The 56,826-nt window shown below is 64.5% G+C and carries 55 protein-coding genes (1 of these 55 only partly in view); 36 read left to right on the plus strand and 19 right to left on the minus strand.

Annotated features, from left to right (window positions below; all coding sequences use genetic code 11):
- Positions 1-622, minus strand: a 622-nt coding sequence (locus KO490_RS09345; RefSeq protein ID WP_216019156.1) for a FadR/GntR family transcriptional regulator, incomplete at its 3' end; no start/stop codon positions are given.
- Between the two features lie 187 nt (positions 623-809).
- On the opposite strand from KO490_RS09345, the gene KO490_RS09350 reads away from it, so the two are divergent.
- The 6 genes from KO490_RS09350 (at position 810) to KO490_RS09375 (ending at position 6,444) form a co-directional block, all read left to right on the plus strand.
- Positions 810-1,799 carry an ABC transporter substrate-binding protein gene (locus KO490_RS09350; protein ID WP_216019157.1) on the plus strand — a complete coding sequence of 330 codons (990 nt, stop codon included), beginning with the start codon at positions 810-812 and terminating at the stop codon, positions 1,797-1,799.
- Positions 1,800-1,917: 118 nt separating this feature from the next.
- A complete protein-coding gene (locus KO490_RS09355) occupies positions 1,918-2,730 on the plus strand; it encodes an ABC transporter permease (RefSeq protein WP_216019158.1) in 813 nt (270 codons plus the stop codon).
- Positions 2,730-3,542 (plus strand): ABC transporter ATP-binding protein, encoded by an 813-nt coding sequence (locus KO490_RS09360; RefSeq protein ID WP_216019159.1) that lies wholly within the window; start codon positions 2,730-2,732, stop codon positions 3,540-3,542. Before KO490_RS09355 ends, KO490_RS09360 begins: the two co-directional genes overlap by 1 nt.
- Positions 3,543-3,546: 4 nt before the next feature.
- A complete protein-coding gene (locus tag KO490_RS09365; RefSeq protein ID WP_216019160.1) occupies positions 3,547-4,299 on the plus strand; it encodes an ABC transporter permease in 753 nt (250 codons plus the stop codon).
- A complete protein-coding gene (locus KO490_RS09370; RefSeq protein ID WP_216019161.1) occupies positions 4,299-5,006 on the plus strand; it encodes a fumarylacetoacetate hydrolase family protein in 708 nt (235 codons plus the stop codon). Before KO490_RS09365 ends, KO490_RS09370 begins: the two co-directional genes overlap by 1 nt.
- Before the next feature lie 169 nt (positions 5,007-5,175).
- On the plus strand, positions 5,176-6,444 hold the full coding sequence (locus KO490_RS09375; RefSeq protein ID WP_216019162.1) for an Hsp70 family protein: 1,269 nt from the start codon (positions 5,176-5,178) through the stop codon (positions 6,442-6,444).
- Positions 6,445-6,509: 65 nt separating this feature from the next.
- Here KO490_RS09375 and minE read toward each other — a convergent pair whose 3' ends face one another.
- Genes minE through minC form a run of 3 tightly spaced genes read right to left on the minus strand, consistent with a single transcriptional unit; the run spans position 6,510 to position 8,403 of the window.
- Positions 6,510-6,788 (minus strand): cell division topological specificity factor MinE, encoded by a 279-nt coding sequence (minE, locus tag KO490_RS09380; RefSeq protein ID WP_216019163.1) that lies wholly within the window; start codon positions 6,786-6,788, stop codon positions 6,510-6,512.
- Positions 6,785-7,633, minus strand: coding sequence for a septum site-determining protein MinD (gene minD / locus KO490_RS09385; protein ID WP_216019164.1), 849 nt, complete (start codon positions 7,631-7,633; stop codon positions 6,785-6,787). The genes minE and minD overlap by 4 nt, the downstream gene beginning before the upstream one ends.
- A complete protein-coding gene (gene minC / locus KO490_RS09390) occupies positions 7,630-8,403 on the minus strand; it encodes a septum site-determining protein MinC (protein WP_216019165.1) in 774 nt (257 codons plus the stop codon). The genes minD and minC overlap by 4 nt, the downstream gene beginning before the upstream one ends.
- A gap of 505 nt (positions 8,404-8,908) precedes the next feature.
- Here minC and KO490_RS09395 point away from each other — a divergent pair.
- From KO490_RS09395 to KO490_RS16565, 4 genes are all read left to right on the plus strand, one after another.
- Entirely contained in the window at positions 8,909-10,870 is a 1,962-nt protein-coding gene (locus KO490_RS09395; protein ID WP_216019166.1) for a TonB-dependent receptor domain-containing protein, read from the plus strand.
- 113 nt (positions 10,871-10,983) lie between these two features.
- Positions 10,984-11,955, plus strand: coding sequence for a hypothetical protein (locus tag KO490_RS09400; protein ID WP_216019167.1), 972 nt, complete (start codon positions 10,984-10,986; stop codon positions 11,953-11,955).
- Complete coding sequence (locus tag KO490_RS09405; RefSeq protein WP_216019168.1) at positions 11,952-12,239, plus strand: hypothetical protein; 288 nt, start codon at positions 11,952-11,954, stop codon at positions 12,237-12,239. Before KO490_RS09400 ends, KO490_RS09405 begins: the two co-directional genes overlap by 4 nt.
- Positions 12,240-12,261: 22 nt before the next feature.
- Positions 12,262-12,384 carry a hypothetical protein gene (locus tag KO490_RS16565; protein WP_256447482.1) on the plus strand — a complete coding sequence of 41 codons (123 nt, stop codon included), beginning with the start codon at positions 12,262-12,264 and terminating at the stop codon, positions 12,382-12,384.
- 1,215 nt (positions 12,385-13,599) lie between these two features.
- Here KO490_RS16565 and KO490_RS09410 read toward each other — a convergent pair.
- Complete coding sequence (locus KO490_RS09410) at positions 13,600-14,607, minus strand: LacI family DNA-binding transcriptional regulator (protein ID WP_303462999.1); 1,008 nt, start codon at positions 14,605-14,607, stop codon at positions 13,600-13,602.
- Between the two features lie 147 nt (positions 14,608-14,754).
- Here KO490_RS09410 and KO490_RS09415 point away from each other — a divergent pair, with 147 nt between their 5' ends.
- The 7 genes from KO490_RS09415 to KO490_RS09445 all read left to right on the plus strand — a co-directional run bounded on the left by KO490_RS09415 (position 14,755) and on the right by KO490_RS09445 (position 21,138).
- The gene (locus tag KO490_RS09415; RefSeq protein WP_216019170.1) at positions 14,755-14,943 is read left to right on the plus strand and encodes a hypothetical protein; all 189 of its coding nucleotides are present in this window, start codon (positions 14,755-14,757) and stop codon (positions 14,941-14,943) included.
- A gap of 29 nt (positions 14,944-14,972) precedes the next feature.
- Entirely contained in the window at positions 14,973-16,127 is a 1,155-nt protein-coding gene (locus KO490_RS09420; protein ID WP_216019171.1) for a TRAP transporter substrate-binding protein, read from the plus strand.
- 94 nt (positions 16,128-16,221) lie between these two features.
- The gene (locus KO490_RS09425; protein ID WP_216019172.1) at positions 16,222-16,728 is read left to right on the plus strand and encodes a TRAP transporter small permease; all 507 of its coding nucleotides are present in this window, start codon (positions 16,222-16,224) and stop codon (positions 16,726-16,728) included.
- Positions 16,729-16,735: 7 nt separating this feature from the next.
- Positions 16,736-18,067: a TRAP transporter large permease gene (locus tag KO490_RS09430; protein WP_216019173.1), complete on the plus strand. Its 1,332-nt coding sequence runs from the start codon at positions 16,736-16,738 to the stop codon at positions 18,065-18,067.
- 10 nt (positions 18,068-18,077) lie between these two features.
- A complete protein-coding gene (hisD, locus tag KO490_RS09435; protein ID WP_216019174.1) occupies positions 18,078-19,394 on the plus strand; it encodes a histidinol dehydrogenase in 1,317 nt (438 codons plus the stop codon).
- A complete protein-coding gene (locus KO490_RS09440) occupies positions 19,391-20,128 on the plus strand; it encodes an SDR family NAD(P)-dependent oxidoreductase (protein WP_216019175.1) in 738 nt (245 codons plus the stop codon). Before hisD ends, KO490_RS09440 begins: the two co-directional genes overlap by 4 nt.
- Positions 20,125-21,138 (plus strand): zinc-binding dehydrogenase, encoded by a 1,014-nt coding sequence (locus tag KO490_RS09445; RefSeq protein ID WP_216019176.1) that lies wholly within the window; start codon positions 20,125-20,127, stop codon positions 21,136-21,138. The genes KO490_RS09440 and KO490_RS09445 overlap by 4 nt, the downstream gene beginning before the upstream one ends.
- Here KO490_RS09445 and KO490_RS09450 read toward each other — a convergent pair.
- The gene (locus KO490_RS09450; protein WP_216019177.1) at positions 21,117-21,818 is read right to left on the minus strand and encodes a GntR family transcriptional regulator; all 702 of its coding nucleotides are present in this window, start codon (positions 21,816-21,818) and stop codon (positions 21,117-21,119) included. The two genes, KO490_RS09445 and KO490_RS09450, sit on opposite strands and share 22 nt — an antisense overlap.
- 150 nt (positions 21,819-21,968) lie before the next feature.
- On the opposite strand from KO490_RS09450, the gene KO490_RS09455 reads away from it, so the two are divergent.
- From KO490_RS09455 to KO490_RS09485, 7 genes are all read left to right on the plus strand, one after another.
- Positions 21,969-22,256 (plus strand): UxaA family hydrolase, encoded by a 288-nt coding sequence (locus KO490_RS09455; protein ID WP_216019178.1) that lies wholly within the window; start codon positions 21,969-21,971, stop codon positions 22,254-22,256.
- Positions 22,257-22,258: 2 nt separating this feature from the next.
- Positions 22,259-23,440 (plus strand): UxaA family hydrolase, encoded by a 1,182-nt coding sequence (locus KO490_RS09460; RefSeq protein WP_216019179.1) that lies wholly within the window; start codon positions 22,259-22,261, stop codon positions 23,438-23,440.
- Positions 23,441-23,539: 99 nt separating this feature from the next.
- A complete protein-coding gene (locus KO490_RS09465) occupies positions 23,540-24,499 on the plus strand; it encodes a tripartite tricarboxylate transporter substrate binding protein (RefSeq protein ID WP_252727102.1) in 960 nt (319 codons plus the stop codon).
- A 75-nt stretch (positions 24,500-24,574) separates the two neighbouring features.
- On the plus strand, positions 24,575-26,536 hold the full coding sequence (locus KO490_RS09470) for a tripartite tricarboxylate transporter permease (RefSeq protein WP_216019180.1): 1,962 nt from the start codon (positions 24,575-24,577) through the stop codon (positions 26,534-26,536).
- Positions 26,537-26,556: 20 nt separating this feature from the next.
- Positions 26,557-27,489 carry a hydroxyacid dehydrogenase gene (locus KO490_RS09475; RefSeq protein ID WP_216019181.1) on the plus strand — a complete coding sequence of 311 codons (933 nt, stop codon included), beginning with the start codon at positions 26,557-26,559 and terminating at the stop codon, positions 27,487-27,489.
- 3 nt (positions 27,490-27,492) lie between these two features.
- Complete coding sequence (locus tag KO490_RS09480; protein ID WP_216019182.1) at positions 27,493-28,578, plus strand: Ldh family oxidoreductase; 1,086 nt, start codon at positions 27,493-27,495, stop codon at positions 28,576-28,578.
- A 14-nt stretch (positions 28,579-28,592) separates the two neighbouring features.
- Positions 28,593-29,600 carry a YeiH family protein gene (locus KO490_RS09485; protein ID WP_216019293.1) on the plus strand — a complete coding sequence of 336 codons (1,008 nt, stop codon included), beginning with the start codon at positions 28,593-28,595 and terminating at the stop codon, positions 29,598-29,600.
- Between the two features lie 263 nt (positions 29,601-29,863).
- Here KO490_RS09485 and iolG read toward each other — a convergent pair whose 3' ends face one another.
- From iolG to iolD, 5 genes are read right to left on the minus strand one after another with little or no spacing between them, the layout of a single operon-like run.
- Positions 29,864-30,853: an inositol 2-dehydrogenase gene (iolG, locus tag KO490_RS09490; protein ID WP_216019183.1), complete on the minus strand. Its 990-nt coding sequence runs from the start codon at positions 30,851-30,853 to the stop codon at positions 29,864-29,866.
- A gap of 1 nt (position 30,854) precedes the next feature.
- Positions 30,855-31,685 carry a class II fructose-bisphosphate aldolase gene (locus KO490_RS09495; protein ID WP_216019184.1) on the minus strand — a complete coding sequence of 277 codons (831 nt, stop codon included), beginning with the start codon at positions 31,683-31,685 and terminating at the stop codon, positions 30,855-30,857.
- Positions 31,682-32,539 carry a 5-deoxy-glucuronate isomerase gene (locus KO490_RS09500; protein ID WP_216019185.1) on the minus strand — a complete coding sequence of 286 codons (858 nt, stop codon included), beginning with the start codon at positions 32,537-32,539 and terminating at the stop codon, positions 31,682-31,684. Before KO490_RS09500 ends, KO490_RS09495 begins: the two co-directional genes overlap by 4 nt.
- A gap of 11 nt (positions 32,540-32,550) precedes the next feature.
- The gene (gene iolC / locus KO490_RS09505) at positions 32,551-33,531 is read right to left on the minus strand and encodes a 5-dehydro-2-deoxygluconokinase (protein WP_216019186.1); all 981 of its coding nucleotides are present in this window, start codon (positions 33,529-33,531) and stop codon (positions 32,551-32,553) included.
- Positions 33,531-35,396: a 3D-(3,5/4)-trihydroxycyclohexane-1,2-dione acylhydrolase (decyclizing) gene (gene iolD, locus KO490_RS09510; protein WP_216019187.1), complete on the minus strand. Its 1,866-nt coding sequence runs from the start codon at positions 35,394-35,396 to the stop codon at positions 33,531-33,533. Before iolD ends, iolC begins: the two co-directional genes overlap by 1 nt.
- Before the next feature lie 117 nt (positions 35,397-35,513).
- On the opposite strand from iolD, the gene KO490_RS09515 reads away from it, so the two are divergent.
- The 3 genes from KO490_RS09515 to KO490_RS09525 are packed head-to-tail and all read left to right on the plus strand — an operon-like array spanning position 35,514 to position 38,672.
- The gene (locus KO490_RS09515) at positions 35,514-36,617 is read left to right on the plus strand and encodes a Gfo/Idh/MocA family protein (protein WP_216019188.1); all 1,104 of its coding nucleotides are present in this window, start codon (positions 35,514-35,516) and stop codon (positions 36,615-36,617) included.
- 17 nt (positions 36,618-36,634) lie between these two features.
- Positions 36,635-37,528: a TIM barrel protein gene (locus KO490_RS09520; protein ID WP_216019189.1), complete on the plus strand. Its 894-nt coding sequence runs from the start codon at positions 36,635-36,637 to the stop codon at positions 37,526-37,528.
- 10 nt (positions 37,529-37,538) lie between these two features.
- On the plus strand, positions 37,539-38,672 hold the full coding sequence (locus tag KO490_RS09525) for a Gfo/Idh/MocA family protein (protein WP_216019190.1): 1,134 nt from the start codon (positions 37,539-37,541) through the stop codon (positions 38,670-38,672).
- A 27-nt stretch (positions 38,673-38,699) separates the two neighbouring features.
- Here KO490_RS09525 and KO490_RS09530 read toward each other — a convergent pair whose 3' ends face one another.
- Positions 38,700-39,707, minus strand: coding sequence for a LacI family DNA-binding transcriptional regulator (locus KO490_RS09530; protein ID WP_216019191.1), 1,008 nt, complete (start codon positions 39,705-39,707; stop codon positions 38,700-38,702).
- Between the two features lie 169 nt (positions 39,708-39,876).
- Here KO490_RS09530 and KO490_RS09535 point away from each other — a divergent pair, with 169 nt between their 5' ends.
- The 3 genes from KO490_RS09535 to KO490_RS09545 all read left to right on the plus strand — a co-directional run bounded on the left by KO490_RS09535 (position 39,877) and on the right by KO490_RS09545 (position 42,801).
- Positions 39,877-40,815 (plus strand): sugar ABC transporter substrate-binding protein, encoded by a 939-nt coding sequence (locus KO490_RS09535; RefSeq protein ID WP_216019192.1) that lies wholly within the window; start codon positions 39,877-39,879, stop codon positions 40,813-40,815.
- Positions 40,816-40,885: 70 nt separating this feature from the next.
- Positions 40,886-42,010, plus strand: a complete 1,125-nt coding sequence (locus tag KO490_RS09540) for an ABC transporter permease (RefSeq protein ID WP_216019193.1) — start codon at positions 40,886-40,888, stop codon at positions 42,008-42,010.
- 2 nt (positions 42,011-42,012) lie between these two features.
- Complete coding sequence (locus tag KO490_RS09545) at positions 42,013-42,801, plus strand: ATP-binding cassette domain-containing protein (RefSeq protein ID WP_216019194.1); 789 nt, start codon at positions 42,013-42,015, stop codon at positions 42,799-42,801.
- Between the two features lie 151 nt (positions 42,802-42,952).
- Here the strand turns inward: KO490_RS09545 and KO490_RS09550 are convergent, their stop codons facing one another.
- Positions 42,953-43,546: a TetR/AcrR family transcriptional regulator gene (locus KO490_RS09550; protein WP_216019195.1), complete on the minus strand. Its 594-nt coding sequence runs from the start codon at positions 43,544-43,546 to the stop codon at positions 42,953-42,955.
- Positions 43,547-43,660: 114 nt separating this feature from the next.
- Here KO490_RS09550 and KO490_RS09555 point away from each other — a divergent pair, with 114 nt between their 5' ends.
- The 3 genes from KO490_RS09555 (at position 43,661) to KO490_RS09565 (ending at position 45,517) form a co-directional block, all read left to right on the plus strand.
- Positions 43,661-43,831: a hypothetical protein gene (locus KO490_RS09555; protein ID WP_216019196.1), complete on the plus strand. Its 171-nt coding sequence runs from the start codon at positions 43,661-43,663 to the stop codon at positions 43,829-43,831.
- A gap of 70 nt (positions 43,832-43,901) precedes the next feature.
- Entirely contained in the window at positions 43,902-44,849 is a 948-nt protein-coding gene (locus tag KO490_RS09560; protein ID WP_216019197.1) for an SDR family oxidoreductase, read from the plus strand.
- Positions 44,850-44,926: 77 nt separating this feature from the next.
- A complete protein-coding gene (locus tag KO490_RS09565; RefSeq protein WP_216019198.1) occupies positions 44,927-45,517 on the plus strand; it encodes an exopolysaccharide biosynthesis protein in 591 nt (196 codons plus the stop codon).
- A gap of 22 nt (positions 45,518-45,539) precedes the next feature.
- Here the strand turns inward: KO490_RS09565 and KO490_RS09570 are convergent, their stop codons facing one another.
- Positions 45,540-46,082, minus strand: a complete 543-nt coding sequence (locus KO490_RS09570; protein WP_252727103.1) for a ferric reductase-like transmembrane domain-containing protein — start codon at positions 46,080-46,082, stop codon at positions 45,540-45,542.
- Between the two features lie 23 nt (positions 46,083-46,105).
- Complete coding sequence (locus tag KO490_RS09575) at positions 46,106-46,585, minus strand: twin-arginine translocation pathway signal (RefSeq protein ID WP_216019295.1); 480 nt, start codon at positions 46,583-46,585, stop codon at positions 46,106-46,108.
- 310 nt (positions 46,586-46,895) lie between these two features.
- On the opposite strand from KO490_RS09575, the gene KO490_RS09580 reads away from it, so the two are divergent.
- Both KO490_RS09580 and KO490_RS09585 read left to right on the plus strand, forming a co-directional pair.
- Positions 46,896-48,011, plus strand: a complete 1,116-nt coding sequence (locus KO490_RS09580) for a TauD/TfdA family dioxygenase (protein ID WP_216019199.1) — start codon at positions 46,896-46,898, stop codon at positions 48,009-48,011.
- A 137-nt stretch (positions 48,012-48,148) separates the two neighbouring features.
- Positions 48,149-48,925, plus strand: coding sequence for a hypothetical protein (locus tag KO490_RS09585; protein WP_216019200.1), 777 nt, complete (start codon positions 48,149-48,151; stop codon positions 48,923-48,925).
- On the opposite strand, the gene KO490_RS09590 is transcribed toward KO490_RS09585, so the two are convergent.
- From KO490_RS09590 to KO490_RS09600, 3 genes are all read right to left on the minus strand, one after another.
- Complete coding sequence (locus KO490_RS09590; protein ID WP_216019201.1) at positions 48,901-50,088, minus strand: tetratricopeptide repeat protein; 1,188 nt, start codon at positions 50,086-50,088, stop codon at positions 48,901-48,903. The two genes, KO490_RS09585 and KO490_RS09590, sit on opposite strands and share 25 nt — an antisense overlap.
- The gene (locus KO490_RS09595; RefSeq protein ID WP_216019202.1) at positions 50,051-50,476 is read right to left on the minus strand and encodes an OmpA family protein; all 426 of its coding nucleotides are present in this window, start codon (positions 50,474-50,476) and stop codon (positions 50,051-50,053) included. Before KO490_RS09595 ends, KO490_RS09590 begins: the two co-directional genes overlap by 38 nt.
- Before the next feature lie 287 nt (positions 50,477-50,763).
- On the minus strand, positions 50,764-52,140 hold the full coding sequence (locus KO490_RS09600; RefSeq protein ID WP_216019203.1) for a VPLPA-CTERM sorting domain-containing protein: 1,377 nt from the start codon (positions 52,138-52,140) through the stop codon (positions 50,764-50,766).
- Between the two features lie 1,037 nt (positions 52,141-53,177).
- Between KO490_RS09600 and KO490_RS09605 the strand changes: the two genes are divergently transcribed.
- Positions 53,178-55,307 (plus strand): Hint domain-containing protein, encoded by a 2,130-nt coding sequence (locus KO490_RS09605; RefSeq protein WP_216019204.1) that lies wholly within the window; start codon positions 53,178-53,180, stop codon positions 55,305-55,307.
- A 621-nt stretch (positions 55,308-55,928) separates the two neighbouring features.
- Here KO490_RS09605 and KO490_RS09610 read toward each other — a convergent pair.
- Positions 55,929-56,826: the 3' portion of a hypothetical protein gene (locus KO490_RS09610; RefSeq protein WP_216019205.1), read on the minus strand. It continues 56 nt past the right edge of the window; 898 of the gene's 954 nt are visible here — the last part of the coding sequence; its start codon lies off the right edge, out of view; its stop codon occupies positions 55,929-55,931.

Here is a 56,826-nt window from a genome sequence, read left to right on the forward strand (position 1 = left end):
ATACGATAACGTCGTGTTCCGCGAAGGAATGGTGATCCGCCGGCGGCTTGCTGCGTTCGGGCCGCAGCGCCCCCCAGACGACTGCGCGCCTGACGCCGTTCAGCGCATCGAACAATGCCAGCAGCAGGCAGTTGCCCGTGGCCTGCGCGATCAGCCGGTGAAATTCATTGTCGGCGGTCTCGTATTGCCGCCAGGTGGCCGCGGCGCGCGTTCGCGCGACGCAGGCATGCAGCGCCTCGACATCCTCTTGCGTGGCGTTCAGCGCGGCCTCGCGTGCCAGCATCGGTTCGATCAGCAGGCGGGTGCGCATCACCTCGGCCGGGTTGGTCATGCGGTCGATCTGGGCAAGGCCCGGAACCTCGACCCGGCGGGCGCCGACAAAGGTTCCCTTGCCGACATGCCGCCATAATTGCCCCTCTGCCTCGAGCGTCGCAAGCGCCTTGCGCAATTCGCCGCGCGACACGCCGATGGCATCGCACAGCTCCCTCTCGGCCGGCAGCTTCGTCCCCGGTTCCAGATCATGCCGCGTCAGCCATGCGCGCAGCTGCACCAGCGCAGCCTGCCGCGGACCGGATTCGGGATCCTTGCGGCGGTCGATGCGCGGATCGGGATCTGCCTTCATGTCGTTTTACCAATTCGTATCATTCACGCGATACTAGGAGCGGTCTGAAACACTGGCAACCATAATAGGCAGAAAAAAACGGGTGAATTAGTTGTTGACCGGATAACCAATGCGCATCCATGATCTAACCAATCCGGAATCGGTTACCGGAGGGGGATCATGAAACCGCTTTGGGAGGGGCGATGACATGAGAGGAGACAATCTGACAACGACGAATTTCGGGACCTGTCTGATCGGCAGCATTGCCGCCGCGATGATGGCGACCGCTGCGGGTGCGGAAGGCACGCCGATGCGGGTGGCGATGGGCGACATCGCCTCGGTCGAGACCTTGGGACTGCTGATCGCGATGGAGCGGACCAGGGAACGCGGCGTGCCCATGGACATCACCTTCTTCAATTCCGAGGATGTCGCGACGCAGGCCGTCGTGGGCGGGCAGGCCGATATCGGCGTCGGCGCGCCCTATGCCTTTATCCAGAATTCGAAGGCGCCGATCCGCATGTTCTATCGGATGAGCACGCTGCAGTTCTTTCCGGTGGTCAATACCGAATTCTACCAGGATTGGCAGGATCTGGACGGACAGGAGGTGACCGTCCATTCGCGCGGTTCGGGGACCGAGGCGCTGATGCGCCTGATGGAGGCGCAGCACGACATCAGCTATTCCGCGATCAGCTATGTTCCCGGTTCCGAGGTGCGGGCAGGGGCGATGCTTCAGGGGGCGGTCAAGGCCACCATCGTCGACAGCTCGGGGTTTCGGCTGCTGACCGAACAGGGCAAGGGTCGGTTCGAACGTCTTCCGCTGGACGGCGTGAACGCCACCGACGAGGCGCTTTACGGCAACGCGGATTTTCTGGACGACCGCGAGGCCGATGTCGAGGTCTTCATCGAGGAGCTGTCGCGCACCTGGACCGAGATCAACGACGATCCGACGATCGTGGCCGAACTGCGGACCCGCTACGACCTGCTGCCGGACCTGCCCGAACAGGCGGTGGCCGGGATCACGCCCTATTTCGAAGGCGCCGTGAATGACGGCATGCTGCCGACGCGCGCGACGGCCCCCGAGGACGTGATGGACGATCTCCGGTTCCTGTCCGCCGCCGGTCAGGTCGAGACGCCGGGACCGGATACCGACCCCTCGGCCTTTTGGGATCTTGACCTGCTGACCGCCGCGGCAGACTGACCGCCGACACTGCACGGGTGGCAGCGCCACCGCCCTCTGATCCGCGATCCGGCGGGCAGAGCGAACGCGCCGGAGCATGCGACCAGCGCCCCGGTGCCCGAACGCAGGGTGAGCTTACATGACGACAGCCAATCCCTCTATTCCTACATACGGACTGCAATCGGGCCTGGGGCTGCGCCTCTGGCATGCGGGACTTCACTGGAAGATCCTGTCGATCGCGGTCTTCGCCCTGATCTGGCAGATGACGGCCATGTCGGGCTTCAACTTCGCATTCCCGACCTTCACCGCCACCATGTCCGCGCTGTGGTCCATGATCGCGGACGGCTCGATGGGCGCGGCCTATCTGCGCACGATGGAGCCGCTGGTGATCGGGCTGACGATATCGCTGAGCATCGGCATCAGCGCGGGCGTGGCCATGGGCCTGCGCGCAAGCGTCGAATGGGTGACCCTGCCGCTGTTCATCGTGATGCAGGCCGCCCCGATGGCGGCGCTGATCCCGCTAGTGACCTTCGTCTATGGCATCGGGCTGACCTCGAAGGTGCTGGCGGTGGTGATGCTGGCCATGCCGGTCATCGCGATGAACTGCTACAAGGCCGTGCGGAACGTGCCGCCATCCATGGTGTCGATGTGCCGGTCCTTCACGGGCAGCCGGATGCAGCAGGTGACGCAGATCATCCTGCCCGCTGCCAGTCCGATGATGTTCGCGGGCCTGCGGCTGGGCGTGGCCGAGGGCTTTTCGGGCGTCGTCCTGGCCGAGCTGCTGATCACGCCCACGGGCATCGGCGATCTGATCACCTATCACCGCTCGGTCGCCAATTTCGCCCATATGTATGCCACGATCGTGTCGATCGTGTTGTTCGCAATCCTGGCCGTCAGCCTGCTGCAATGGCTGGAAGGTCGGTTGTTCCATGCCGAGAGGAGGGGAAACTGATGCAACAGCTTGCCATGCCGACCGAAGCGACCCACGTCCCGACCACCGTCGTGCGCGATCCCATCGTCGAGATCCGCGGCATATCGAAGATCTACGGCTCGACCGTGACGGCGCTGCAGGACATCAACCTGAAATTCGAACGCGGCCATCTGACCAGCCTTTTGGGCCCGTCGGGCTGCGGCAAGACCACGCTGCTGAAGATCGTGGCGGGGCTGCTGCAGCCGACATCGGGGCAGATCCTGGTCAACGGCAAGCCGGTGACGGGACCGGGCCGCGAACGCGCCTTCGTGTTCCAGGATTTCGCGCTGATGCCCTGGGCCACCGTTCTCGAGAACGCGGCCTTCGGGCTCAAGATGCAGGGCGTCGCAAGATCCCTGCGCGAGGATCGCGCGCGCCATTACATCGCCGAGGTGGGGCTGTCGGGTTTCGAACAGAAATACCCCCACGAGCTGTCTGGCGGGATGCGTCAGCGCGTCGGGCTGGCCCGTGCCCTGGCCGTGAATGCCGACATCCTGCTGATGGACGAGCCGTTCTCCGCGGTGGACGAACAGACCCGCCGCAAGTTCCAGGAGGATCTGATGCGCCTGCGGGAGGTCGAGAACAAGACCTTCCTGTTTGTAACCCATTCGATCGAGGAGGCGGTGTATGTCTCGGACCGGATCGTGATGCTGTCACCGCGCCCCGGTCGCGTGTCCGAGATCATCGACCCGCAGATCAGGGCCGACATCACCCCCGACGAGCTGCGCCGCGACGAGGCCTACCTAGATACGGTCGAGCGCATCTGGACCGGCATCAAGAAATACGTGGAGTAGGGCCATGGTCGTTTTCGGATATCATGTCCCCAAGATGCCATCGCTGCTGGTCTGGGTCGTCCTGTGGGAAATCATCGGCAGGTTCGAACTGGTGATGCTGTTCCCGCCCTTCACCCAGGTGCTGGCCTCGATGGGCGAGGTCGTGACCTCCAGCAGCTTCGCCGAGGCAATCCGCATCACGCTGCTGTCCTATGTCGCGGGGATCGCGCTTGCGCTTGTCGTGGGGATACCGCTCGGGTTCCTGATGGGGCTGGTGCCCGCGGCCGACCGGATGCTGAACATGTGGGTGAACACCTTCCTGTCGGCGCCCTTGTCGGCGCTGGTTCCGGTCTTCATGATCCTCTTCGGCTTGGGGACGCCCACCGTGATCGTGACGGTCTTCATGTTCGCGGTCTGGATCATCGTGCTGGATACGCGGGCGGGCGTTCGCCATATCACGCCGTCCCTGATGGAAATGGCCGAGAGCTTTCAGGTCGGGCGGATCGAACGGGCGCGCATGATGGTCCTGTCGGCCCTGCCTGAAATCCTGGCCGGGGTGCGGCTTGGAATGGTGCGCGGCGTCAAGGGCGTCGTCATCGGCCAGCTTCTCGTGTCGATCATCGGGGTCGGCGCGCTCTTCTCGCTCTACCAGCAGAACTTCCTGATGGCCCATTTCTGGGCGCTGGTGGTCATTCTCTTCACCTGCGCGCTGACCCTTGCCGAACTGGTCGCGCGCCTTGAAAAACGTGTTCAATACTACGCAGGAGCAAGGAACTGATGCCCAACGATATCTTCAAGCCCGCCGATTACGTCATCGCGCCCCCGGCCACCGCGACCCTGCCGGTCGAGGGCAGCGACCAGCTGTTCCCTGTCAACCGGGTGTTCTGCATCGGTCGCAACTATGCCGCCCATGCGGTCGAGATGGGCCACGACCCCGACCGCGAGCCGCCCTTCTTCTTCTTCAAGAGCCCGTCGAACCTGACATCGGACGGGACCTTCCCCTATCCCTCGCGGACCGAGGACGTGCATCACGAGATCGAGCTGGTAGTCGCCCTGTCCAAGGGCGGAACCGACATCCCCGAGGACCAGGCGCTGGATCATGTCTGGGGCTATGGCGTGGGCCTGGACATGACGCGCCGCGACCTGCAGGGCCAGGCCAAGAAGATGGGCCGCCCCTGGGAGGTCGGCAAGAGCTTCGAGAAATCCGGCCCCTGCGGGCCGCTGGTCCCGGCCGCGAAGATCGGGCATCCCGACAGCGGCGCGGTGACGCTGGACGTGAACGGGGAACGTCGCCAGACGGGCGATCTGAACCAGATGATCTGGAAGATCCCCGAGATGATCTCGGAGCTGTCGCGCTTCTTCGATCTGCAGCCGGGTGACGTGATCATGACGGGCACGCCCTCGGGCGTGGGGCCGGTGAACCGGGGCGACCGGCTGGTGGGCCATGTCGAAGGCGTCGGCACCCTGACCGTCGACGTGGTCTGACGCGGACACCGCAACCACCCGACAATGAACCTGCCGGGACGCCCGATGCGTGTCCCGGCAGGTCGTCATCCGCGGCGTCATACCACGCGGCGCTGCGTCGAAACCTTGCGTTGACTTCACCCGTGGCGGCATCTATCTCCGCGCCCTTCCGGGTGATGGGGTCGCGCATATGGCAAAGATTGGGATGGGCCTCGGGCTGGATTTCGGGACGTCGAACTCGGCCGCGGGGCATGTGGTGGACGGGCGAACCCGTCTGATCGAACTGGAGCCCGGTCGCTCGACGATGCCGACGACCTTCTTCTTCGATCAGGAAACCCGCCGGACCCTGATCGGCGAGCCCGCGAACCGCGCGTTGCTGGACGGGGTGGAAGGGCGCTTCATGCGCGCGCTGAAGCGTGTGCTGGGCACCAGCCTGATGCATGAACGCCGCCAGATCCTGAGCGAGCGGGTGACCTTCGTCGATATCATCGGACGCTTCCTGGCCGAGATCCGGACCCGCGCCGAGGCCGAAACAGGCATCGCATTCGATCGCGTGCTGTCCGGCCGGCCCGTCGTCTTTCACGGCGCCGACGACCCGCGCGAGGGCAGGGCCGAGGAGGATCTGCGTCAGTGCTATCTTGCCGCCGGGTTCCGCGATATCCGCTTCACGCCCGAGCCCGAGGCTGCGGCCATCGCAAGCGGTGCGCTTGACGAGGCAGGTCAGGTCAGCCTGATCGTCGATATCGGCGGGGGCACGTCCGACTTTTCGCTGTTCACGTCCGGCCCGGACGGCGTCCGTATCCTTGCCAATCACGGGGTCCGCATCGGTGGGACCGATTTCGACCGCTCGATCAGTCTGGACCGGGTCATGCCGATGCTGGGCAAGGGCACCGAATTGCGCAAGCTCATGGGGCCGGGGACCTCGCCGGTTCCGAACGCGATCTTCAACGACCTTGCGACATGGGAAAAGATCCCGTTCCTCTATACCCCCCAGAACCGCAAGCTTGCGGCCGAGATGGAACGCCTTGCGCATGCGCCCGCGAAGCTGGCGCGTCTTGCCACCGTGCTGGAACGCGAGCTTGGCCACGATCTGGCCTTCGCGGTGGAGCGTGGAAAGATCGCGGTCAACACGGGGTCGGATGACCCGAACATCCTGCTGGATCAGATCGAACGCGGGTTCGCGATTCCGCTGAGCGTCGATGCCGTCGCCGACAGCCTGTCGCGCCATGCCGAGGCGCTGTCCGATGGCGCGGACGAGACCCTGCGCCTTGCGGGCATCGACCGCGATCAGGTGGGCAAGGTCGTCTATGTCGGCGGTTCCAGCCTGATGGGGATGGTATCGGACACCATGCGGCGCAACTTCCCCGCGGCCCGGCATTCCTTTGCCGAGGTCTTCACGGCGGTCGCGGACGGTCTGGCGATCGCCGCGAACGACCCGAGGCTGGTGGATTGGGGCTAGGCCGGTCGTGAACCGGTCCGCCCGGACCCGGCAGAGGCGCGGACCCGAAGGCCCGCGCCCATCTGTCAGTCCGCCTTGCCCTTGGCGGCGGCGGGAAGTTCGATGTTGATCTCCAGACTGGACATGTTGTCGCCGCGATCCATCCGGACCTCGACATCCTTGTCGTCGATCGGCACGTGCTTGCGGATGGCCGCGACGATGTCGCGCTGCAGCATCGGCAGGTAATCAGCCTCGGCCGCGCCGCTGCTGCTGCGTTCATGCGCCAGAAGGATCTGCAGACGATCCTTCGCGGTCTGGGCGGTCTTGGGCGGGGCCTTGCGGCGTGCGAAGCTGAACAGGCTCATGATGCACGCCCGAACAGCCGCTGCAGGAAGCCCGGTCGGCGTTCGCCGTCCATGCGCATCTCGACCTGCTTGCCGGTCAGACGCGCGACGGCATCCTCGTAGGCCTGCGACGCCGCCGAAGGTCCGTCCAACGTTACGGGCGTGCCCACGTTCGACGCCTTCAGGATCGCCTTGCTTTCGGGGACCACGCCCAGAAGCGGCACGGCCAGGATCTCGAGCACGTCGTCCACGGTCATCATCTCGCCGGTATTCACGCGGTCGGGGTCGTAGCGGGTGATCAGCACCTGCGCCTTGATCGCCTCGGCGCCGTCGGTCTCGGCCCGCTTGGTCTGGCTGCTGAGCAGGCCCAGCACGCGGTCGCTGTCACGGACCGAGGACACCTCGGGGTTGGTGACGACCACGGCCTCGTCCGCGAAATACATGGCCATCTGGGCGCCATGCTCGATGCCCGCGGGGCTGTCGCAGATGATATAGTCGAACTCGGTCTTCAGCTCGTTCAGGACCTTCTCGACCCCGTCCTTGGTCAGCGCATCCTTGTCGCGGGTCTGCGACGTGGGCAGGATCGACAGCGTTTCGACACGCTTGTCCTTGATCAGCGCCTGCTTCAGCTTCGCATCGCCCTGGATGACGTTGATGAAGTCGAACACGACCCGGCGTTCGCAGCCCATGGTCATGTCCAGGTTGCGCAGCCCCACGTCGAAATCGATCACCACCGTGCGGAAGCCCTGCTTGGCAAGGCCCGCCGAGATCGCCGCGGAAGAGGTCGTCTTGCCGACGCCCCCCTTGCCCGAGGTGATCACGATGACCCGCCCTAGCGGCGGGTTTGTCTTGGCTTCGGTCGTCATGCGATCACCTCCATTCGTAGCTTCTCATCCTCGAGATAGATATGCGTGCAGCGCTGGCGGGCCGCATCTTCAAGCAATTCGTTCGTCTTGTACAAGCCCGCGATCGCAACCAATTCCGCGTTCAGGCTCTGGCAGAAGATATGCGCGGTCTCGTCTCCGTGGCAGCCCGCCATGGCCCGTCCGCGCAGGGGGCCATAGACGTGGATGTTGCCCGCCGCGACCAGTTCCGCCCCCGAGGCGACCGAGCCGATCACCGTCAGATCGCCCTGTTCGGCCACGATCATCTGGCCCGACCGGACGGGCGAATGGATGACCTTGTTGCGCAGGGGTGCGGGTGCCTCGGCCTGCGGTGCGGGCTGAGCGGCTGCAGGCGCGGGCCTGCCCGGGCGCGGTTCGCGGGGCAGGGGGGCATCGCGGCCCGTTTCCACCGGGATGAGACCCAGGGAACCCAGGAGCGCTTCGTCCATGTCGGCCGCATTCTCGACCCCGAAGACGCGGAAGTCCCGCTGCCTCAGGTTGCCGACCAGCGCGCCCAGGGCGTCGGCCTCGCGGAAGCCCGGGGCGTGCGAAAGGTTCAGGACCATGGGCGCACCCGCGAAGAATTGCGGCGTGCGGTTCAGCTGTTCGTCCAGCTGCGCATAGAAGCCCTCATCCGCGATGCTGCTTTCGATGCGAAGGGCCAGGGCCGTCAGGAAGCGGCCCCGTACCTGGAACGCCCCGACGCTGGCCGGCCCTTGGTCATTCCGGGTCCGGACGGTTCGATCTGACAACTCGACACTCTGCTCCTGCTTTGCGGCAGATCGCGGCGCATGCCACGCTGCTCTTGTTTGTTACCCCCTTCTCATGAACGGGGCGCGGACGGAAGACATCCAGTGAGAAATTGAGCAGGAAGCCGCCATCGTTGCAGCCCGGATCGGGATGCGCGGTCGTTAACCGCAGCCGATATGCGACCCGCCCTGGGGGCATGGCGCCCCGCGACGGCATTCGATGCACCCGTCCCGATGCCGTGGCAGGGCGCCTGCGTCGGAACCCTGTTTGCGGGACCGGCCATCATCCGCGTTCCGAATGTCGATCCGCAATCATCCGCCAAATCAACGGTGTCGCTCATCTTCTGAACCGCTCAGTCTTGCATCGCGTGCAAAGCTGGGGCATAGGATCACGCGTTCCTGATCGGTTCGTGAACGCACGGCCCGGATCGGTTCCGCAGCCAGCAGATGCCAGCAATCCAAAGCTTATTCCCCCGTTCCGGACGAACGGGGTCAGCCCGAGGTTGCCATGAACAACACCCTTCGTTTCCTTCTTGCAGGCGTGTCGTCGCTTGCCATCGCCACGCCATCCATGGCGCAAGAGGTCATCCAGCTGGAAGAGATCGTCCTCTCGCTTGTCGACGAGGGGCGCGAAAACATCGAGGCCACCGGCGGGACGGTCATCGACGCCGAGGATCTGCGCGCGCTGCACCCCCAGGACGTGTCCGACCTCTTTGCGCGCGAAAGCACGGTCACGGTCGCGGGCGGCGGCGGGCCCGCCAAGCGCATCCATGTTCTGGGCATGGAGCAGTCGAACCTGGCCGTCAGCGTCGACGGCGTCCCCGAGGTCGACACGAGCTGGCACCATACGGGTTCCGCCGTGATCGATCCCGCCTTCCTGAAGGCGGTCGAGGTCGAGAGCGGCGCGGCATCGGCCGATGCGGGCTTCGGTGCGGCGGCGGGTGCCGTGCGATACGAGACGGTTTCGGCGCATGACATGCTGAAGGCGGGGCAGAATGTCGGCGGGCGGGCCAGCCTGTCTTACGGGACGAACGGGCAGGGCGCCTCGGCAAGCCTTGCATCCTACGGGGCGGCCAACGGGTTCGACTGGCTGGTGATGCTGCACAAGCAGGATGGCGACGACTACGAGGATGGCGATGGCGACACGATCCTCGGGACGGCCCCCGCGACCGCGGGCGTTCTGGCCAAGCTGGGCTACGAATTCGAGACGCACCGGCTGGAGCTGGCCTATCAGCGCGACCAGGACCACGCGGATCGTACGATCAAGATGAACCTGGGGCTTGCGGACGACACGACCCTCTATCCGATGGACGTGACGACCGATCGTCTCAGCCTGACCTATACCAGCACGGCACCGACGGCGGCATGGGACCCGAAGGTCCAGTTCTACGTCTCGAAGTTCGATTATGACCGTCCCGATTACGTCGAGGACGGCGCGAATGGCGACATGCGCCTGGAAGAGGAACAGTTCGGCGGCAAGGCCGAGAACCGCTTCGAGCTGGGCGGCGGCACGATCACCGCGGGCGTCGATTTCAACCAGCACGATTACCATGTCGACAGCTATGGCGACAATCCGACGCGCAACTTCCAGACCACTCAGCTGGGCAGCTATGTCCAGGGCCGGTTCGAATTCGGCAACGGCTTCGATCTGTCCACCGGCGCGCGTGCCGATTACATGCGCTATACCGACTGGAACAACGAACGCTTCTCGGATGCGGGGATGTCGGCGAATGCCACGCTGTCCTACGAGTTCCGTCCGGGCTTCGAGGTCTTCGCGGGGGCGTCGCGGACCTTCATGGGCTACGACCTTGCCGAATACGGCTATCTGCATGCCCGTGCGGACGGCTTCGTGACCGATCCCGATTTCGAGGCGTCGAGCGCGCGCAACGTCAAGGTCGGCTTCAACGCCGATACCGGCCCCTGGCAGTTCGGCGTGACCTATTTCGACACGCATATCGACGACATGCCGGAATATGGCTGGACCGATCTGGTGCTGAGCAACGCCTATGACCGCCGCTCCGAAGGCTATACCCTGAACGGGTCCTACAGCTGGGGCGCTGGTCGTGTGGGCATGACCTTCACCGACGTCAAGACCACCGAGAACGGCGAGGAAACCCTGCCGAGCAGCGGCTCGTTCGTGCCCGTGGGCAAGACCGCGACCCTGTTCGTCGACCAGGAATTCGAGCAGTACGACCTGAAGGTCGGCGGTTCCATCGCCTGGGCGGGCAGCCTGGATGGGGACGACTGGGGCAGCTTCTACGAGATGGATTCCTATACCGTCGTGGACGCCTATGCCGAATGGCAGCCCGAGCGGCTGCGCGGCGCGACCCTGCGCGTCGGTGTCGAGAACCTGTTCGACGAGACCTATTTCGAGCGTTCGAGCTATGCCACCAGCTCGGCCCGCGGGGGGATCGACCCGATCTATGCCGAAGGCCGGACCTTCACCATCTCGACCTCGGTCGATTTCTGATCACGACCCCACCCCGGCGCATATCCGCGTCGGGGTGGGTGGCGACCGGCCGATCCCGCCGAACCTGAAAATAAGGGTTGGCCCATCGTCACGGCTTGGTGCAACGTGACGACATGAACCCCGTCACCCCAGCCATGCAGCGGACCGAGGCCATGCCGGGCGACCCGGCGTCCTGGCTGAATGCGCAGGCCGGGCTTGCCGGACAACTGTCCCGCTCCACCCGAGAGCTGGGCAGGTTGGAGGCGACGATCGCCGCATTGCCGGAAGCCGAGGCCGAAGGCGCACGAATGCGGCTGGCCCTGCTGGAGGTCGAGGCGATGCTCTGGTCGCAGGGCATTGCCCTCTCGCGGGACGAGATCGGGCGCGATCTGATGGATGCCCGCGCGGATTCCGACCCCGAGGCGCTTCGGATCGCAAGATGGGCGCTTCGTCGCCTGACCGGGCGGGCCGATCTTGGCGATCTGGCTGCATTTCTGGGGATGCACGGAGCTTCGCATGCGAACCCGGCATTGCCGTCCCTGCGCGCGAGGGGGAAGGATTTCGACGATGCCGCAGCCATGTTCGCCTGCGGGGTCGACGCCATCACGGGGCTGGAACCGATCGCCCGCGGCCCTGCGATCCTGATGCTGTGGCGGCAGGCGGAACTGTCCCCTCCGGCCGAGGTGGTCGAACCCGCGGTGTGGTCCGCACGGCACATGGCGCTTGACGGCGGGGCGATGCCCTTCGTCCCGCTTGGGCAGCACGGGCGGCGAACATGGCCTGCATCGGGTCCGGTGGCGGACCGCCTTGCCGCGCATCTGGCCGCGGCCGAGGCAGGCGCTCGGGATGCGCGCATCGCGATCCTGCAGCTGCAGGCCTGGGCAGCCCGCGCCCGTGCGACAGTCGTCCGAAATGACGGGGACAATGCCCACCGGGTCATCGGGGCGCTGCTGGCCCGTCCGCTCGTATCCGCGATGGAGGTCGAGGCGCAGGCCGGTGTCAGCCGCTCGACCGCGATCCGCGTGCTGACACGTCTGCAGGACGGCGCCCTTCTGCGCGAGGTGACGGGCGGGCGCCGCTTCCGCCTGTGGACGGTGGCCGCATGACCGACGATGCCGACAGGCCGAACCTGACAAGCCATACCCGACAGGCCGACTGGCGCCGCGCCAATCCCGCGAAATACAGCGCGCATCTGGCCGTGCAGAAGGCGCTTGCATCGGGCAGGCTGAAGCGCCTCACCTGCGAGATCTGCGGCAGTGCCAAGGTCGATGCGCATCACGACAGCTATGATCGCCCGCTGGAGGTACGCTGGCTGTGCCGCAGCCATCACGTGCGGCTGCATACATGCGGAGAGGACATGTTCCCGATCAGGGGTCGAGGGGCAAGTTGACTTGCCTTCGCCGGAAGGCGGTATGGTCCTGGTCCTGGTCCTGGTCCTGGTCCTGGTCCTGGTCGTGGGGGCGAGGGTCGCAAGCGTCACGCGACACGGGCTGGCTTTCGATCCGTGCCGTTCGGTGAAGCATGTGCAGGCCTAACTTGAAGGCTCTTTTCGAAAGGTCAGACAGATCACCCGTGATCTTGTTATTGCCTCGGGCAATGGCGGCTTCGAGTGGTCATGAGCCAAAGGCTCTGTTAATGAGCAAGGGGTCAATCTCGGGATTGCCAGCTTTGATAGGGGAGCCGGTGTGTTCGCTGCAGCCGGTGCAGCACATACAGTTTGCCACGCCTGTGCGGTCATACCCGGGCGAGCTGCAAAAGTTTACGACTGCATGTTTCGATACTCTCATCCTTTGAGGGCCGTAATCGTGCGCATGAAGAGTAGGTGACCTGTAGTCTTTATATTATGCGCTGATTGGAAGCAGGTCGAGTACGGCATGATTGCTGATATGTTGGAACGCTGCCACATTCAGCTGCAACGCGGCGACAAGCAGCGGGGACTGTCGGCGCGTGGTGTCGGTCGCACGGGTCTGCAGGGCAACGCACAAGGGTACCTGCCTTATCCCTCCCGCGACCGTGCTGATCTTTCTCCGCCTTCCTTCGCCAGACAGTATTCGCACCGGTTCTGATATGACAGGCGCGATCGACTGTAACGCGTGTGAATGCCTTTAGAACCCGCGATGCAAGGCGCCTTTATCTGGGGTGTCACACCCTATGAATCGTTATCGTTTTCGTGCGTTACTGTTGCGGTTCGGGGCTCGGGAGTTCTTTCCAAGGTCGCGCGGTACGGCCGCGGCGGTTGTGAAATCGCTGATGCTGATCGGTATGGCATTCTCCAGTGATCCGCCAACGGCAATTCCTCGAGTGCCCCGCCGAGGGCGCGGGTGTCGCCAGATGGCCGGATCATGCCCCGGCCACGGGCTCCGTCATCTGTCCATGGTCGCGCGCATGTCCCTTTCCCGAAACATCGCGGCGTGGCTGCTGGTGTCCGACATCGACTTTGCTGCAGCGCATCTGATCCAAGCTGCAATGGGCTTCTGCCTGCTGACTGGAACGATGCTAGTGGCGGTTCAACCCATGCATGGTGTCGTTCCGAGGCCTGGGCAGCATCATCGCCCCAGCCCCCGTCCGCAAAGGAAGATAGCCTTATCTGGTTGCTGCAGTCGCGCGGGTGATGTCGTGATCGGCGGGTGAGTGGGCAGTGGCTCTGCGTCGGACAAGGATGAGCACTGCGCCGAAGGATGGGCCTGTCCGATGCCGCGCAGGCCCCGTACGGGGCGGCGAAGGTTATGCTTTCGATCACCACAGGGGCCTCAGCCCCCCGGCGGACGCCCAAGAGAGGAACGCGCGATGAACTCGGCCGGGAAGCCGATCGAGCGCGGCTGCTGTCCGGTCTCGATCCACTCCAACAGGGCCTGGCCCGCGGCCTCGCCCATGCGGCGGTGGGGAACGCGAACGGTGGTCAGGGCAGGGCTGACTGCTGTCGCAAGCTCTATGTCGTCGAAGCCCGTGACCGAGACGTCGCCCGGGATCGACAGGCCCATCGCCCGTGCCCCGCGCATCGCACCCGCAGCCAGCACATCGTTGCCGCAGATGATCGCAGTCGGACGATCCGGGCGCGACAGAAGACGGATGGCTCCGGCCTCTCCGTCGTCCAGGGTATAGGGCAGCGCCACGATGTCGCCGGGGTCAAGCGTGATGCCTGCGCGGGCAAGTTCCTCGGTCACGCCCTGCAGGCGGGCACGGGCGCGGTCGTTCCCCTCGATCATGCCAGTAAGAAGGGCGATCCGGCGATGCCCGGCAGCCAGCACGTTTCGGGCCACCTCCGATGCGGCGGCGGCATTGTCGAAACCGATGGTCAGATGCGACGACGCCCTGGGCGCCGACCACAGCAGCGCGAAGGGCACGCGGCGCGATTCCAGGATGTCATAGACTTCGGGCGGGCGTTCGCTGCCGATAAGGGCGATCCCGTCCACCCCGCGCGCCAGCAATGTGCGCAACTGCGTCTGCTCTCGCATGGGCGAATACTGGGAACTTGCGACCAGCAGCATCACGTTTCGTGCCGCAAGGGTTTCCTGCAGCGCCTGCACGGCCGTGGCAAAGATCGAATTGGCCATCGTCGGAATGATCGCCCCGATCGTGTTGCTGCGCCGCGACGCCAATGCCTGTCCGCCGAAATTCGGCGTATAACCCAGGACGGCGACCGCATTCTCGACCGCAAGGCGGGTTTCCGTCCGAACGCGGTCGGGCGAATTCAGCGTCCGCGACACGGTGGCGGTCGAAACGCCTGCAAGACGTGCCACATCCTCGAGGGTCGGCACTTTTGGGCGGTCATTCCGCGGCTCCGTATCGGCACCCATCAAACATACTCCATAACGCCGCCAATATCGTATGTAAGCGCTTGCATCACAAGATGTAAGCGCTTACACAACAAATGACGTAGCGATTCGAACACGGAGGAGGTGTCGATGAGCAGTTCGGCAATCACGGCCTTCGCGATCTCGGGCCTGCTTTTTGCAAGCTTCGTGGCCAACCTGCTGATGGGAGCCGGCGGGACGGTCCTTCTGGGAAACGTGGGGGAGATGCTGCTGATGGCAGCCGCCGCGACCGCCTTTGCGGTCGGGACATTGATAAGCGAGGCAAGACAAAAGACCTGAACGAAGTTCCCTTGGGAGGGGGAGGAACGATGTTTGATGAAAACGACGAAATCGATCGGCGTCATGCGACACGCCGCAATTTCCTGAAGCTGGCCGGAACAGGTAGCTTTACCGCCGCGGTGCTGGCGGGGGCGGCAGGCACCCTTTGGTCCGACAGCGCAGCCGCCCAGACGGCGAACGAGGAACAGGAACGCGAACGCGCCGCCGAAGAGGTCATGACGCTTGCCACGGCCTATACCATGTTCGCCGATCGCAGCTATCCGATCATGCAGCTGGACATGAAGGAGAACGTCCAGAACCTCAGCGGCGGCCGCATCTATGTGAAGCTGGCCCCGGCGGGGCAGCTCGGCTCGGCCAACGAACTGGTCCAGAAGGTGCAATCGGGCACCATCCAGGCGGCCCAGCACTCCATCGCGAATTTCGCGCCCTACGCACCGGTCGTGGACCTGATCAACCTGCCCTATCTGTGCGGCAGCAACCAGCGCTTCGTCAATCTCGTGCGGTCCGACCACTGGACGACCACGGTCCATCCGCAGATCGAGGCACGGGGCTTCAAGCCGCTGTTCTATGCCATCATCGATCCGCGTGGCGTGGCCTTGCGCAACAGCATCGACAAGCCGGTGCTGACGCCCGAGGACATGCGCGGGATCAAGTTCCGCGTTCCCGGCTCGGAGATCATGCAGACCTATTACCGCATGGTCGGCGCGAACCCGACACCCATCGCCTGGGGCGAGACGCCCTCGGCCATCCAGCAGGGCGTGGCGGACGCGCTCGATCCCTCGACGGGGGCGCTCTATGTGTTCGGGTTCAAGGACATGCTGAGCCACGTCACCTTCACGAAGGCCGTTCCGGACGCGCAGGTGTATTCGTGCAACCTCGAATGGTTCGAGGGGCTGCCCGACGATCTGCGCGAGGCGGTCGAGTTCGCGGCCCAAGTCACCGGCGACCAGAACCTTGCCAAGGTGCCTGCCGCGCGCGGTTACGCCATGGCCGAGCTGCGCCGCAGCGGCGTCGAGTTCCATTCGCTGGATGACGACCAGATGGCGCAGTGGAAGGAGGCCGGCGGCTTCCAGCGTTCCGAATGGGACGCGACGAAGACCCATCTTGCCGGATCCATGGCCGAGTTCGACAAGCTGGCCGAGGCCGCGTCCACCGACGGGCGTGCCTATGTTCACGATACGTGATCGGTGGCGGTCGCGCTGACAGGCGCGACCCTCGGCTTCTTTTCGGCAAACGAAACCTCGCAGACGACCGTCTTCCGGCGGCCGGAGGAGAACCATGTTCCAAATCCTGGACCGGAATATCGAGCGTTGGGCGCTGCTCGTGTTCTATCTGATGCTGGTCGCGACGATGACCATCGAAGTCGTCCGCCGGGAGGTCTTCGCCTATTCCTCCATCTGGGGAGAGGAGGTGGTGCGCTACAGCTTCATCTATCTCTGCTGGATCGGTGCGGCGGCGGCCGTGCGCGAACGCGCCCATATCCGCATCGACGTCATCCTGAACTATCTTCCGCCACGCGGGCGGGCGCTGATCTACATCTTCGGCGACCTGGTCACGCTGGCGCTGGCCCTGCTGGCGCTGTGGCTGGCCATCGACACGGCCGAGATCTCGTGGAAGTTCGGTTCGGTCAGCCACGGGCTGCGCATCTCGATGGTGTGGTTCCTGATGGCGGTGCCGATCGGCTTCGCGCTGATGATCTTCCGTCTTTTCCAATGCCTCGGTCGGGACCTGCGCGATCTGCGCCTGGGCAACCCCGTCTACGAAGGCGAACGCCTGTTCGAGTGAGGTCGCAATGCTCTGGCAACAAATGGAACAGGGTGCGGTCGCGCTGGACTGGACCTTCTATCTTCCCGTCGTCGTCTTCCTGGGGCTGGTGGCGCTGGCGGTGCCGGTCTGGGTCGCGATCGGATCCGCATCGGTGCTCTTGCTGCTGACATCGCAGGTGCTGCCCCTTTCACTGGTCGGTGAGGGGCTGTTCTCGGGGATCGACCACTTCGCATTGACCGCGATCCCGCTCTTCATCCTGACGGGCGACGTGCTGGTGCGCACCGGTCTCAGCCGCAAGTTCCTGGACGTGGCCGAGGCGCTGACCAACTGGACGCGCGGCGGCTTCGGATCGGCCACGGTGCTGGTCTGCGGGATGTTCTCGGCCATCTCGGGGTCGGATGCGGCCGGGGCCGCCGCAGTCGGACGCATGACCATCGCGCGCCTGGTCGAAAGCGGCTATCCGCGCCCCTATGCCTGCGCGCTCGTCGCGGCGGGGGCCTGCACCGGCATCCTGATCCCGCCCTCGATCGCCTATATCGTGATCGGCTTGGTCCTGGGGATCTCGGCCTCCACGCTGTTCCAGGCGGCACTGATCCCCGGCGTCATCATCCTCGGATCGATCCTGCTGACCAACACCATCGTCAACCGTCGCCATGCCTACGAGTCCGGCAATCCGCTCAGCCTTTCGGAATGGCTGGCCAATCTTGGCCGGACGATCGCAAGGGGCTGGTATGCCTTCATCGTTCCGGGCGTCATCTTCTGGGGCATCTTCAGCGGGCGCCTGACCCCGACCGAGGCGGGCGCCACGGCCGTCACCATCACCATCATCCTGGGTTTCATCCTCGGAACGCTGAAACTGTCGGATTTCCCCTCGATGATGGTCAGTTCGGCCAAGGTCAACGGTGTCATCGTGCCCATCATCGCGATGTCGCTGCCGCTTTCGCAGGCCTTGTCCGCGATGGGGGTGCCGCAGGGCTTCGTTCATACCATGACCTCGATCAGCAACGAGCCTTGGGTGATGATCCTGTGCATGATCGGCATCCTGATCCTGGCAGGCTGCGTGATGGAAACGACGCCCAACATCGTCATCCTGGCACCCCTGCTGAAGCCCCTGGCAGACAGCATCGGCATGAACGACATCCAGTTCTGCGTGATGATGATCACGGCACTCGGGGTGGGGTTCATCACGCCGCCCCTGGGGCTGAACCTGTTCGTCGTGGGCGGGCTGACGGGGGAATCCATCCTCCGCATCTCGGCACGCGCCGTTCCCTTCGTCCTTTGCATGCTGATCGTCGTTCTGCTGATCGCATACCTGCCGGTCGTCTCGACGCTGATGCTTCCTGAAAACCTGAAATGAGAGGGTCAACATGTCCGTCACCTATCTGAAGAAAGCAGCCCGCCAATCCACGACCGATGCCGGCGAGACCCGCCAGATCGTTCAGGACATCCTGGCCGAGATCGAGGCCGGCGGCGAAGACGCGGCGCGCAGATACGCGCAGAAATTCGACCGCTACGAGGGCAACATCGTCCTGACCCGCGACGAGATCGACGCGGCCGCCGCCCAGCTGAGCCAGCAACTGAAGGACGACATCCGCTTCGCCCATGACAACGTGCGTCGTTTCGCCGAAGCCCAGAAGCAGACGATCAGCGATTTCCAGACCGAGATCCAACCCGGCCTGATCCTTGGCCAGAAGGCGATCCCCTGCAACGCGGCGGGCTGCTATGCCCCCGGCGGGCGCTACAGCCATGTCGCATCTGCGCTGATGACGGTCACGACGGCCAAGGTTGCAGGCTGCGGCAACATCTCGGTCTGCTCGCCCCCGCGTCCGGGGGTCGGGCTGAACCCGGCGATCGTTTATACCGCCGATCTGTGCGGGGCGGATCAGATCCTGGCGCTTGGGGGCGTGCAGGGGATCGCCGCGATGGCCTTCGGGCTGTTCGGGCTGCCGCAATCCGACATCCTGGTGGGGCCGGGCAACCAGTTCGTGGCCGAGGCCAAGCGCCTGCTGTTCGGTCGCGTGGGCATCGACATGTTCGCAGGTCCCACCGACAGCCTGATCCTGGCCGATGGCAGCGCCGATCCCGAGATCGTGGCATGGGATCTCGTGGGGCAGGCCGAACACGGCTACAACTCGCCCGTCTGGCTTGTGACCGACGACCGCGATCTGGCGCAGAAGGTCATGGCCCGCGTGCCGCAACTTATCGGGACCCTGCCCGAACTGAACGCCCGGAATGCCACCGACGCATGGCGCGACTATGCCGAGGTGATCCTGTGCGACACGTGCGAGGAGATGGCCGCGACCTCGGACAGCTACGCGCCCGAGCATCTGACCGTGCAGGCGGACGACCTCGACTGGTGGCTGAACCGCCTGACCTGCTATGGCAGCCTGTTCCTGGGCGAGGAAACGACCGTGGCATTCGGCGACAAGGCTTCGGGGACGAACCACGTCCTGCCGACCTCGGGGGCCGCGCGCTATACCGGGGGTCTGTCGGTCCACAAGTACATGAAGCTGGTCACCTGGCAGCGTGCCACCCGCGACGGCGCACGGCCCATTGCCGAAGCGACGGCGCGCATCTCGCGGCTCGAGGGGATGGAGGGTCATGCCCGCACCGCCGACATCCGGCTGGCCAAGTACTTCCCCGACGAGAGCTTCGACCTGAGCGGAACCGAGGTGCCCGCATGACGGCGACCCTGTCAGTCGAAGGACGGATCGCCTGCGTGACCGGGGCCAGTTCGGGCCTGGGCCGGACGATCGCGCAGTCCCTGGTCCGGGGTGGGGCACGCGTCGTCAGCGTCGCACGGCGCAAGGCCGATTGGTGCGACGGGACGCGATCCCGGGCGATTTCGGCCGACCTGTCGGATCTGCAGGGCGTGCCCGACATCGCGGCCGAGGTGGCGGATGTCTTCGGACCGCCCGACATCCTCGTGAACGCGGCGGGGATCAACACCCGCCAGCCCGCGGACGAGGTCACCTTGGATGGCTGGCTCACCACGCTGGACCTGAACCTGTCGGTGCCCTTCTTCCTGGCGCAGGCGATGGTTCCGGGAATGCGGGATCGGGGCTGGGGGCGCATCCTGAACTTCGCCTCGCTCCAAAGCGGGCGGGCATTCCACGGTGGGATCGCCTATGGCGCGTCCAAGGGGGGCATCGCCCAGCTGACGCGTGCCATGGCCGAGGCCTGGTCCCGCGACGGGATCATGGCCAATGCCCTGGCGCCGGGATTCTTCCCGACAGAGCTGACGGGCCCCGTCTTCGGCGATGCGGATCTGGCCGCGCGCAATGCCGCCCAGACCTGCATCGGGCGAAACGGCAGGCTGGACGATATCACCGGCCCCGCGATGTTCCTGTGCTCGGACGCGTCGGAATACGTCACCGGGCAGATCCTCTATGTCGACGGGGGGTTCACCGCGAAATGAAGGCCATGGTCTATACCGGCGTGAAGCAGCTCGAATTGCTCGATCTGCCCGATCCGCGACCCGCCGATGGCGAGGCGCTTGTCCGGGTCGAGGCGGTGGGCATCTGCGGTTCCGACATGCATGCATGGGCGGGACATGACGACCGCCGCCCCGCTCCGCTGATCCTGGGCCACGAGGCCGCGGGCACGGTGATCGAGGGGTCGATGCGCGGCTGCCGCGTTACGGTGAACCCGCTGGTCACCTGCGGCGATTGCCCTGCCTGCCGGGCGGGACGCGACAACCTTTGCGGCACGCGGCAGATCATCTCGATGCCACCGCGCGAAGGGGCCTTTGCGGAACTTCTGGCGATCCCGGAACGCAATCTCGTGGTCGTGCCGGATCACGTGACGATGGCGGTCGCGTCGCTGACCGAGCCGCTGGCCTGCGGGTGGCATGCGGTCCGTTTGGGTGCGCGCGCGCTGGATATTCCGCTGAACGAGGCGCGCTGCCTCGTGATGGGCGGCGGTGCCATCGGCCTGGGCGCGGCGCTGGTCCTGCGTGCCATGGGGGCAGGGCACATCTTCCTGGCCGAGACATCGGCGCCGCGGCGCAGGATCGTCCAGATGCAGCGCGGGATCGAGGTCTTCGATCCGGCGAAGGATCCCGCGCCACGCGACATCGATCTGGTGATCGACGGCGTGGGGTTCGGGGCCACCCGCGCGGCGGGCAGCGCGGCGCTGCGCCCGGGCGGCGTCTTCATGCATATCGGGCTGGGGGATACCGGACCGGGGTTCGATATCCGCCGCGCGACCCTGCAGGAGCTCAGCTTCATCGGGACCTATACCTATACCGCGCAGGATTTCCGCGATACCGCGCAGGCGATCTTCGACGGCAGGCTCGGGGCGCTCGATTGGGCCGAAACCGCCCCGCTGACGGATGGCCCGGACGCATTCCGACGCATTGCCGAAGGCCGGGTCGCGGCCCCCAAGATCACCTTGCTGCCGGGCGATCAGTCCAAGGTCACGCGATAGCTGAAGCGATCGGTGCGATAGAGGCTGCGGCGACGCTCGATCGGGCGGCCCAGGATATCGAAGGCAAGGCGCTCTACCTGCAGAAGGGGGGCGCCTTGCGCGATTCCAAGGGCTGCGGCCTGGTCGGCATCGGCCACGGTGGCCGTGATGCTTTCCTCGGCCTTCAGCACGATGCAGCCATAGCTTTGCTGATAGAGGATATAGAGCGCGCTCGGCAGGGGTGCGCGGTTCTCCAGACCCGCGAACAATTGCGCAGGCACGACCGAGGTCTCGATCGTGCTGTTGGTGCCATCCATGCTGCGGATGCGCGCGATCTCGTAGACGGTCTCGGGCCGCTCGAACAGGGTCGCGCGTTCCACCTGCGTCGCGGCGCGCTGGACGATCTTCTCCTCGACCGGTTCCGGGCTGACGATCGCGCCGTCCCCCTCGCGCAGGCGGAAGAAGTTGAAGAGCGAGCTTTCGGGGGTTCTGGCCGTCACGAAGGTGCCGCGCCCCTGTTCGCGACGCAGGATGCCGTGCTGTTCCAGCATCATCAGCGCCTTGCGCGCGGTGCCCTGCGATACGCCCACCTCGGATGCCAGCTGCATCTCGCTTGGCAGCATGCCGCCCGCAAGCAGTTCACCCGACGCAATTCGCGCCACGATCGTGTCGATCACCTTCTGATAGAGCGGCTGTGCCATCGCTGATGCAAATCCCCGAATTCGTTTCCCCCGGATACCACGCCCGGGCATCGCTGCACAATACGTGTATAACTAGTCTTGTATAAGAGTAGTTATATCTGTTATTACCCGAGTCAGGGAAAGACACATCGAGGAAAGGGAGGAGATCCTTTGAGCAATCCGCAACTTCTGGTCCACGACCACGAGGACAATGTCGGCGTCGTCGTCGTCGAGAACCTCGCCGCGGGCACCGACATGCTGTGCGTGGTCACCGCAGACAATTCGGATTTCCGGCTGACCGCCAAGGCCGACATCCAGATCGGCCACAAGGTCGCGCTGAAGCCGCTGAAGGCCGGGGATACGGTCATGAAATACGGCGAGGACATCGGCAAGATGGTCGGTGACGCCGAGGTGGGCGCGCATGTCCACACCCACAATTGCAAGACGAAACGGTGGTAAGCATGGCCCTGGATATCAGCAACACGACCGTCAGCGCATGGCGCCGCGAGAACGGACGCGTGGGCGTTCGCAACCATGTCGTCATCCTGCCCGTCGACGACATCTCGAACGCGGCCTGCGAGGCGGTCGCGAACAACGTCAAGGGCACCCTTGCCATCCCGCATGCCTATGGTCGCCTGCAGTTCGGCGAGGATCTGGACCTGCATTTCCGCACCATCATAGGGACGGGCGCGAACCCGAACGTGGCCGCGGTCGTCGTCATCGGGATCGAGCCCGAATGGACGAAGGTGATCGTCGATGGCATCGCCAGGACCGGCAAGCCCGTCACCGGCTTCTCGATCGAGCAGAAGGGCGATTTCGAGACGATCCGCCAGGCCAGCTGGCAGGCCAAGGAATATGTCCACTGGGCGACAGAGCTGCAGAAGGAGGATTGCCCGATCTCGGAGCTGTGGGTCTCGACCAAGTGCGGCGAGAGTGACACGACCACGGGTCTGTCCTCCTGCCCGACGGTGGGCAACATGTACGACAAGCTGCTGCCGCACGGGCTCTATGGCTGCTTCGGCGAGACTTCGGAAATTACCGGCGCCGAACATATCTGTGAAAAGCGCGCGGCGACCCCCGAGGCTGCGGCGAAGTTCAAGAAGATCTGGCAGGCCTATTCCGACGACGTGATCTTCGCCCATCAGACGGACGACCTGTCCGACAGCCAGCCCACCAAGGGCAACATCCTGGGCGGCCTGACCACGATCGAGGAAAAGGCCCTCGGCAATCTCGAGAAGATCGGCAAGAAGTCGAGCTATATCGACGCGATGGGCCCGGCCGAAGCGCCGTCGAAGGGGCCGGGGCTGTATTTCATGGACAGCTCGTCCGCGGCCGCGGAATGCGTCACGCTGATGGCTGCGGGGGGATATGTCATCCACACCTTCCCGACGGGCCAGGGCAACGTGGTCGGCAACCCGATCGTGCCGGTCATCAAGATTTCGGGCAACCCCCGGACGCTGCGCACCATGTCGGAACATATCGACGTGGACGTGACCGGCGTTCTCAGCCGGGAACAGACCATCGACGAGGCGGGCGATGCATTGATCGACATGATCGTGCGCACCGCCAACGGTCGCGCGACCGCCGCCGAAGCGCTCGGGCATCGCGAATTCTCGATGACCAAGCTCTATCGCAGCGCCTGATCGCGCAAGGCGCCGCCGGCCCTTTGAGGAGGGGGCCGGCGGATGCCCCAAGGCGCGGGCGGTATCGCTGCCCGCGGTCTCATAACGGGAGGAATGGACATGTTCGGAACGACGAAGCTTCGTCGCCTGATCGGTGCTGCCGCGACCATCGTCGTGATGCAGGCCCCGGCGGCATTCGCATGGCCCGATGGGCCTGTGAACTACATCATCCCCTTCAACGCGGGCGGCGAGAGCGACATCACCGCGCGTTACCAGCAGCCGTTCTTCAGCAAGGTGACGGGCCAGGACCTGATCGTGCAGTATCTGCCCGGCGCGGGCGGGGCTCAGGCCTGGTCGGGACTGAACGGATATGCCGGCGACGGCATGACGATCATGGGGACGAACCTGCCCCATATCGTACTGCAACCCATGCTGCAGGATCCGGGCTATGCCACGGACGACATCACCAACATCTACATGTTCCATTTCACCCCCGATGCGCTGCTGGTGCGCAATGACAGCCCCTTTCAGACCGTGCAGGACGTGATCGACGCGGCGAAGGCCAATCCCGGTGGCGTGATTGCCGGAGGGACGGGGACCAATTCCGCGAACCACGTTGCGAACCAGGTCTTCGCGAACCGGACCGGGACCGAAACGACCTACATCCCCTATAGCGGGACGGGGTCCACGGAATCCGGTCTGCTGGGCGGAGAGGTCGACATCCTGTGGGGCTATACCACCGTGGCGGCGCGGCAGGCGGACGCGGTTCGCATGTTGGCGGTCGCGACCGAAGAACGCCACCCGCTGTTCCCCGACGTGCCGACCTTCCGCGAACTGGGCATCGACATGGTCGGTGGCGCGTATCGTGGCATTGCCGTGCCGTCCTCGACCCCCGAGGATCTGCGCGAACAGCTGTCCGACACGATCGCCGCGATCAATGCCGACCCCGAATTCCGCGCGCGGATGGAGGCTGACGGCTATGCGATGGCAGACGTTCCCTATGCCCGGATGGGTGAATTCATGGCCGAACGAAAGGCCGCCTATGAAGAGGTCGCGCGCCAGCTGAACCGCCAGGACTGACACCGTCCCGAGAATGCGGCGCCGCCCGGTGCCGCATCCGAAGACCCAAATTCATTCCGTTCATCGGGGGATATCATGGCGGATCCGATCGGCATCTTTCTGACGGCCCTCAGCCCGGTCAATGTCGGGCTGGCATTCCTGGGCGTGCTGGCGGGCACGGTGATCGGCGCCCTGCCGGGCCTGTCCGCGACCATGGCCATCGCGGTTCTCGTACCTTTCACCTTCGTCATGGACCCTGCATCGGGGCTGATCATGCTGGGGGCCATCTATACCGGCGCGATCTATGGCGGGGCCTTTGCCGCGATCCTGGTCAACACGCCCGGCACCCCATCGGCCATCGCCACGACCTTCGACGGCTTTCCGATGGCCAAGCGCGGCGATGGCGACCTGGCCGTGACACTTGCGACCATCGCCAGCGTGGTCGGCGGACTCGTGGGGGCGATCCTGCTGATGACGCTGTCGCCCAGATTGGCGACCCTGGCACTGGCCTTCCAATCGACAGAGTATTTCTGGCTGGCGATCCTGGGTCTGACCCTGATCGCCACCTTGTCGCAGGGCAATGTCGTCAAGGGCATGATCGGTGGAATGTTCGGCCTGTTCCTGTCCATGATCGGCGTGGCGGTGATCGGCGGCGACGTCCGCTTTACCGGCGGAATGCCCTTGATGCTGGGTGGGATCGACATCGTCGCGGCGCTGATCGGGCTCTATTGCATCCCGGTGCTGATCGGCATGGTGGCGGGCGAGGGGCAGCACCTGGAGCCCGCCCCGGCACGCGGGTTCCGGCTGTTCGAGGCCCTGGGCATCGCGCTGCGCGATTGGGTGAACCTGCTTCGGTCGTCTCTGATCGGGACGCTGGTGGGTATCCTGCCGGGCGCGGGCGGATCCATCGCCTCGCTCATTTCCTATGCCGAGGCGCGCCGGGCGTCCCCTCGCGCCGAAGCGTTCGGCAAGGGTGAGCCGGGCGGCCTGCTGGCCACCGAGAGCGCGAACAACGCCACCGTCGGCGGCGGGTTCATCCCCACCCTGGTGCTGGGCATTCCCGGAACACCCCCCGATGCGGTGATCATGGGGGCGCTGATGGTCCAGGGCATACGGACCGGGCCTGCGCTGTTCCAGTCGGGCGACGGCACGGTCTACGTCTTCATGACGGGGCTGCTGGTCGCGACGCTGCTGATGCTGCCCACGGGCCTGGTGGTTGGGCGCTATGCGTTCCGCTTCATCGCGAACGTGCCCAAGGCGATGCTGGTCCCGCTGATCGCCTACATGACCATCGTCGGCAGCTTTGCCATCCATGCCAACCCGCATGACGTGCTCGTCATGGTCGTGATGGGGCTGATCGGATGGACAGCCGCGCGCGGCGGATATGGCGCATCCCCCATCGTGCTGGGCCTGGTGCTGGGCCAGATCGCCGAACAGGGTTTCATGCGTGCCTGGATGATCGGCGGCGCCAGGGGCGATTTCATGGGCCAGCTGCTGCTGAACCGTCCGATCAGCTGGGGGATCGTCGCGCTGATCGCCGCGACCCTGTGCCTGCCATTGTTGCGGCGCAGGCGGCAGGGGCAGCTTGCCGATGTGGCGCCCCGACAAGGGGGCGACGTTCCGGGACTGGTCGGAGCGCTGGTGTTCCTGGGGCTTGCGGTCTGGATGATCCTGCAGGCAAGCCGACTGGGGGCGATGGCGGCTGCATTTCCGCTGGCCGTGGCAGTCGTGCTGGCGGTGCTGTCGGTCGTGCAGGCCGTGCGGTCGGCGCGGGGCGGTCCCGCCCCGACGCTGGCCCCCCCATCCGACGATGCGACCGGCCGCGGGCTTGTCCTGGGCGCGACGATGCTGGGTTGGGCGCTGCTGTTCCCGCATCTGGGCATGTTCACGACCTCGATCCTGGCCTGCATGATCCTGACATTGACCGGGCAGTTCGGTCGGCTTGGCCTCGTGCGGCTCTGCCTCTATGCCATGGGCGTCCTGATCATGGTCGGCGCCTTCTATCTGCTGATGGTTAGGGTGCTGAACATACCCATGCCCACCGGCCTGCTTCCCTGATGACCCTCGAAAGGAGCGACATGTCACGCATCGTTATTTCCGAATTCATGGACGAGGATGCAGTCGTCCGACTGACGGGCGCGACCTCTACCGCCTACCAGCCCGATCTGGTCGACAGACCGGACGACCTGCGCCGCACCATTGCCTCGGCCGAGGTGCTGATCGTGCGCAACCGGACCCGCGTGGACGCCGCGCTGCTGGATGCCGCGCCGGGGCTGCGCGCAGTCGGTCGACTGGGCGTGGGCCTGGACAATATCGATCTGCCTGCCTGCAAGGAGAGGGGCATCACCGTCTGGCCCGCGACCGGGGCAAACGATCTGGCGGTCTGCGAATACGTCATCACCACCGCGATGATGCTGTTGCGGGGGGCATATCTTGCAAGCGACCGCGTCGCGGCAGGGGAATGGCCGCGTCAGTCCCTGATCGGCCGAGAGATGTCGGGGCGCGTCATGGGGCTTCTGGGCTTCGGATCCATCGCGCGACAGGTCGCGGGCTGCGCAAGGGCGCTTGGCATGCAGGTGATCGCTCATGATCCGCATCTGCCCGCGGGGGATCCTGCCTGGGCCGCCGCGACCAGCGTAGGCTTCGAGCAGCTGATGGAGGGTGCGGATGTTCTCAGCCTGCATGTGCCGCTGACCTCGCAGACATGGCATGTCATCGACCGTGCCGCCCTTGCGCGGATGCAGCCGCGCGCCGTCCTGATCAATGCCGCACGCGGCGGCGTGGTGGACGAGGACGCGCTGGCATCGGCACTGCGCGAGGGGCGCCTGGCCGGTGCGGCACTGGATGTCTTCGAGACCGAGCCGCTTCAGGCCGAGGCCGGGTCGCGGCTGGCGGGCATCGATAACGTGATCCTGACCCCGCATGTGGCAGGCGTGACCGAGGAATCGAATGTTCGCGTCAGCAACCTGATCGCGGACAAGGTGCTGGCTCATTTGAAGGAAAGGGTCTGAAGCATGGCGAACCTGACCCCGACAGAGGCGCATGATCTGGTCGTGCGGACGCTTTTGCGATGCCGCACGGCACCGGCCAATGCAGCCGCAGTGGCCCGCGCACTGGTCGCCGCCGAAGAGGCCGGCCAATCCGGTCACGGCCTGCGCCGGTTGCCCGCATATGCTGCGCAGGCCTTCAGCGGCAAGGTGGACGGCATGGCGCAACCCGTCCGGAACCATTCGCGGCCCGGGGCGCTCGGGGTGGATGCACGGGGCGGCTTTGCCTATCCGGCGCTGGATGTGGCAGTGGAATGGCTGACGGCTGCCGCGCCCCGGCAGGGCATTGCCGTGGCGGGCATCGCCAATTCGCATCACTGCGGCGTGGCGGGTGTCACCGTTCAGCGTCTGGCCGATGCGGGGCTTGTCGCGATGATGTTCGCCAATGCCCCGGCCGCGATGGCCCCCTGGGGTGGCAGAAGGCCGCTGTTCGGGACGAACCCCATCGCTTTCGCCGCCCCACGGCCCGCCGGGAAACCCTCGATCGTGGTCGACATATCCCTGTCGAAGGTGGCGCGGGGCAAGGTCATGGCGGCAGATCAGCGCAACGAACCGATACCCGAAGGCTGGGCGCTGGATCCCGAGGGGCGGCCCACGACGGACGCCGGTGCGGCACTGGCAGGAACCATGCTGCCCATGGGGGATGCCAAGGGCACCGCGCTGGCACTGATGGTCGAGCTGCTGGCGGCCGGGCTGGTCGGCGCGAACTTCGCGCATGAGGCGTCGTCGTTCTTTACCGCGGAAGGGCCGCCGCCGGGGGTGGGGCAACTGATCCTGGCCATCGATCCGGGCGCATTCGGTCCGGGGGCGACCGCCCATGTCACGGGCATCGTTCGCGCACTCGAGGGACAGGAACAGATGCCTCGGCCCGCGGATGCGCTGCAGCGTTTCGACGACCTGGCCTCGGCGGTCGAGGGCGATCCCGGGGCACGGCTGCCCGGTGCCCGCCGGACGCAAATGCGGCAGGACGTTGCCCGGAACGGCATCGAAATCGACGATGCGCTGCTGGCTCAGATCGCGGCTGCCGGTTCGAAGGCGTCGGTGGGGGCATGAGCGCGGGCTTCGACATGCCGACGCCGAACAGCCTCCTTGTGCAAGGTCGCGCGCTGTTGCCGGGCATCGCGGTATCCGTGCTTGTGGCGATCACCGCGCAGTTCCTGTCCGAACATTACGGCGCACCGGCCATGCTCATGGCGCTTCTGCTGGGCCTGTCGCTGAACTTCCTGGCCGAGGACGGAACCCGGACGGTCCGAGGCGTCGAATATGCGGCCAAGTCGGTTCTGCGGATCGGGGTGGCATTGCTGGGCGCGCGCATTTCGGCGCAGATGCTGTCGCAGTTGGGGCCGGGCATGATCGCCCTCGTGATCGGCGGGGTGGTGTTCACCATCGCGTTCGCCCTGCTGGCGGCGAAGATCATGGGGCGCGGATGGCGTTTGGCCCTGCTGACGGGCGGATCGGTGGCGATCTGCGGGGCATCGGCCGCCATGGCCATCGCCGCGGTCCTGCCGCGCACGGACAAGTCCGAACGCAACCTGGCCTTCACGGTCCTCTCGGTCACGCTGCTGTCGACGATCGCGATGATCCTCTATCCGCTTCTGGCCCGCTGGCTGCAGTTCGACGCGCTGGAATCGGGGGTGTTCCTGGGCGGGACGATCCATGATGTGGCCCAGGTCGTGGGCGCGGGATTTTCAATCAACCCCGAGGTCGGGGAAACCGCGACCCTGGTCAAGCTGATCCGCGTGTCGATGCTTGCCCCAGTGGTGCTGGTGTTTTCGATCGCGATGCGGGCGGGCGGCCTTCAGGGTGAAGGGGAACGTCCGCCCCTTCTGCCGCTGTTCGTCACGGGCTTCCTCATGCTGGCCGCGCTGAACACGATGGGGCTGATCCCGCCAGCCTTGGCCGCATTCTGCGAAACTGTCAGCCGTTGGGCGCTGCTGGTCGCGATCGCCGCGGTTGGGATCAAGACATCGCTTGTGCGGATGCTTGATGTCGGCGGAACCGCAATCGCGTTGATCGTGGCCCAGACCGTCATGTTGGCTGTCTTTGTCGTGACGGGTGTCCGGTTCATCGGCTAGTGAAGGGGAAAATGGGGCGGACCGAGGCCGGCTGCGGGACAAGTCCGACCCCACCCGATCGGCGACTTGTCCCGCATGTTGTCTCCGGTATCGTCCTTCCGGTGGCAATGCCCGGGCGATCCGGGCCGATGGTCCGACGGATTGCGGCAATCGCGGGGTCGGTTCATGCCTTGGGTCCGCATCTGCCGATGCCAGCCAAGCGTCGGGTTTTTGCGACCGAGACCACGGTATGAAGCCGACCCCGCGTATCCGCCCGTTGCGGATCAATCCAGCCGGATCGCCTTTCCCTCCTGCCAGGACTGCGTGGCTGCATCGGCCAGCAGCTGTGCGCGCAACCCGTCATCGATGCCGGGCAGAATCGCCCCTCCGCCCGCGACCCCTGCCACGAAATGCGCCATCTCGGCACGATAGGCCGCCTCGTAGCGTTCAAGGAAGAAATGCTGCGCCGGGGCCCTGCGGAAACCGCCCGCATCCGCAAGCTCGACCGTGTTTTCCAGCATGTTTTCGGCGCGCAGCATGCCCTTCTGGCCATGCACCTCGATCCGCTGATCATAGCCATAGCTGGCGCGACGCGAATTGGTGATCTGGCAGATGCGGCCGCTGGCGGTGGTCAGGGTCACCGCGGCCGTATCCACGTCGCCCGCCTCGCCGATGGCGGGATCGACCAGCGATGCACCGACGGCATAGACGCTGACGGGTTCCTCGGCCAGCAGGAAGCGGGCCATGTCCAGGTCGTGGATCATCATGTCGCGGAACAGCCCGCCCGAGCTGCGCACATAGCCGATCGGCGGGGGCGAGGGGTCGCGGGACTGGATGGTCACGATCTCCACGGGGCCGATCTCTCCGGCGGCGATGCGGGCCCGGACATTCGCGAAATTCGGGTCGAAGCGGCGGTTGAAGGCCGTCATGAAGGGCACGCCCGCTTCCTGAACGACCTTGGCGCAGGCGCGGATGCGGTCCGCGGACATGTCGACCGGCTTTTCGCAGAAGATGGCCTTGCCGGCGCGGGCAGCGGCATGGATCAGATCGAAATGCGTGTCGGTCGGGGTGCCGATCACGACCGCATCGACCTGTTCGCTGGCGATCAGCGCGTCGGTCGTCATCACCGTGGCACCGGTTCGTGCAGCCAGCGCCAGCGCCGCCTCGGCGCCCGCATCCGCGACGGCCGACACCTGCACGCCTTCGATCTGGCCTATCGATCTTGCATGGACCTGTCCGATCCTGCCGCAGCCCAGAAGTCCGATTCTCAGCATCTCATGCTCCCTTGAAGGCCCGCAGGATGCTGCGGGCGGCGGCCACCATGGGCTCGTGCGTTTCCGAAAGTATCTGCACCCGGTCGAAGCGGGCGGGGTCGCGGTCGATGGCTTCGCGCAGCGAACGCCCGAAGGCCATCCGAAGCTCGGTCCCGATGTTGAACTTGCAGATGCTGGACCCCTGCGCCAGCGCGCGGCGCTGCGCGATGGGCACGCCCGATCCGCCATGGATCACCAGCGGCAGATCGGTCACCGCTTCGATGGCGCGGATACGATCCTCGTCCAGCCCGCCTTCGTGATCCTGCTGCAGGTGAACGTTGCCGACCGATATGGCCATCGCGTCGACGCCGGTCTCGCGCGCGAAGCGGGCGGCCTCGGCCGGATCCGTCCCGGACGATCCGTCGCCCCCCGAATAACCGACGAAGCCGATCTCGCCCTCGCAGGATATGCCTGCTGCATGGGCCATCTCGACGATGCGGCGGGTCTCGGCGATGTTCTCCTCCAACGGTTTGCGCGACCCGTCATACATGACCGAGGTGAAGCCGCAATCGATGGCCTGACGGCATTCCTCGGCGGTATAGCCGTGGTCCAGATGCGCCACGACGGGCACCGAGGCATTCTGCGCCAGGTGGCGGAACATCGCGCCCAGGACCGGCAGGGGGGTATGCGCGCGACAGCTTGGCCCGGCCTGCAGGATCACGGGGCAATCCTCGGCCTCGGCGGCGGCGACGAAGGCGCGCATGTCCTCCCACCCCAGGGTCACGAGGCCCGCCACGGCATGGCCCTGCCGCAGCGCCGGTTGCAGCACGTCGCTGAGTGTCACGAGCGTCATTTGAACCTGCTTACCATGTCCATGATGCCGGGGATGGTCTTCAGCTGATGTGCATGGGTCGGCTGGAAATGCTGCTTGAGGCTGCGCTGGCTGAGACCGCCCAGGATGGTGAAGTAATACATCTGGTAACCCGGAAGCACCGCGCAGGGGTGATAGCCCTTGTCCAGGCAGATCGTCGATCCGTCCACGATGTGGTAGGCATCGCCCGGCTTGCCATCCTCGCGCTGGAGCATCTGCACCCCCGAGCCGTAATTCGGCTTGAAGCGGAAATTGTAGGTCTCGTCGTGGCGGGTCTCCTCCATGCTGCCATCGGCGGCCTTGCGGTCGGTGTCGTGCTTGTGGCTGGGAAAGCCCGACCAGCCGCCTTCGCCCACCGTGAACAGTTCCGAGACCAGCAGACGCCCCACGCGGTCATGGTGGTTCGCGCCCAGGATATGCTTGATCTTGCGGTGGGTCTTGGTGTCGTCGGACCCGTATTGCACCACGTCCAGATCGGGGGCGCGCACGTCGAAGGGTTCCAGCACCCGGTCGTATTTCGCCCCGGCGATGAAAACCTCGGCCTTGGGCGACTTGCAGGTCAGCCGGACCTTCGCGCCGACAGGGACATAGACGCCTTCGGGTTCACCGTCCCAGACGTCCTCGGTCCGGTTGCCCAGATCGGGGAAATGCGCGCCGTCGACCGTCACGTCGACGGTGCCCGTGGCGGGGACGACGCAGGTCTCGTAGCCGGGCACGGCATAGTCGAATGACTGGCCCTGCGTCAGCTTGACGATGTTGAAGTAGTTCAGCGGCACCAAGGCATCGTCGACATCGACGATGGGTTTGTTCCGGTTGTCATGGGGGGCGATATGCATGGGTCTTCCCTTCAGCAATCCGTTGCGCCCGGATGGGCGGCAAGAAATTCGTTCAATCCTTGGGTATCGGGCATGGCGGGTGCGCAGCCGGGCCGCGACACCACGATCGAGGCGCAGGCCGAACCGCGCAGGACGGCCTCGCGCAGGGGGCGACCGTCGGCGATGCCCGCCAGAAGTCCGGCCATGAAGCTGTCGCCTGCACCATTGGGCTTGATGGCGGTGACGGGAAAGATGCCGGTCCGGATTTCCTGCCCGTCGGCGAAGGTGATCGCGCCTTCGTGGCCCATCTTGTAGATGACCAGCTTGCCCTGGGCCGCCAGTTCGCGGGCCTTGGCCAGCCCCTTGTCGATCCCGCCCGCCATGAAGCCGAACTCTTCGTCGTTTCCGACGATCATGTCGCTTTCGGCCCCGGCGCGGGACAGGACCTCGGCCGCAATTTCCGGCGAGGGCCAGGAATACGGGCGATAGTCGATATCGAAGATCACTGGCAGACCGGCCTCGCGCGCCTTGGCAAAGGCGTGGAACGTGGCCCCTCGGGCGGGTTCTGCGGCAAAGACCGTGCCTGCCGTGATCAATGCCCCGAAATCCGCAAGGTCGACGCGATCGACATCCTGCGCGGTCACCTGGAAATCAACGGCCCCGTTGCGATAGATGACGTTCTGGAAATCCTCGATCCGGCTTTCGTACACCGCCAGCGACAGGCGGTATTCCCCGCCCACCACCTGGAGATACCGGGTATCGACCCCGTAATGGCGCAGGCGGTTGGTGGCAAAGCGTCCGACCGCATCGTCGGAGACGCTGGTGACCAGCGCCGCCCGGCAGCCCAGCTTGACCAGGCCCGCGCAGATATTGGCGGACGATCCGCCCAGATCGGCCTGAAAGCTGTCCGCGTCTTCGGATTTCACGCCCGGGGGCGTGGCGAACAGGTCCATGCCCGCGCGGCCGAAGACGACGAAACTGCGCTTGGCGATGGCATCCAGCAGGGCCTGCATTACACGCCCTTCCGCTGGTTGGCTCGACCGGATTCCCATTCCAGATGCGCCTCGCGCACCTTGTCGTTGTCGGTGACATGGGGGGTGCCGACCTCCCACCAGGCGTGGCCCTGCTTGGTCCAGCCTTCATAGGCATCGACATTCATGACGATGACATAGGTCTTGTCGCTGGCCTTGGCGCGCTTGAAGGCCTCGGCCAGCTCGGCTGGGTTCTCGACCCGCTCGGCAGTCGCCCCCATTGACGCGGCATGGGCCGCGAAATCGACGGCAAAGGGCTGCGTCACGGTCGGGCAATCCGCGATCAGGTTGTTGAAGCTTTCGTTGCCGGTGTTGTTCTGCAGCTTGTTGATGACCGCGAAGCCGCCATTGTCCAGCAGCATCACGATCAGCTTCCTGTCGCTGAGGACCGAGCTGTAGATGTCCGAGTTCAGCATCAGATAGGATCCGTCGCCGCAGAAGGTGATCGTGTCGCGATCGGGTTCCTGCTGGGCCTGCGCGATGCGCGCCCCCCATGCGCCCGCGATCTCGTAGCCCATGCAGCTGAAACCGAATTCGACATCGACCGTGCCGGTATCCAGCGTGCGCCAGTTGGCGGTGACCTCGGCCGGCAGGCCACCTGCCGCGGCCACGATCCGGTCGCGGCTGTCGCACAGCGCGTTCACCACGCCGATGGCCTGTGCATAGCTGTTCGGGCCGTTCCCGGCGCGGGTATTCTCGGCCACGTAATCGTTCCAGGTCGCGCGTTCGCCCTTGGCAAAATCCACCCAATCGCTCGGGGCGCGGTATCCGTCCAGGCCCGCCTGCAATGCCTGCAGCGACAGCTTCGCGTCGCCCACCACGGGCAGGGACAGGTGCTTGCTGGCATCGTGACGCGCAGCATTGACCGAAACGAAGCGGGCATCCTGCGCAAAGGCCGTCCAGGAGCCGGTAGTGAAGTCCTGCAACCGCGTGCCGACAGCCAGGATCACATCGGCCTTGGCGGCGATGGCATTGGCGCTGTCCGAGCCGGTGACGCCGATCGGCCCGATATTCAGCGGATGGCTGTCCAGCATGTTGGCGCGGCCCGCGATGGTTTCGACCACCGGGATGTCATGCGCCTCGGCCAGGGCCGTCAGCTGTGCGACCGCGCGCGAATATTGAACGCCCCCGCCGGCGATGATCATCGGGCGTTGTGCCCCTGCAAGCATGGCCACGGCGTCCGCGATCTCGGCCTCGTCCGGGGTTTGACGGCGAATGCGATGGACCTTCTTTTCGAAGAACACCGTCGGATAGTCGTAGGTCCAGCCCTGAACGTCCTGATGCAGCCCGATGAAGGCCGGGCCGCAATCGGCCGGGTCCAGCAGGGTCGCCAGCGCATTCGGCAGCGATTGCAGGATCTGCGCGGGATGCGCGATCCGGTCCCAGTATCGGCTCACCGGCTTAAAGGCGTCGTTCACGCCGAAGGTCGGGTCGTTGAAATTCTCCATCTGCTGCAGGACGGGGTCGGGCAGGCGGGTGACGAAACTGTCCCCGCACAGCATCAGCATCGGCAGGCGGTTCGCATGGGCCAGCGCCGAGGCCGTCAGCAGGTTCGACGTGCCCGGCCCCGCCGATGCGGTGCAGAACATGAAGCGTTGCCGCAGCCATTGCTTGGCATAGCCTGCAGCGGCGAAGCCCATGCTCTGTTCGTTCTGCCCGCGATAGAGCGGCAGTTCCTTGCGCATGTCGTTCAGCGCTTCGCCAAGGCAGGTGACGTTGCCATGCCCGAAGATGCCGAAGCCGCCCCCGCAGATGCGATGTTCGGTCCCGTCGATCTGGATGTACTGGTTCGCCAGCCAGCGGATGATGGCCTGCGCGGTGGTCAGGCGGATGGTCGATTGCGTCATGATGCCGGCCTCGTGGAATTTTGAAGGCGTTGGTGATTGCGTCTTGCGGGTCGTCGAATCTGACGATACTAATTTTGCAACCGGTTGCAATTTGATTTTCGGAGGAGGGGACGAAAGTTGCGCGAAATCGGAATTGGAGTTCTGGGCGGCGGCTACATGGGCAAGGCGCATTCGGTCGCAATGGCGGCGGTGGGTGCGATCTTTGCCACGACGCTGCGCCCGCGATTGGAAATGATCTGCGCATCGCGCCCGGACAGCGCGGAGAGGTACCGACGCGAATACGGCTTCGCCCGCGCGACCGCGGATTGGCGTGAACTGGTCCAGGATCCGAAGGTCGAGGCCATCGTGATCGCCACGCCCCAGGAAACGCATCGCCAGATCGCCGAGGCGGCCTTCGCGCTCGGCAAGCCCGTCTTTTGCGAAAAACCGCTTGGCGCCGGGCTCGAGGACGGCCAGGCGATGGTCGCGGCGGCCGAGGCAAGCGGCCAGGCGAACATGGTCGGCTTCAACTATATCCGCACCCCTGCCAGTCAATATGCACGGCAGCTGATCGCGGACGGGGTCATCGGCAAGGTGACCATGTTCCGTGGCGAACATACCGAGGATTTCTATGCCGATCCGCAGGCCCCCGCGACCTGGCGTACGACGGGCATGGCCAATGGAACGATGGGCGATCTGGCGCCGCACATGATCAACGGCGCCCTTGCCCTGATGGGGCCCATCGCCAGCGTCATGGCCGAGGTCGAGACCGTTCACGCCACCCGACCGGGCGGCGAGGTCACGAATGACGACCACGCCCAGATGATGGTGCGCTTTGACAGCGGCGCGATGGGGCAGATGTATTTCTCGCGCATCGCGACCGGTCGCAAGATGGGCTATGCCTATGAAATCACGGGCACGAAAGGTACGATCCGCTTCGATCAGGAAGACCAGAACGCGATCTGGCTGTACCGGATGGAGGGGGACGAGGCGACGCGGGGCTTCACCAAGATCCTGACGGGTCCGGCGCATCCCGATTACAAACCATTCTGCCTGGGGCCGGGCCACGGGACCGGATACCAGGACCAGATCATCATCGAGGCACGCGATTTCCTCAAGGCGATCGAGACCGGGCAGCCGGTCTGGCCGACCTTCCGCGACGGGTTGGAGGTGACGCGCGTCGTCCAGGCCGCCCTGCGATCCGCCAGCGACCGTCGCTGGATCGACATTCAAGACATCTGATCATCGGAGAACACCAGATGAGCATTCGTATCGGAAACGCGCCCTGCAGCTGGGGTGTGGAATTTGCCGGCGACCCGCGCAATCCCGACTGGCGCCAGGTGCTGAAGGAATGCGCCCAGGCCGGCTACAAGGGGATCGAGCTTGGTCCCGTGGGCTTCATGCCCGAAGACCCCGCGATCCTGGCCGGTGCCTTGGCGGAACACGATCTGCAGCTGATCGGCGGGGTGGTCTTTCGTCCCTATCACGACCCCGCCGCGTGGGACGAGGTGCTGGATGCCACCCACCGCACCGCACGCGCGCTGAAGGCCCATGGTGCGCAGCACATGGTCCTGATCGATTCCATCTCGCCCCGCCGCGCCCCGACTGCCGGGCGCGCATCCGAGGCCGAGCAGATGGACCGCGCCGAATGGCAGGCCTTCCGCGACCGCATCGCGGAATCCGCCCGCATCGGCACCGAGGAATACGGCCTGACGGTCGGCATCCACGCCCATGCCGCAGGCTTCATGGATTTCGAGCCCGAGCTGGAGCGCCTGCTGGACGAGGTCGATGAGAAGATCCTGAAAATCTGTTTCGACACCGGCCACCATTCCTATGCAGGCTTCGATCCGGTGGCCTTCATGAAGCGTCACATCGACCGCATATCCTATATGCATTTCAAGGATATCGATCCGAAAGTGAAGGCCTCGGTGATCGAGAACCGCACCGGCTTCTACGACGCTTGCGGGCAGGGGATCTTCTGCAGGCTGGGCCAGGGCGATGTCGATTTCCCGGCGGTCCGTCAGGTGCTGCTGGATGCGGGCTTCGAAGGCTGGTGCACGGTCGAGCAGGATTGCGATCCGACCATGGACGTCACCCCCATGGAGGACAGCCGCGCGAACCGCGAATATCTTGAATCAATCGGCTTCAACTGAGGGGCAGGCCATGACGAAACTGAAATGGGGCATGATCGGCGGGGGCGAGGGCAGTCAGATCGGCCCGGCACACCGTCTGGGCGCCCTTGCCGACAGCCGCTTCGAATTCGTGGCGGGCGCGCTGGATCACCGCCCCGAGGTCGGGCGCGAATACGCCACCCGGCTGGGTATTGCCGCCGACCGCGCCTATGGCGGTTGGCAGGAAATGCTGGAAGGCGAGCGAAATCGCGACGATCGCATCGACCTGGTAACAGTGGCCACCCCGAACGCCACCCATTTCGAGATCACCAAGGCGTTCCTCGAGGCCGGCTTCAACGTCCTGTGCGAGAAGCCGATGACCATGACCGTCGAGGAGGGCGAGGAGATCGTCGAGATTGCCCGGCGAACTGGTAAGATCTGCGCCGTCAACTATTGCTATTCGGCCTATCCGATGGTCCGGCAGGCCCGCGCGATGGTTCGGCATGGAGAGATCGGCAAGGTTCGGCTGGTCGTCACCAATTTTAGCCACGGCCATCACGGCGATGCGACTGATGCCGACAACCCGCGTGTGCGCTGGCGCTATGACCCGGCGATGGCGGGGGTGTCTGGTCAGTTCGCCGATTGCGGCATCCATGCCCTGCACATGGCAAGCTTCATCGCCGACGATCAGGTTGAACGACTGTCGGCGGATTTCGCCTCGACCATTCCCAGCCGGGAACTGGAAGACGACGCCATGGTCAACTTCCGGATGGAGGGCGGAACGGTCGGGCGCCTATGGACATCCTCGGTCGCCATCGGGCGGCAGCACGGCTTCGACATCCAGGTCTTCGGCGAAACGGGCGGCCTGCGTTGGGCATCCGAACAGCCCAACCAGCTGATCTATACCCCTGTCGGCGGCCGCACGCAGATCATCGAGAAGGGCGAAGGCGGGCTGCACGAGGATGCGCAGCGCCTCAGCCGGGTGGCCATTGCGCATCCCGAAGGCTTCCCCCTGGCGGTCGCGAATATCTATTGCGACCTGGCAGATGCCATTGCGGGCCATGACCGTGACGGGCTGCCGCTGGCCGCAGATGGGGTGCGGTCGATGGCGGCGGTTCATGCCGCCGTGGATTCGGCCAAGCGTCAAGGCGAATGGGTCGAGGCGCGTCCTTCGATCTTTCGCTGAACGACAGGCGGCCCTTCGGGGCCGCCGTCAACCCCGATCGGGCAGGGGTCGCAGCGTCTTCCGTTCGACGATGTTGCAAGGGAACAGCCGCGCCTCGGGATAGCGGTCGGGATCGTCCATCGTCGCCACCATCAGCTCGATCGCGGAATTCACGATCTCGCGGATGGGCTGCCTGATCGTCGTCAGGCCGATATTCTCCCAGCCCGACATCTCCATGTCATTGAGGCCGATGATGCCGATATCGCCGGGAACATTCAGCCCGGCATCCGCGATCGCCGAAATGGCACCGATGGACAGAACGTCATCCCCGCAGAAATAGGCCTGCGCAGGTTTCCCTGACAGCAGGTGCTGCATCTCGTCCCGGCCGGCCTCGAAGCTGTAGGCGCGGGCGTGGCTGACGCTGGCCTTCACATGTGGATGCGCGGCAAGTTCCGACATGAAGCCCGCCTGGCGATCCTGGGTCGAGGTTGCCGCCGCCGGGCCGCCAAGAAACGCCACATCCGAATAGCCGCGCGCAAGCAGCGTTCGCGCCGCCATCCGCCCGCATTCCATGTTGTCGATCCCCACCACATGCACGTCGGGGGTGCTGGAATATCGCCCGAAAGCGTTCACCACCGGAACCCCCGCGGCCCGGAACGCCTGCGAGAATTCGGGCGGCAGGGTGGAAGAGGCGATCACCGCCGCATCGACCGAATATTGACGGAGCATCCTGACCGAGTTCGCGGGCTCTGCCTCGTCGGTCAGGTTGACGAGCAGCGGGCGGAGACCACGGGCCTGCAGGCCGCGCGTGAACTGGTCGAAGACGGTCAGGAAGATCGGGTTGTGGAAGTTGTTCGATACCAGCCCGATCATCCGGGTCCGGCCCGTCGTCAACGAGGACGCCAGCGCATTCGGGCTGTAGCCCAGTTCCTTGGCGGCACGTTCGACCTTGCGCCGCGTCTTGTCGCTGACCGAAGCGCCGGGCGTGAAGGTCCGCGAAACAGCCGACCGACTGACGCCCGCACGTTCGGCGACCTCCTTCAATGTGACGACCATGACGGCTCCGCTGCGGTTTCGCATTCCGTTATCCCGATAGTGCAGGATTGGACATTAGTTTTCGCAGGGCGGTATTGCAACCGGTTGCAAAGTGACGTGACGTATGGTTTCATCAGGACAGGAGGAAAGGCCGAAAGCCTTGCTCGCATGACGAATCTGGGAGGGTTCAATGAAGAGAACGGTTCGCACGCTTCTGATCGCCGCCGCGATCGCCCCCGCTCCGCTGGCCGCCATGGCCGAGGGCGAGAAATACATCCTTGTCAGCCATGCCCCCGACAGCGACAGTTGGTGGAACACCATCAAGAACGGCATCGCCCTTGCGGGCGAGCAGATGGATGTCGAGGTCGAATACCGCAACCCGCCGACCGGCGACATCGCGGACATGGCGCGCATCATCGAACAGGCCACGGCCTCGGGGCCCAACGGCATCATCACGACGCTGGCCGATTTCGACGTGCTGAAGGCGCCGATCATGGATGCGGTTGCCTCCGGGGTCGACGTGATCATCATGAATACCGGAAGCGCCGAACAGGCCCGCGAGGTCGGTGCGCTCATGTATGTGGGCCAGCCCGAATACGACGCGGGCTTTGCCGCAGGCCAGCGCGCCAAGGATGACGGCATCGGGTCCTTCCTTTGCGTGAACCATGCCATCCAGCAGCCCACGCTGGCGGAACGCTGCCAGGGCTTTGCCGACGGCCTGGGGGTCGAACTGGGATCGTCGATGCTGGACAGCGGCGCCGACCCGTCCGAGATCAAGAACCGCGTGCAGGCCTATCTGTCGGCCAATCCCGATACCGACGCGGTCCTGACCCTCGGGCCCGTGTCGGCGGATCCGACACTTCTGGCACTGGACGAGATCGGCCTGGCCGGAGACATCTATTTCGGCACCTTCGACCTGGGCGAGGAAATCGTGAAGGCGATCAAGTCCGGCGTCATCGAATGGGGCATCGACCAGCAGCCCTTCCTGCAGGCCTATCTGCCGGTCGTGATCATGACGAACTATCACCGCTACGGCGTGCTTCCGGGCAACAACATCAATGCGGGTCCGGGTTTCGTGACCGCCGAAGGCCTCGAGAAGGTCGAGGAATTCGCCGGCGAGTACCGCTGATACGCGATCCTTCGGGCGCCCGATCCTCGGGCGCCCGTCCCAAGGTCCAACATACTACAGGAGCGCGCTGATGGGCGACGCAGCTGCAACCCCGCCGTCCCAGGACGAGCGGATCAAGGAAATATCGGCCCTGCGCCGCGCGCTGATCCGGCCCGAGTTGGGCGGAATGGTCGGCACGGTCGCGGTCTTCACCTTCTTCCTGCTGTTCGCCTTCGACAGCGGCATGTTCAACAGCCAGGGTGTAATGAACTGGGCCGTCGTGTCGGGTCAGTTCATGATCATCGCCGTGGGTGCATGCCTGCTGATGATCGCGGGCGAGTTCGACCTGTCCGTCGGCTCCATGATCGGCTTTGCGGGCATGATCGTCGCGATCCTGGGCGTCACGCTGGACTGGCCGATGTGGCTGGCGATCCTGACGACCTTCGCGCTCTGCGTGGCCATCGGGGCGCTGAACGGCTGGATCGTGGTCCGCACGGGGCTGCCCAGCTTCATCGTGACGCTGGCCTTCCTGTTCATCCTGCGCGGATTCACCATCTTCCTGCCGCAGCTGATCGAGCGGAAGACCATCATCGGCGGCATCCGCGACGCGGCCGAAGGCGACTGGCTGGGTGCGGTCTTCGGCGGCAAGATCCTGGGCGGACTGTTCGTCTGGCTGGGCGATATGGGGCTGATCGGCGTCTTCGACCGGGGCACCCGCGCGGGACAGCCGATGGTGGACGGCATCCCCATGCTGCTGGTCTGGGCACTGGCGCTGATCATCTTCGGCCATGTCCTGCTGACCCGCACGAAATTCGGCAACTGGATCTTTGCCGCGGGTGGCGATGCCGAGGCGGCACGCAATTCCGGCGTTCCCGTCAACAAGGTGAAGATCCTCATGTTCATGTTCACCGCCTTCTGCGCGACCGTCTTCGCGGTCTGCCAGGTGATGGAGTTCGGCTCGGCCGGTGCGGATCGCGGCCTGCTGAAGGAATTCGAGGCGATCATCGCGGTGGTCATCGGCGGCGCGCTTCTGACGGGGGGCTACGGTTCGGTGATCGGGGCCGCGCTCGGGGCGCTGATCTTCGGGGTGGTCCAGCAGGGGCTGTTCTTCGCGGATGTCGAAAGCTCGCTCTTCCGGGTGTTCCTGGGCGTCATCCTGCTGGGTGCGGTGATCCTGAACACCAATATCCGCCGCATCATCACCGGAGAACGCTGATCATGACCAGATCCACGACACCGATCATCCAGATGGCCGGCATCGAGAAGCATTTCGGCAGCGTCATCGCGCTGGCAGGCGTTTCGGTCGACATCTTTCCGGGCGAATGCCATTGCCTGCTGGGCGATAACGGCGCGGGCAAATCGACCTTCATCAAGACGATGTCCGGGGTTCACAAACCCACCCATGGCCAGATCCTGTTCGAAGGCGAGCCGATGCATTTCAACGATCCGCGCGATGCCATCGCCGCGGGGATCGCGACCGTTCACCAGCACTTGGCGATGATCCCGCTGATGTCGGTCAGCCGCAACTTCTTCATGGGCAACGAGCCCGAGCGCAAGGTCGGCCCGTTCCGCTTCTTCGATCACGAACGTGCCAATCGCGTGACGATGGAGGAGATGCGCAAGATGGGCATCAACCTGCGCAGCCCCGATCAGGCCGTCGGAACCCTGTCCGGGGGCGAACGCCAGACGGTCGCGATCGCCCGCGCGGTGCATTTCGGGGCGAAGGTGCTGATCCTGGACGAGCCGACAAGCGCGCTTGGTGTGCGGCAGACGGCCAATGTGCTGGCGACGATCGACAAGGTGCGCAAGCAGGGCATCGCGGTGGTGTTCATCACGCATAACGTGCGACATGCCATGGCGGTTGGCGATCGCTTCACGGTGCTGAACCGGGGCCAGACCCTCGGGACCGCGATGCGCGGTGAGATCACGCCCGAGGCATTGCAGGACATGATGGCTGGCGGTCAGGAGCTGGTCGCGCTTGAAGAAAGCCTGGGCGGAACCATCTGAACCATGTGACAGCTGCGGGTCGGGATCTTGCTGCTGCGGGAACCCGGCCCGTACGGCGTTTCAGCATCTGCCCACGTTTCGATAGCCAGTCGATACCGACGATCTGGCTGGGCTAGGGGCGGCATGCTGCGAACCCTGACCCCGTGCCGCGTCAACCGCTGCCATAGCGGCCCATGAACATCTCCACGCAATCGGCGATCACAGCATCCGCGTCCCCATCCGGTTCGGCCCCCATCAGGAACCGTGGCCAGACGAGGAAATGTTTCACCATCGACAGAAGCTGGTTCGCCGCGAATGGCGCATCGGCCCGGCGCAGCGCGCCTGCCTGCATCGCCTCGTCGATCAGGCGCGCGATCGGGGCGTCCTGCAGCGCGGCCCGTTCGAAGAACGCCCGGGCAAGGCCCTGATCGCGCAGAAACTCTGACAGAACCAGCCGATTGAGGGCCATGTAGCGATCCCCTGTCAGATGGGTGACGTAGTCGCGCAGTGCTTGGACCAGTTGGTCGCGAACGGGGCGGGTGGGGTCGTGATGCAGGCTGGGCATCGCGGCCATCTGGTCCAGCAGGATGTCGGTGATCGCGCTGAACAGAAGCTCCTTGCTCTCGAAATGCTTGTAGAGCGTGCGCTTCGACACTTCTGCCATCTCGGCGATCCGGTTGACCCTTGCCGCAGCGAAACCCTGTTCCTGAAACTCGCGGATGGCAGCGTCCAGGATATCTTTTCTTTTTACCTCAGTAAGTTTCATCGGATCTCGCTGGTTCGGGCGTCAGAATGTAAACAAACGGGTTTACACGATGCTTTCGGATGCCTTATGTAAACACCACGGTTTACCATCAGAGCGTTGTCGAGGCCATAGGACATGACCATGAAATTCAGGACCCCGGCGATCTGCGCTCTGGCGGCATCGCCGCTGTATCGCGACGGAAACGACGGCATCGTCGACAGGTGCACCGCACTGGCGCCGCGATCCCCGCATGACCTGCCGATCTCCCGACGCGGGCAAAGCCTGCCTGGCAGTATACCCGGCTAAGCGGCGCCAAGCAGCAATTACCGCGGTCGCGACCCGAGCGGCCGGCTTGATGGACAAGAGAGAGACGATAATGACGAAGATGCAATTCGGCCCCGGTGGCTGGACCCCGGACAGGATCGGCTCGCTTGCCGGCAAGACCTATGTCATCACCGGCGCGAATGCGGGGGCCGGGTTTCAGGCCACGCGCATCCTGCTGTCGAAAGGCGCGCGGGTCGTGATGCTGAACCGCAGCGCAGAACGCTCGGGCGCGGCCATCGACGAACTGAAGGCCGAGTTCGGTCCGCAGGCACAGGTCGATTTCATTCGCATGGACCTTGCAGAGCTTGGAAGCGTCAGGCAGGCGGCGACAGAGCTGCTGGAGATGCTGCCGCAGATCGACGCACTGATCTGCAACGCGGCGATCGCCCAGGTGCCCGCGCGCAGCCTGACCAAGGATGGGTTCGAGAGCCAGCTTGGCACCAACCATTACGGGCATTTCGTTCTTTGCGGGATGCTGTTCGACAGGATCGACGCGTCGATGGGGCGCATCGTCGTGGTCGCAAGTCTCGGATACCGGATGGGCCTGCGCACGATCCGCTTCGACGACATGCACTGGGAACGCGGTTACGGGGCGAACACGGCCTACAGCCAAAGCAAGCTGGCGCAGATGATGTTCGCCTATGAACTGCAGGACCGGATCGGGGCGTCCGGTCGCAATGTCGAGGTCCTCGTCTGTCACCCCGGCTCGTCCGCCACCTCGCTGATCAGCACCAGCGGCGGGCGTCTGACGCGTCTAGTTTGGTGGTTGATGACCAAATCGCCGATGGTCCAGAGCGCCGAGCGCGGCGCATTCCCCGAGGTGATGTGCGCGACCGAGGACGGGCTGGAACCCCGCGCGCTGTATGGTCCGACGGGACGAATGGAGTTCGTCGGCCCGGTCGGGCGCGGGACGCTGGAACCCCATGCCCATGACAAACCTGTCATGGTCCGTCTCTGGGATCGATCCGAGGCGGATACCGGCTTCACCTGGTCCATCTGATCGCCCGGCCCGCCGACGCATTCCCGGGGAACGGGGCTGCATGCATCGCGTTCCTTGAATAAAGGGGGTGCGCGGGCATGACAAAAAATGGCCAACTTACGGATATCGCGGACGAACTTGCGGATGCGGCCCGGCAGGGTAATGATACGGTCCGGGTCGGGCAACTGATCGACGCCCTGGATGCACGGGGTTATGGCCCGGCCTTGGCGGTGCTGCCACTGGTCGGGATCAGCCCGATCGCCGGGATCCCGGGCTTTCCCACGGCGCTGGCGCTGATTCTGGCCATTCTGACTGTGCGATTGCTGCTGGGCCATGACCATTTCTGGGCGCCGGACTGGCTGCGCCGACGCACGCTGGATGCCGACAAGGTGCAGAATTCGATCGGTTGGCTGAAACCATTGTCGCAGCGTATCGATGCAACGCTGCACGATCGGCTGGCGTGGATGGCGGGGCAGGGTGCGCGCAAGGCCGCCTGCGTGGTCATCCTTGCGCTGCTTCTGGCGGTTCCGCCGCTGGAGCTGCTGCCTTTCGCGGCGGCGGGACCCATGCTGGTGGTCGCCGTCTTCGGGCTTGCGCTGCTCTATCGCGACGGACTGCTGATGGTGCTGGGCTTCCTCGGGGCGGCGCTGGTCGGCGGCATGGGCCTGTGGGCCGCCTTCGGGGGGTGATGGCCGTCGTCGTGATGACCACCTAACGAAGGGGTCGTAAGGTCAGGGCGGTCGCCGCGATCACCGCGATACTCAGGGCGATCTTGGTGACCGGCTCCATCGTGCCTTCGATCAGGATGGTATGGGCAACAGCCGAAGGTGCTGCGAAAAGGGTCAGCCCGCGATGGATCATGCGCCGGATGCGCAAGGTAGCCACCCGCAGGCGCGGTGTCAGGACCGCCGCCGCCAGGATCGCGCACAGCCCAATCATTCCCCAAAGCGAGAACGGCGTCGGCGATCGGAACAACAGCACGTCGATCACGTCCGGAGGGCTGGTCACCCACAGCCCCGCAACATGCAACAGCACCGCAGCGACCAGGGCGGGACCGACAAGCCGGTGCATCCGCCGCCCCCGCGCCGGGTCGATCCCAAGAATGCGCGGGGCGGCTGTAAGCAAAGGCTGCGGAAGCATCAGCGCCAGCGCCGCGATACCCGCAAAGCCCGCCATCTGATAAACAGGACCTCGCCAGGTCAGAAGCGGGCTGAACGCAGCCGCCACGATAGGCGCGATCATCAGAAGCGCCAAAGCGATCCGGGCAGCCCGGCGGATCAGGCGGGAACCAGCACGAAATCGGCGTGAAGCCCGGTCGCATCCGCGCTGCGCATCACGGGACGAAGGAACACCGTCTGAAAGTCGCCGCTGTCATAGGCCAGATGCCCGTGCGGCTGACCGAACGCAGGCACGATCTGCGGCATGTCCATGGTGAAACGGCCATTCGCATCGGTCAGCGTCGCCCCGTGGCTTGCGGGGTCGCGCTCATGCCCCTCGGTCGTATGCGCCCAGATCTGGATCCGCTGGTTCGGAAGTGCTGCCCCGTCACCCGCGCGGCGGACGGTCCCTGTCATCGTGAACCCACCTCCGCCAATCCGCTGCAGGATGGGTGCCCCGGGAATGTAATTGTTCGATCCGCCCCGCATGCTGGGCGTCGGCGCAAGGCCCTGCGCCCGTGCAGGAACGATCCATGTCGTCACGGCAAGCCCGGCCGCTGCGGCGATAAGCCCTCGGCGCGTCACAGGTCTGGTATGCATCATCGCGGACCCCCTTGGACATCATGTCATTCCGAAGCGTCTGGAAAACAGGATCGGGCATCCGGGCCCACCTGCCAAGCATGAACGGGGATCGTTGCCGTTCACGTTTCTGCGCGCGCCGCAGGCGACAGCAGCTTGCCGAACCATCCCCATTCGTGATTTCCTTCGTCCGAAGAAGGAGATGCGGCAGTCCATGTGCACCGTGCTGGGAAGAACGCCGGGCCATCCGCATGCGAAGGCTCAGGAATGGTGGCCACCCCCCGCGGGTGGCCCGATCCGGCATTCCTGAACTCATTCTTCGGAGATACACATGACAACCACCCTTGCCACCGGGGCCGAGGGCCTCGAGATTCGTTGGGCCGACGGCACCTGCGGGATATTCCCCTATATCTGGCTGCGCGATACCGATCCGGCGGGCTTCCACCCCCAGACGGGCGAGCGGACCTTCGACCTGACCGCCGTCCCGCTTGATATCGCGCCGACCCATGCCACCATCCAGGGCGACAGGCTGCAGCTGACATGGCCGGGCGCGGAAACGCCCAGCAGCTTCGCGCTGGACTGGATCAGGGCCAACCGCCCGGGCAGTCCGCGCCACGATCCGGCCGATATCCCGCTGCTGGCATGGCGGGCGGATCTGGGGGCGCAGGGCGTGCCGCGCCACGAGGCGGCGGCGATCACAGGCTCGGATGCCGGTCTTGCGGATTGGCTGGTCGATACCCGCCGCTATGGCTTGTCCATCGTCACGGGGCTGGCCGACACGACCGATGCGGGGATCGAGGTCGCCCGTCGCGTGGGCCATCTGCGCGAGACGAATTTCGGCCTGACATTCGAGGTGATGTCGAAACCCGATCCCAACAACCTGGCCTATACCTCGGACGCGTTGCCGCTGCATACCGACCTGACCAATCAGGAGCTTCCGCCCGGCTACCAGTTCCTGCACTGCCTTGCGAACGAGGCAGAGGGCGGCGGCTCGACCTTCTGCGACGGGCTGGCCGTGGCGCGCGATCTGCAGGGCCGCGACCCCGAGGCGTTCGAGATCCTGTCGCGCGTGACCGTGCCCTTCCGTTTCCAGGACCGCGATACCGACATCCGGTCGCGCAAGGCGGTGATCACGCTGGACGGACGGGGCCATATCTCCGAAGTCTGCTTCAATGCGCATCTGGCGGACATCCTCGATATCGACGCGGCCACGATGCCAGGGTTCTACCGTGCCTATCGGATGTTCATGCAGATGACGCGCGACCCGGCCTACGGGATCGCACTGCGGCTGGGCGCGGGTGAGATGGTGGTCTTCGACAATCGCCGCGTCATGCATGGCCGCGAGGCATTCGATCCCGCGACCGGGTTCCGCCACCTGCACGGCTGCTATGTCGATCGCGGGGAATGGGACAGCCGCATTCGCGTGTTGGCGCGCGACATGGCCTGAGGCTTCCACGCGGTCCGGTCGCCGGCACGCCGATGCGGTCAGGGGCAGACCATGCCCCTGCGCATGGCTGTTTTCGCTTGCCGTTCATGCGTCGGCTGTCCAAGAACGGCAAGATTCCGATGGGCGGGGGACAAGGCATGACAGGGCAGGAACCGGACAAGGCGGCGAACAGCCCGCTGCCCGATCAGGCCGATTGGGAAGAGCGATTGAAGCAGGCCCGCGCGCAACGCGCGAAAGTGCTTGCCGAAAGAGAGCGCGCGGCGGGTAACCCTGCCGCGCCCAATCGCCCGCACGCCCCGAAGAGGTCTTCTCCCTCGGGTGAACTGTCATTCGAAAGCAAGCTGAAGGCCGCACGGACTGCCCGGGAGAAGCTGCTGGCGGAACGGGAAACGCCGGATGTGCAGGCCGTGGTTTCCGACACTGCCCCGCTCGGTCCCGAAATCACCAAGGCGGAGCCGCCTGATGCGACGTGTTCACAGGATGCGGCGACCGCCCGCCCTGATCGGCCATGGTTCCAACGGCTTCCCAAACGCGGCCTGCGATACGCTGCGGTCGGCATTGCTGCGGTATCGGTGGGATGGGCGGTCGTGCTGCTTCCATGGCAAGTCCACGAACCAGTCGACCGAACCGCTGCCATCGCGCAGCTTGCCTTGCCCGCCGATCTGGACCTTGTCGTGGTCGCGAAGAATGGTAGCGACGATGTCCTGCGCGGCATGGTCGATGCGGATTACGAATTGCGCGCGACCAATTTCAGCATCGCCAGATCCAGCGTCGAATATTACAACGCCCAGGATATGGGCGCCGCGACGGCCCTGGCGGGGGCATTGAATGCCGATCTTGTCGATCTTCGCGGCTTGCTGCCCGGCCAACCGCCAAGTCGGATATTCGTCTATCTGTCGGACCCTGCGGACTGATCCAGGGCGATCGGCTCTGCTTCGTCGCTGCTGTCCAATATCATCCGGACGACGACCTCGCCGGGGGAAATGCCGGCGTCTGACTGCTGCATCGCATTGCCGCCCGACAGCCCGGGAAGGAAGCCCGCAATATCCGTGGCAAATGTCATATCGCTGTCGAAACCATAGACGATGGCGCTGGCATCCTGATCCGGGTCCCGATCGTCATAGGACACCACGATCCCCGACCGTTCCAGCGACGAACCCATGCGCTGCACATAACCCGCAGCCCTGCGGTCGGCTGATCCGACCTGAAAACGCACGCGCCGGCCGGGCCCCTTCACCACCGGCTGCCCCTCAAGGTCCACCCAGTCCGAGGAGGCGTAATCCCGCGCCGTCAGCTGGAGAACCCGAACCCAAGCGCTCTGCGGTCGTCTTTGAAGGGGCATCGCGATTGCCGTGGTTTCGGCTTCGGCGCTTGCGATCAGGTGCCCGGTGGCAGTGTTCACAACTTCGACCCGGTAGCGGCTGCCCTCGGGTCCTGGCCCCGAGGCCCATGCCACGCGCGCAGATGGGGCCGCGCCTTCACCAAGCAGCAGGACCTGCAGGATCGTCGGGGCCGCCAATTCGGTTGCGGATGCGGGGGGCGATGCCGCCAAGGCATCGGCGGAAGACGGGATCGCATTCGATGCGCGTTGCAACCAGGCCGAGGCCACGCGCGCATTCGCAGGAACGCCGTCGCCGGATTGGAAGATCAGGCCAAGGTTGTACTCTGCCCTTGCGAAACCATCCAGTGCCGCCATGGAATACCAGCCCGCCGCGGCGCGTTTGTCCACTGGCGTGCCGATGCCCGAATCCAGCATCACGGCCATGTTGAATGCGGCCTCGGGATGACCCAGAAGCGCCGCCTTGCGATACATCTCGAAGGCCGCTTCTCGATCCGGCGGCCCTGTCAGGCCGAAATCCAGCAGGTTTCCCAGTCCAAGCAGTCCTTCAGCCGAACCGGATGCCGCCTCGGCGGTCCAGATGGCGCGGGCTGCGCCCCAATCGCGGTTTGCATAGGCTTCCTGCCCCGAGGAATAGGGTTGTGCAGCGGCAATCGTGCCATTGGCAGCAATGCAGATCAGCAGGACGCTGCCGAGGATCCTAGCGCCAGTTGATAAGAGCCGTGCGATTGTCCGCATTTGCGACTCCATCGGGTGTGGGGACGGGAAGCTCGCTGTTTCCACGGCCAAGGATCTGCAGCCGCTCGATCGGGATGCCCCTGGCGACCAGCTCGTCCGCCACCGAACGGGCCCGGCGGATCGACAGGTCGAGGTTCTGCGACGCGTCCCCGACCGTATCGGCGCTGCCTGTCACGATCATCACGACCGGGTTGCCATCGCGATATAACCGCGAAGCCTGGTCCAGGGTCGCAACCTGATCATCCCTGATCGCGGCAGTTCCAAGGTCGAATAGGATCTTCAGGCCCGCCTGGTCGGGGTCCACGCCTGCCGGCACGGCCTCCTGCGCGGACACGGGCAGCGCCGCGCAGGAGAGGGTTGCGGCAAACAGTACGAATTTCAGAAACATTGGTAACATTCCACCTGGTAAAAAAATCCAAAATCCGAGACGCGTTGCATGTAACTTTGATAAAGCAGGAATCAATTACGCGCGCCTGGAATTAATTCTGAACCGTGTTTTCGGATCAATTCAAGGGGGCGAATTCTTGAGTGCTCGTTTTTTATGCGGCTATATATCCCTTAACTGGATTCAACACATTCATTAACAATTTAAACGTGCGTTGGCATGCCAAATATCAAGACCGATCGCGGGCAGGGTCTGCAACGCCCCCGGGGGCGTTGCGATCATCGTGCATGTCAGGCGTTCCGGCGCTTGCCCATCACGCCAAGCCCCCCGATGGCCAGGACCAGCATCCAGGCGGCGGCGGGCAGGGGAACCGGTGCCGGCTGCGCGCTCAGCGTCTCGTATCGGATGCCGTTGGCGGTCCCTTCGGCAAAGCCGGCCCAATAGGTGTGATCGCCGGTGAAGTTGCCCGCGTCATCCACGGACCAGATCCCGTCGCTGCCGTTTGCCGTCAGCTCCAGGTACTTGTCCATCACCGATTCACCCTTGAGCTCCTTGTTCAGCCATGCGGTGATGAAGTGCTGGCCGACATTGTTCATGAACACCGTGTCCCAGACGTCGTCGGTGTAATGGTTCGACACGCCCGCGGCATAGCTTTCCTCGGGGGCCGGGATCGGGGCGACCGTGTTATGCCCGCCGCCATCGAAGGTCAGCAGCGCGCGATCCACGCTGGTCGCGCCTTCCCAGATCTTGCGGACCCCGTTTTCGTAACCCGATACGGTATCGTCGGACCCGGCCATGAACAGCATCGGAATCTCGATCCCGGCAAGCCCTGCGGCATCCCACAGGTTGTAGTTCATACCCCAGGGGCCGATGGCCACCGCGGTCTTGATGCGCGGATCGGGCAGCGCATCATGCGTTTCGCTTCCCTCGGCGTGGATATCCAGCGCGCCGCCGGGCGCAAAGCCCAATGCGCCTTCGCTAAGGCCGCCGCCTGCAGTGACGACCGTGCCGTAACCGCCCATCGAATACCCGATCAGTGCCGTATTGTCGGTATCGATCATCCCGGCCAGATCCTGGCTGCTGTCGCCGTTGATCTTCGCGATCTCGTTCAGCACGAATTTCTGATCGAGGGAACGATTGACCAGCGTCGAGGCGAAAGCGCCCTGATCGTTATAGGTCGAATCCGTGTGATCGATCGAGGCGACGACATAGCCTTTCGAGGCGAGGTTCTCGGCCAAGTGGGACATCAGGAACCGGTTGCCGGGATAGCCATGCGACAGGATCACCAGCGGGAAAGAAGGCGAAGCCGCGGGCGGTGTCGCATCGCGGATCGCGCGCCCCTCGAGCGTGATCTCGGTGATGCCGTCGCGTAGATAGGTGTTGAACGAGGACGCGCCGATGGAATCCGTGGCCGCAGGATACCACATCTCGAATGTCAGGGGCCGGTCATAGGTCGGCAATGGCGCCGAAGGCGAAGCCGCGTCGATCGCCTTGATGTCGATCTGGTTCGGATTGACCACGTCGAACTGGCGCACGCCCACGGTGTATTCGCCATAGGCGGCAAGTTCGGGGGCATCGGGCGATTGCCCGTCGATCCTGTTCTGCGCCGCAAGCGGCGTTGCCGCCAGCATCGCGAACATCGCGGTTGTCAGGCTCAGGTGTTTCATTGGCTGATATCTCCGGAACTCGGCGCCTTGGAAAAGGCTGATGTCGTCATGAAATCCGTCGCCCGCCTCGGTAGGACTGCCCTGACCGAAGCGGGTTGCATGCATTGCAATTCGGATATTGACGCCGGTAATCATGGTTAACAACAAAATGATGACCATGCCGTGATCGCAGAAGAATATGGGCCCCGTCGGATCGGGAGAGGAACGAGAAATTAACTATACCTCTAGTTGTGGTTCTAGAATTATTCACCGCCAACTTACGATGTAACATCACGAAAATTATTGATTACTAATTTTAGGTTGTTTGAAATGCAGCGCTACTTCCTCAGGTTGTTCTTCGTCAGATTGTCGAAATTCGCTCTGCTAGAAACGGTTCTGCTCCACGGCAATGTGGCGCGAGTCGACCTTGAGGCGGGCTGCCGCATCCCTAGACGAATAAGTTCGATCTTGGCCCTGCCGACCGGCCTGTCCAGCTGCCGAAGCAGAAGCTTGATACCAAGCCGCACTGGCGTCACAACTTGGGCGGGCCAGTCGGCGATGTCCTTACGCATCGGAAACCCCTCGGCCTGCTTACGAAACGCTGTCGGGGCCCTGACCGAGACGCGCGACAGCGCCTTTGGCAGTCAGACGCGCCACATCGGCTCCTGCCCATGGGATACCGACGAGATCAATCCTGACGCGAATAACTTGCGCGCTATGCAATTAAATTTGAATTAAAGTCTATGTTATGCGCATCTCTTACTGGTCGACAGGCCGCAGTCCGTCGATGATTTCGGAAACGCAGGTTGGTGCCCGCTGATGTTCGTCAAGCTTCCCTCTTACATGAAATGTCCCATGACCCCGCCCGGATGCGGCGTGAAGTGCCGTGACTCAATCCCTCTCGTTGCATCGGCCAGAACATGGAAGCGCTGCTGACGGTCGCCCGGCAGGGGCCGTCGGCTGCAGGTCTCTGCAAGCCGCGCGCAGGATCCAAGAAACAAGGGGAGGCTTAGATGGTTACGGTCGCAACAAGCCAGATTTATGCATATGACGGAAGCGTGGCCAGCCTGCTCGGGCTGGACGTCGCGCCGTTCTTTTCGCCGGTATCTGCAACGATCACGGATGCAAACGGGGAGCTGTCCCAAGGCGATACGACGACAGTGTCAATCGATGGCGGCGCGACAGAGGCGCTGATCTTCGAGCAGGCCGGTACGGTGTCGGCGGTGCTGGGGCTTGCAGGCACCAGGCCGATCGCGATCTTCACCGTGGCCTCGGATCCCGACACAACCTACGTCTATGCGCCAGAGGGATTGCCGACCCTTCTCGGGGCCACGGTGGTCTATTCCTACAACGTAAGCCCCACGAATACACTGTCATTGCCCACCACGACCCCCGGCATCGTGGACGGTACCGATGGTGATGACATCATGGGGGTCGGCTACGAAGACAGCGACGGCGACGAAATCACGAACGCTGGTGGGTTTTTCGGTCCCAATGGCAATGACGTCATCGACGGCAAGGCGGGGAACGACTCGATCAGCGCGGGTTCCGGTAACGACAGCGTCACGGGCGGCACGGGCAATGACACTCTCCTCGGGCAGGCTGGCGCCGACACGCTCGATGGGGGCGAGGGCAATGACAGTCTCTCGGGGGGGGAAGGAGCCGACAGCCTGATCGGAGGCGCCGGGAACGACACCCTGATCGGCGGCGATGGTGCCGACATCATGAACGGCGGCGATGGTGACGATCTGATCCTGGATGGGGCAGGGAACGACACGGTCCTGGGTGGCGACGGCAACGATATCTGGCGCGCCCAAAGCACCGATGTTGGAAATGATTCCGTCAGTTTGGGGGCGGGCGACGATTATGCCGAGGTCGGCTATGTCACCCCTGCCACCGGCACCGATGTGCTGGACGGCGGGGACGGACAGGATACCATTTCACTGGGCAGTACCGCATTTCCGTCCCTTGATCTGAATATCACCCTCGACGATGACGGGACCACTTCGGGGCTCAATTTCTACAGCACGATCACGAACTTCGAACATGTTCGGGGCAGCGATGGCATCAATGCCATCACCGGCAACGTGCTCGATAACGAATTGCTGGGTCTTGCCGGCAACGACACGCTGATCGGCAATGCCGGCAACGATACGCTCGATGGCGGCGCGGATAACGACTCGATCGACGGCGGGGCGGATGACGACCTGATCACCGGCGGAACCGGGAACGATACCCTTACCGGCGGGACGGGGAACGACACCTTTTCCTATGCTGCGGGCGACGGCAGCGACACGATCACCGATTTCAACGCCAGCGGCGCGACGGGCGACTTCGGCGATGGGGACAACAGCAACAACGATTTTCTGGATCTGTCCGGGTTCTACGACGACATCGATGAGCTGCACGAGGATTACGCGGACGATGGAGTTCTGAACCAGTCGAACAGCAGCACTGTCGATTACAGCAACAACAGTTCCTTCAGCGGCGGCGGGATCACCTTCAGCAATATTCTCGGCAGCGATACGGCCTCGATCGAGGCGCTGCTGAACCTGGAGACCACCGGCGTGGTCTGCTTCGCGCGGGGCAGCCTGATCGACACCGATCAAGGTCCGCTTGCCATCGAGGCGCTTGAGGCGGGCGATTTGGTGAAGACCATGGACCGGGGTTTCCAGCCGCTGCGCTGGATCGGCAGCCGAAGGCTGGACAAGCTGGATTTCGCGCGGAACCCCAAGCTTCTGCCCATCCGGATCAGGGCGGGTGCCTTGGGCAACGGGCTGCCGGCATCTGATCTGACCGTTTCGCCCCAGCACCGGATCCTCGTGCGCTCGGCCATCGCGATGCGGATGTTCGGAGCGCAAGAGGTGCTTGTGCCGGCCAACAAGCTGCTGACGGTCGATGGCATCGACATCGACGAGGCGGCAACCTCGGTCGAATATTTCCACATGCTGTTCGAGCAGCACGAGATCGTATTTGCCAACGGCGCGGCGAGCGAGAGCCTGTTCACCGGCCCCGAAGCGGTGAAATCCCTGACGCCCGAAGCGCGGCGCGAGGTGTTCACCCTGTTCCCAGAGCTGGCCGATCCTGCATTCTCGTCCAGGCCAGCGCGGTTCATCCCCGCGAGGGGCAAGATGATGAAGAAGCTGGCGCAACGCCACCAAGCCAACGCCGTCGCCGTTTGCGGCTGAAATGCCAGATTGCGGCATTACCGGTTGAACCGATGCTTGACCCGTCGGGAAATCTGACGCGTATGATCGGGCCATGCTGCGTTGGCGCAGTCGGATCCGTCCGCATCAGGTCGCCGATCTGAATGCTGCAGTTCGCATGCTGTATGGTGAGAGTGTGGTGGCGATGCGCTTGGCATGGTGCGGCTACCTAGAAAGCCGTTCGTTCCATAACCCGGATTATATTACTTTGGTTTGGGGAGCGATGGATCCCATCCGGAACGAAACATGCGATCATTGCATCATGCAGCAACCGCGGCAGATCTGTACATAGCCCGCATATGGGCCTTGGTTAACAGTCGCAGGTTCAGCGACCGAGCCAGATAGGTCTCCTTCGCAGGCCAGTATGCGCAGCCCTGTCGACAGCGGAACGTTCGAAACGGACCGAGAGTTGAAGTTCGCAAGGGTATTATCAGGCGCTGAAAGAAGAACCGCACAGTCGCCAAAACCCACCCGACCAAGTTTTGGTCGAATTGATACCGCCCCCCGCCGCCCGGTATCACCGAGGCCGGATCCGGACCGATATCGAGCATGATACCTGCTGCCAGCTATCAGCCCTTATCCATGCCCGTGACCCCGTCCGGCTTAGATCAGTCCGATCGCTCTCATCCGGCGCATGACCCGTGTTTCGTTGTGCAGCTGCCGCGAATATGTCAACGAGGCCCGGATCGCGGCGCGGCGCGAGACCCTTTGGCGGGATCGCCCGGCGCGGTCCGGAACTTCGACCCAGTTGAACTGATCTGCCGCGTCGGCACTCTCCAGGGCGGCCAGCGCCTTCAACCAAGCTTGCACGATATGTTCCGCCCCCCGTCGCGCTGCCTCGGGCACGTTCTCGGGGGGCTCCAACCAAGGGTTGGTATTGATCTCGAACACCTGCGAACGACCGCCGATCATGGCATAATCGGCGCGCCCGTATTCGATGCCGGCAGCGTCGAAGGCCGCCTGCAGCGCGGCCATGTCGGTTTCGCTCTGCAGGAAGTCCAGCTCTCGCTCGGGCGTGGGGACCGTCCCGGGATCGTCGTATTCACCCTTGCAGACCCACTGCCTGCTCTGATCCAGCGCCGCGGGGAACAAGCTGTCCTGCACGCGCATATAGGACCGCTTTTCGTGAAAGCCCCACTCGTTCCGTGCATCGACATACTCGGTCACGGTGAACTGATCGCCCGAACGCTCCTCGGGGGAAAGCTTGGCGATCGCCTCCTCCAGCTTGGCCGGGGAATCGATAAGGTCCGAGCGCGGCCCGTCGTGATCGTCCAAGCGACGCAGGAATACGGGGAAACGGAACTCGTGCGCCGGGGTGGTGATGGGCAACATGCGGAAATCGTTGATGCCAGCCTCGTGCAGGCGGCGCATGATATCCAGTCTGCTTCCGATCTGCCCGGGCAGGTTCAGCATCCGGCATTCGGGACAGATCTGACGCAGGGCGTCGATACGTTTCATGACGGCGGGCAGCTGTGCTGCCGTCAAACGCTCGATATCCGCG

Source organism: Paracoccus sp. C2R09, from assembly GCF_018860625.1.
Classification (GTDB): Bacteria; Pseudomonadota; Alphaproteobacteria; order Rhodobacterales; family Rhodobacteraceae; genus Paracoccus.

Coding starts and splice junctions, on each gene's coding strand:
- minD (WP_216019164.1), bottom strand. CDS start 7,633: ATGACGACCGAAGCCAAGACAAACCCGCCGCTAGGGCGGGTCATCGTG.
- KO490_RS09565 (WP_216019198.1), top strand. CDS start 44,927: ATGACAAAAAATGGCCAACTTACGGATATCGCGGACGAACTTGCGGAT.
- KO490_RS16565 (WP_256447482.1), top strand. CDS start 12,262: ATGGTCCTGGTCCTGGTCCTGGTCCTGGTCCTGGTCCTGGTCGTGGGG.
- KO490_RS09375 (WP_216019162.1), top strand. CDS start 5,176: ATGGCAAAGATTGGGATGGGCCTCGGGCTGGATTTCGGGACGTCGAAC.
- iolD (WP_216019187.1), bottom strand. CDS start 35,396: ATGACGCAATCGACCATCCGCCTGACCACCGCGCAGGCCATCATCCGC.
- KO490_RS09425 (WP_216019172.1), top strand. CDS start 16,222: ATGTTCCAAATCCTGGACCGGAATATCGAGCGTTGGGCGCTGCTCGTG.
- KO490_RS09405 (WP_216019168.1), top strand. CDS start 11,952: ATGACCGACGATGCCGACAGGCCGAACCTGACAAGCCATACCCGACAG.
- KO490_RS09350 (WP_216019157.1), top strand. CDS start 810: ATGAGAGGAGACAATCTGACAACGACGAATTTCGGGACCTGTCTGATC.
- iolG (WP_216019183.1), bottom strand. CDS start 30,853: ATGCTGAGAATCGGACTTCTGGGCTGCGGCAGGATCGGACAGGTCCAT.
- KO490_RS09470 (WP_216019180.1), top strand. CDS start 24,575: ATGGCGGATCCGATCGGCATCTTTCTGACGGCCCTCAGCCCGGTCAAT.
- KO490_RS09460 (WP_216019179.1), top strand. CDS start 22,259: ATGGCCCTGGATATCAGCAACACGACCGTCAGCGCATGGCGCCGCGAG.
- minE (WP_216019163.1), bottom strand. CDS start 6,788: ATGAGCCTGTTCAGCTTCGCACGCCGCAAGGCCCCGCCCAAGACCGCC.
- KO490_RS09355 (WP_216019158.1), top strand. CDS start 1,918: ATGACGACAGCCAATCCCTCTATTCCTACATACGGACTGCAATCGGGC.
- KO490_RS09525 (WP_216019190.1), top strand. CDS start 37,539: ATGACGAAACTGAAATGGGGCATGATCGGCGGGGGCGAGGGCAGTCAG.
- KO490_RS09595 (WP_216019202.1), bottom strand. CDS start 50,476: ATGTTTCTGAAATTCGTACTGTTTGCCGCAACCCTCTCCTGCGCGGCG.
- KO490_RS09600 (WP_216019203.1), bottom strand. CDS start 52,140: ATGAAACACCTGAGCCTGACAACCGCGATGTTCGCGATGCTGGCGGCA.
- KO490_RS09550 (WP_216019195.1), bottom strand. CDS start 43,546: ATGAAACTTACTGAGGTAAAAAGAAAAGATATCCTGGACGCTGCCATC.
- KO490_RS09495 (WP_216019184.1), bottom strand. CDS start 31,685: ATGACGCTCGTGACACTCAGCGACGTGCTGCAACCGGCGCTGCGGCAG.
- KO490_RS09360 (WP_216019159.1), top strand. CDS start 2,730: ATGCAACAGCTTGCCATGCCGACCGAAGCGACCCACGTCCCGACCACC.
- KO490_RS09575 (WP_216019295.1), bottom strand. CDS start 46,585: ATGCATACCAGACCTGTGACGCGCCGAGGGCTTATCGCCGCAGCGGCC.
- KO490_RS09540 (WP_216019193.1), top strand. CDS start 40,886: ATGGGCGACGCAGCTGCAACCCCGCCGTCCCAGGACGAGCGGATCAAG.
- KO490_RS09450 (WP_216019177.1), bottom strand. CDS start 21,818: ATGGCACAGCCGCTCTATCAGAAGGTGATCGACACGATCGTGGCGCGA.
- KO490_RS09535 (WP_216019192.1), top strand. CDS start 39,877: ATGAAGAGAACGGTTCGCACGCTTCTGATCGCCGCCGCGATCGCCCCC.
- KO490_RS09485 (WP_216019293.1), top strand. CDS start 28,593: ATGCCGACGCCGAACAGCCTCCTTGTGCAAGGTCGCGCGCTGTTGCCG.
- KO490_RS09465 (WP_252727102.1), top strand. CDS start 23,540: ATGTTCGGAACGACGAAGCTTCGTCGCCTGATCGGTGCTGCCGCGACC.
- KO490_RS09590 (WP_216019201.1), bottom strand. CDS start 50,088: ATGCGGACAATCGCACGGCTCTTATCAACTGGCGCTAGGATCCTCGGC.
- KO490_RS09370 (WP_216019161.1), top strand. CDS start 4,299: ATGCCCAACGATATCTTCAAGCCCGCCGATTACGTCATCGCGCCCCCG.
- KO490_RS09560 (WP_216019197.1), top strand. CDS start 43,902: ATGACGAAGATGCAATTCGGCCCCGGTGGCTGGACCCCGGACAGGATC.
- iolC (WP_216019186.1), bottom strand. CDS start 33,531: ATGCAGGCCCTGCTGGATGCCATCGCCAAGCGCAGTTTCGTCGTCTTC.
- KO490_RS09475 (WP_216019181.1), top strand. CDS start 26,557: ATGTCACGCATCGTTATTTCCGAATTCATGGACGAGGATGCAGTCGTC.
- KO490_RS09420 (WP_216019171.1), top strand. CDS start 14,973: ATGTTTGATGAAAACGACGAAATCGATCGGCGTCATGCGACACGCCGC.
- KO490_RS09415 (WP_216019170.1), top strand. CDS start 14,755: ATGAGCAGTTCGGCAATCACGGCCTTCGCGATCTCGGGCCTGCTTTTT.
- KO490_RS09555 (WP_216019196.1), top strand. CDS start 43,661: ATGACCATGAAATTCAGGACCCCGGCGATCTGCGCTCTGGCGGCATCG.
- KO490_RS09520 (WP_216019189.1), top strand. CDS start 36,635: ATGAGCATTCGTATCGGAAACGCGCCCTGCAGCTGGGGTGTGGAATTT.
- KO490_RS09445 (WP_216019176.1), top strand. CDS start 20,125: ATGAAGGCCATGGTCTATACCGGCGTGAAGCAGCTCGAATTGCTCGAT.
- KO490_RS09365 (WP_216019160.1), top strand. CDS start 3,547: ATGGTCGTTTTCGGATATCATGTCCCCAAGATGCCATCGCTGCTGGTC.
- KO490_RS09500 (WP_216019185.1), bottom strand. CDS start 32,539: ATGCATATCGCCCCCCATGACAACCGGAACAAACCCATCGTCGATGTC.
- KO490_RS09580 (WP_216019199.1), top strand. CDS start 46,896: ATGACAACCACCCTTGCCACCGGGGCCGAGGGCCTCGAGATTCGTTGG.
- KO490_RS09545 (WP_216019194.1), top strand. CDS start 42,013: ATGACCAGATCCACGACACCGATCATCCAGATGGCCGGCATCGAGAAG.
- KO490_RS09585 (WP_216019200.1), top strand. CDS start 48,149: ATGACAGGGCAGGAACCGGACAAGGCGGCGAACAGCCCGCTGCCCGAT.
- KO490_RS09440 (WP_216019175.1), top strand. CDS start 19,391: ATGACGGCGACCCTGTCAGTCGAAGGACGGATCGCCTGCGTGACCGGG.
- KO490_RS09480 (WP_216019182.1), top strand. CDS start 27,493: ATGGCGAACCTGACCCCGACAGAGGCGCATGATCTGGTCGTGCGGACG.
- KO490_RS09400 (WP_216019167.1), top strand. CDS start 10,984: ATGAACCCCGTCACCCCAGCCATGCAGCGGACCGAGGCCATGCCGGGC.
- hisD (WP_216019174.1), top strand. CDS start 18,078: ATGTCCGTCACCTATCTGAAGAAAGCAGCCCGCCAATCCACGACCGAT.
- KO490_RS09395 (WP_216019166.1), top strand. CDS start 8,909: ATGAACAACACCCTTCGTTTCCTTCTTGCAGGCGTGTCGTCGCTTGCC.
- KO490_RS09530 (WP_216019191.1), bottom strand. CDS start 39,707: ATGGTCGTCACATTGAAGGAGGTCGCCGAACGTGCGGGCGTCAGTCGG.
- KO490_RS09430 (WP_216019173.1), top strand. CDS start 16,736: ATGCTCTGGCAACAAATGGAACAGGGTGCGGTCGCGCTGGACTGGACC.